Source organism: Achromobacter sp. K91 (assembly GCF_003576205.1).
In the GTDB taxonomy this organism is placed as follows: domain Bacteria; phylum Pseudomonadota; class Gammaproteobacteria; order Burkholderiales; family Burkholderiaceae_B; genus Achromobacter; species Achromobacter aegrifaciens.
Window position 1 is genome coordinate 1 of record NZ_QWFB01000036.1, and the last position, 56,047, is coordinate 56,047.

Below are 56,047 nucleotides of genomic sequence, written 5' to 3' on the forward strand. Positions count from 1 at the left end.
CGCATCAAGCTCAAGCTAAAAGGCCTGAGCCCGGTGCAGTACCGAGCTCAGGCCTTCGGCCTTTAGCTTCTGACCATCCAACTTCTGGGGGTCAGTTCACGCAGGGTCCTTTTTTGCAGGCGAGGGCTTGGGCTTCAGAGGCCCAGCACCGATTGCATGTCGTAAAGGCCGTTGTGCTTGCCTTCCAGGAAGCGGGTGGCGCGCAGGGCGCCTTCCGCGTAGGTGGCGCGGCTGGCCGAGCGGTGCGTGATCTCGATGCGTTCGCCGGTGCCGCAGAAGGACACGGTGTGGTCGCCGACGATGTCGCCGCCGCGCAGCACCGAGAAGCCGATGGTGCCCGGCTTGCGCACGCCGGTATCGCCGTGGCGGCTCCAGGTGGCGACGTCCGGCAGGGCCACGTTCCAGGCCGAAGCAATGGTTTCGCCCATTTTCAGCGCGGTGCCCGAAGGCGCGTCGACCTTGTTGCGGTGGTGCGCTTCGAAGACTTCGACGTCGTAGCCGGAGTTTAGGATGCGAGCGGCCATGTCCAGCAGCTTGAGCGTGGCGTTCACGCCCACGCTCATGTTGGGCGCGAAGACGATGCCGATCTTCTGGGCGGCGACTTCGATCGCGGCGCGGCCGTTGTCGTCGAAACCGGTGGTGCCGATGACGGCGTTCACGCCGTGCTTGACGCAGGCCTGCAAGTGTTCAAGCGTGCCTTCGGGGCGGGTGAAGTCGATCAGGCAGTCGGCCTGGGCCAGGGCGTCGAGGTCATCGGTGATGGCCACGCCCGTCTGCTTGCCCAGCGGCGCGCCGGCGTCCTGGCCCAGCGCGGCCGAGCCCTGGCGGTCCAGCGCCACGGCGAGCTGCAGGCCGGAGGCGTTCAGCACGGCTTCGATCAGCATCTGGCCCATACGGCCGCTGGCGCCGGCAATTGCGATACGCATAGATAGTCCTTGGTGTTACTTGAGCGGCTCTGGGGCGTTGCCGGGCTGGCCAGGGTACTGGTTGAGGGGGCTGACCGGGGCGGCGGAGTCGCGCTTGCGCTGGTCTTCCTCTTCCTTCTGGCGGGTTTCTTCTTCGATGAGGCGCTTGTCTGCCTTTTCGTCGGCGACGGCGTTGGGCGTATTGATCTGGTAAGGCTGCAGTTCTGGCTGCTTGTCGCCTTCCCAGCGGGTCAGGCGGTCGTTTTCGAACCAGACGGTGAATTTGCGTTCCTGGGCGTCGCCGTAGCCAGGCTTGTAGTAGTAGGGGTAGTCCCAGCGGTTGGCGTGCAGCACGCTGGTCAGCGTGGGGCTGCCAAGGGCGAAGCGCACCTGCTCGCGCGTCATGCCGGGCTGCAGCAGGGCGACCTGCTCCTGGGTGATCCAGTTTCCTTGCTGGACGCCGGCCTTGTAGGGGAAGCCCCACTTGTCCCCCGAGCATCCAGCCAGGGCGACGGCCAGAGCGGCCACCGCCAGGCCGGTCTTCAGCGAACGGGAGGGAATTCGTGCAATCATGGACACTACGCGCCCCTATTATTTGGAAGCAGACAAAACCGTTATCATAAAGGTTTCATAAGGATAGTTCCGCGTGGCGGCATGATTTCGGTGAGCCGGCTCGCGGTGAACCTATCCTGCCCATGCCAACGCGGACGGAGAGCGATTACACCATGAGCGACCAAAGCGAACTGAAGAACATGGGTTTGAAGGCGACGTTTCCCCGCCTGAAAATTCTTGATATTTTCCGGAAATCGGATCAACGGCACCTGAGCGCCGAAGACGTCTATCGCGCCCTTATCGGCGAAAACGTCGAAATCGGGCTGGCCACCGTCTATCGCGTCCTGACCCAGTTCGAACAGGCCGGCATCCTTGCCCGCAGCCAGTTCGACAGCGGCAAGGCGGTGTTCGAGCTCAACGACGGCGATCACCACGATCACCTGATCTGCACGAATTGCGGCAAGGTGGTCGAGTTTTCGGACCCCGAAATCGAAAAGCGTCAGCAAAAGATTGCCAAGGACAACTCCTTCGCGCTGGAAAGCCACGCCATGGTGTTGTATGGCATCTGCGGCAGCTGCATGAAGGGCCGCTGATCCGGCCCTGCCTACGGCCCGCGGCTACGCTCGCAGCGGGTCCGTGAGATCCAAATCCCCTTCAATGTGAAGGGGATTTTTTTATGGCGCGAATCGGCCCTGTTTTTGCCGGCGTCCCCGCCGTAAAGCGGCGGGCCAGCGCTTCAGTTCTGCCCGAAACCTTCCAGCATTTCGCGGGCGTGTTCGCGGGTGGTCGCCGTGAGCTTGATGCCACCCAGCATGCGCGCGATTTCCTCGACGCGGGAGGAAGCGTCCAGTTCCTCGATGCTGGAGCGGGTGGCGCCGCGCGATTCCGCCTTGCTGACCAGGAATTGGTTGTTGGCGCAGGCCGCGACCTGGGGCAGGTGGGTCACGCACAGCACCTGATGGCGTTCGCCGAGCTCGCGCAGCAGCTTGCCGACGGCCTCGGCCACCGCGCCGCCCACCCCGCTGTCGACTTCATCGAAGATCAGCGTCGGCACGCGCGCAGCGCGACTGGCGATGACCGACAGCGCCAGCGAAATCCGCGACAGTTCGCCGCCCGAAGCCACCTTGGCCAGCGGCCGCGGCGTGGTGCCGGCATGGCCGGCCACCAGGAATTCAACCTGCTCGTTGCCGTGCGCGGACGGCGCCGATTCGGCCAGCGTGGGTTCGAACTTGCCGCCCTGCATGGCCAGCGTCTGCATGGCTTGCGTGACCTGCTTGCCCAGGTCCTTGGCGACCTTGCGGCGAGCCGTCGTCAGCTTGGCGGCCGTGGCGTCGTACTGTGCCTGCGCAGCTTGCGTCTGGGCGCGCAGGGCATCGATGTCGCCCGCGGCTTGCAGCGCCTTGAGCTGCGCATGCAGCGTGTCGCGCAGCTCGCAAAGCGCGTCGGGCTCGACGCGGAATTTGCGAGCGGTTTCGAATACCAGGCCCAGGCGCGCCTCGACCGCTACGAGCCGCTGAGGATCGAGATCGACTCGGCTGACGTAGTTGTTCAGGTCCGATACGGCCTCGCTGATCGCGATGCGGGCCGATTCCAGTTCATCGTAGACGCCCTGCAAGCCGGGATCGTGGCGCAGCATCTGCTGGATGCGGTGGTTGGCCGCGGTGAGCCGGTGGTGTGCGGAATCGCCTTCGCCGTCCAGCCCTTCGAGGATCTGGTTGGCGCCATCCAGCAGGGATTGCGAATGCGACAGGCGGGTGTGCTCGGACTGCAGCGCATCCCATTCGTCGGGACCGAGATTCAGCTGATCGAGTTCGTCGACCTGCCATTGCAGGCGGTCGCGTTCGGTAGCCAGGCTTGCGGCGTCCTTTTCGGCGGATTCCAGCTGGCGCGCCAACGCGCGCCATTGCTTCCAGGCCTGGCCGACCGAGTTGCGCAGTTCGCCATGGCCGCCGTGGGCATCCAGCAGGTCGCGCTGGGCGTCGGCGCGCATCAGGCTCTGGTGCGCATGCTGGCCGTGGATGTCGACCAAGCTGTCGCCCAGTTCGCGCAATTGCGCCACGGTGGCCGGCGTGCCATTGATGTAGGCGCGGCTGCGGCCCTGGGCGTCGATGACGCGGCGCAGGGACAGTTCCGTGTCGGCGTCGATCTCGCGCTCTTGCAGCCAGGCGATCAGGCCCTTGGGGGTATCGAAGACCGCGGTGATGTCGGCGCGCGGCGCGCCCTCGCGCAGCATGCTGGCGTCGCCGCGTTCGCCCAGCGTGAGCGCCAGCGCGTCCACCAGTATGGATTTGCCTGCGCCGGTCTCACCGGAAAAGACGGTAAAGCCGGGGCCGAAATGGATCTCGGTCTGTTCGACGATGACGAAGTCGCGGATATGCAGGGTGCGCAGCATGTCGGGGCGCTTACTACTCTACGTTGTCGGAGGCTTCGGGCATCAGGTTCCAGTGCAGCTTGCGGCGCAGGGTGGAGAAGAAACTGTAGCCTTCGGGATGCACGAAGCGGATGGTATAGGGCGCGCGCTGCACGACGATGCGGTCGCCCGGCTGCAGGTCGGACCAGGTCTGCATATCGAAATGCACGCTGGCGCCGACTTCCACGCGGCCCATGGCCGTGAGCGTCATGTTCAGCACGCCGGAGTCGGGAATGACGATGGGGCGGTTGGACAGGGTTTGCGGCGCCACCGGCACCAGCACCATCGCGTTCATGCCCGGATGCAGGATGGGACCGTTGGCCGACAGCGCATACGCGGTGGAGCCCGTAGGCGTGGCGATGATCAGGCCGTCGGCGCGCTGCGTGTACATGAAGGCGCCGTCCAGCTCCACCCGCACTTCGATCATGCCGCCGCGTCCCGCGCGGTTCAGCACCACGTCGTTCAGGGCCGACGCGGAATACATTTTCTGATCGCCGCGCCACACGCTGCCTTCCAGCAGCATGCGTTCCTCGATCTGGAAGCTGCCTTCGAGCACGCGCGCCAGCGCGCCATGCGCGTCCTGCAACGCGATGTCGGTGATGAAGCCCAGGCGTCCGTGGTTGATGCCAACCAGCGGCATGCCATAGGGAGCAAGGTGGCGGCTGGCGCCCAGCACGGTGCCGTCGCCGCCCATGACGACGGCCAGCGACGCGGTCTTGCCGATTTCCTCGAGCGTGGCGACGGGGTATTCGGTCAGCCCGGTGTTGCGCGCCGTGTCCGCATCGATGAGCACCTGCCGGCCCGCTTGCGTCAGCGCGTGGGCGAGTGCTCTCAGCGGTGTGTCCAGGCCGGTGTCCTGGTATCTGCCGATCAGGGCTACGGTAGGAAAATGCATGGCTGCTTGCGTATCAAAAAAGGCCGGACCAGAAGCCGAAACCTGCCCGGAATGGGCGGTTTAGCCGATTATATGGGGCCGCATATGTGCTTGCGGGACAAAAATCGCCTCAATTGAAAAAGATTCCCTAAAATACTTGTTATGGATGACCGCGCACGCGCACTACTGAAAGCGTTGATCGAACGCTATATCGCCGATGGGCAGCCAGTCGGCTCGCGGACGCTATCGAAAGTATTCGACTTGTCCCCGGCCACGATCCGCAATGTGATGGCGGATCTCGAAGAACTGGGACTGATCCACAGCCCGCACACCTCCGCCGGCCGCGTGCCCACGCCGCGGGGCTACCGCATGTTCGTCGATTCGCTGCTGGCGGTGCAGTCCTACCAGCTCGAACCGCACAACATGGGCGAGATGCTGGCGGCCGCCGAACCCACGCGCGCCGTCAATGCCGCCGCGGCCCTGCTGTCCAACCTGACCCAGTTCGCGGGAGTGGTGCTCACGCCCAAGCGCGCCCAGGTGTTCCGCCAGATCGAATTCATCCGCCTGTCCGATAAGCGCGTGCTGCTCATCATCGTCACGCCCGACGGCGATGTTCAAAATCGCATCCTTTTCGTTCAGCGCGACTATGCCGAAGCGGAACTGCTGGAAGCCGGCAATTTCTTCAACATGCATTTCGCCGGCAAGTCCTTCAATGTCGTGCGGCAAACCCTGTCGACCGAACTGGCGCAATTGCGCGAGGACATCTCGCGCCTGATGCAGGCCGCGGTCGAAGCCAGCGCGGAAGCCGCCGAGGACGGCGATGCCATGGTCATTTCCGGCGAGCGCAAGTTGCTGGACGTGACCGACATCGCCTCCGACATGGACCGCCTGCGCAAGATGTTCTCGCTGTTCGAGAAAAAGACCGACCTGCTGCAGCTCCTGGACGTGTCCACCCGCGCCCAGGGCGTGCAGATCTACATCGGCGGCGATTCGCAGCTGGTGCCGATGGAAGAGGTCTCGGTCATCACCGCGCCTTACGGCGTGGACGGCAAGGTCGTGGGCACGCTGGGCGTGATCGGTCCCACGCGCATGGCCTACGAACGCGTCATTCCCATCGTGGATATCACGGCGCGCTTGCTGTCCAACGCCCTCAGCCACAACCAGTAGGTCCATCCGAAGCTACGTCCTCCTTGCGGAGGAAGGGGAGTGTTTGTGTTTCTTCGCCTGTTCAAGTACCTGTGGCCTGAGCGCTATCTGCCGGAACCCGAGCAGGAGGACCCCTTCAACGAAGACCCCGCGCCTCGCGGGCCGGCCAAGGTCGGCGTGCTGCTGGTGAACCTGGGCACCCCGGACACCCCGGGTAAGCAAGACATACGCAAATACCTGGGCGAGTTCCTGTCCGACCCGCGCGTGATCGAGATCCCGCGCTATCTGTGGAAGCCCATCCTGCATTGCCTGGTGCTGACGATGCGGCCCAAGAAGCTGGAGCCGCGCTACGCCGGCGTCTGGATGAAGGAAGGCTCGCCCCTGATGGTGTACAGCCAGCGACAGGCCGATGGTGTGCGCGCGGCCCTGGCCGAGGCCGGAATCGACGCCGTGGTGGAGCTGGGCATGCGTTACGGCAACCCCTCGATCCCGGACGCCATTTCCCGGCTGCGCCGGCAGGGCTGCGAACGCATACTGACCGTCCCGCTCTATCCGCAGTACGCCGCCAGCACCACCGCCACGGTGGTGGATGCGGTCACCCGCCATGCCGGCCGCCTGCGCGACCAGCCCGAGCTGCGCTTCATCAAGCGTTTCCACGAAGAGCCGGCCTATCTGGACGCGCTGGCCGGTCGCATCGAACGCTATTGGCAAGAGCACGGCAAACCGCAGAAGCTGGTCATGAGCTTTCACGGCCTGCCGCGCTATTCGATCGAACTGGGCGACCCGTACTACCGCGACTGCATGGAAACGGCGCGCCTGCTGGGCCAACGCCTGTCGCTGCCGCGCGAACAGGTCGAGGTGACCTTCCAGAGCCGTTTCGGTACGGCCCGCTGGCTGGAGCCCTATACCGAACCGACCCTGAAGGCTCTGGCCGCCGCCGGGGTTACCGAGGTCGATGTGGTGTGCCCGGGTTTTGTGGCAGACTGTCTGGAAACCCTGGAAGAGATCAGCCTGGAGTGCCGCGACGCCTTTATCGGGGCCGGCGGCAAGCGTTTCCGCTACATCCCGGCGATCAACGACGATCCGGCCTGGATCGCAGGGCTGGCCGACCTGGTGGCACGCCACTTGCAGGGGTGGCCCACGCAAATCACGGACTTGAAGGAGAAGGCGCATGCACCATGATCCCAAGACTGGAAAGATCGTCAAAAAGGGGCAGGTCAGTACCCCGGTGGACGAAGATCAGGTGGAACACGAACTGGACGAGGCGCTTGCCGAGACCTTCCCCGCCAGCGACCCCATCGCGATCAGCCCCGAGCCGGACGAGGACCGCGCCGTGGACCGCGCCCTGAAGGACAGTTTTCCCGCCAGCGACCCGGTGGCGCCCGCACAGCCGCACAAGAAATAGCCTGGCGCAGAGGGCGTCCGCCATTTGCCGGATGGCGTCGAAAAGCGCTGAATCTATGCTTGCAGTCTGAGATTTGACGGCATTTGGCAGAAATTGGGCGGATTTCTGATTACATTCCGCCTGCCTCTGCTGGCTGGCGCCGTCAGGGAATATTTGCTTTCCCGGGCTTGAAATAGGGGTATTGGCCCCCATTCATGTCTGCGAAAGCCATACTTTTTGGAGGATTCCCCATGACGGCACCCAACGAGCCTGTAGATCAGACGCCCGAAGTCGGCCAGAACGCCGATGCGGCCTCCGCCGCCGAGGACGCCGTGCAGGCCGAGCTGAACGAGTTGCGCGCCCAGCTGGACGCCGCCCAGGCTACCGTCAATGAGCAGCAGGACCAGCTTTTGCGCATCCGGGCCGAAGCCGAGAACGTGCGCCGCCGTGCACAGGAAGACGTGTCCAAGGCGCGCAAGTTCGGAATCGAGTCGTTCGCGGAAAGCCTGGTCCCGGTCAAGGACAGCCTGGAAGCAGCGCTGGCCCAGCCTGAGCAAACCGTTGAAACCCTGAGCGAAGGCGTCCAAGTGACCCTCAAGCAGCTGACGGCCGCCTTCGAGCGCAATCTGCTCAAGGAAATCGCGCCGGCACAGGGCGACAAGTTCGACCCGCACCTGCACCAGGCCATTTCGTCCATCCCCGCCGAGCAGCCCGCCAATACCGTGGTCCAGCTGCTGCAAAAGGGCTACGCCATCGCCGACCGGACCTTGCGCCCCGCGCTGGTCGTGGTGTCCGCCGGCCAGGGCTGAGCAGGCGGCGCGCCATGACGGATCCCCGGTTCGACCCCGCCCAGATATTCCAGGTGTTCGGCATGCGGCACGTCGACACCGAGGGATTCGACGCGGCGGTGGTGCAGGCGCCGGGGACGGATCTGCGCTGCGTGTTCCTCTGGGGACAGGATTGCTATAACTGCAATATTTTCAAGCAGACCGCCTTGCTGCACCGGGACGCGCTGCTGGAGCTGGGGCTGACCTGGTTCGAAGCCGACGTCTACGCGGACGAAGCGCTGGGAAGGCGCTTCTCGCTGCATGGTGTCCCCACTTTTGTGCTGTACCGCGCTGGCAAGCGGCTGGGCCGCGTCACCGGCTGGCCCGGCCTGCCGCAGTTCACCGCGGCCATGCGCCGCCTGCAGGAAACGGCTGTAGAAAATTCCGGCCAGGCGTCTTGAAAAACCCTGCGGGCAGCCCCAGTTATGTGGGGACAAGAAGTTTCTCCCTATTTTCATAGATTCAATCAAGGTAACCGACCATGAGCAAGATTATTGGCATTGACCTGGGCACGACCAACAGCTGCGTGGCTGTCATGGACGGCGGGCAGGTCAAAATCATTGAAAACGCGGAAGGCGCTCGCACCACCCCCTCCATCGTCGCCTACATGGACGATGGCGAAACCCTGGTCGGCGCGCCGGCCAAGCGCCAGGCCGTGACCAACCCGCGCAACACCCTGTATGCGGTGAAGCGCCTGATCGGCCGCAAGTTCGAAGAGAAGGCGGTGCAGAAGGACATCAACCTGATGCCCTATGCCATCGTCAAGGCCGACAACGGCGACGCCTGGGTGGAAGTGCGCGGCAAGAAGATGGCGCCTCCCCAAGTGTCGGCCGACGTGCTGCGCAAGATGAAGAAGACCGCCGAGGACTACCTGGGCGAAGAGGTGACCGAGGCCGTCATCACCGTGCCCGCCTACTTCAACGACAGCCAACGCCAGGCCACCAAGGACGCTGGCCGCATCGCCGGTCTGGAAGTCAAGCGCATCATCAACGAACCCACCGCAGCCGCGCTGGCGTTCGGCCTGGACAAGACCGAAAAGGGCGACCGCAAGATCGCCGTCTATGACCTGGGCGGCGGCACGTTCGACGTGTCCATCATCGAAATCGCCGATGTGGACGGCGAAAAGCAGTTCGAAGTGCTGTCGACCAACGGCGACACCTTCCTGGGCGGCGAAGACTTCGACCAGCGCATCATCGACTACATCATTGCCGAGTTCAAGAAGGAACAAGGCGTTGATCTGTCCAAGGACGTGCTGGCCCTGCAACGCCTGAAGGAAGCGGCCGAAAAGGCCAAGATCGAGCTGTCCTCGGCGCAACAGACCGAAATCAACCTGCCGTACATCACGGCGGATGCCTCGGGCCCGAAGCACTTGAACCTGAAGATCACGCGCGCCAAGCTGGAAGCGCTGGTCGAAGAACTGATCGAACGCACGATCGAGCCCTGCCGCGTGGCCATCAAGGACGCCGGCGTGAAGGTTTCCGACATCGACGACGTGATCCTGGTCGGCGGCATGACCCGCATGCCCAAGGTCCAGGAAAAGGTGAAGGAATTCTTCGGCAAGGATCCGCGCAAGGACGTGAACCCCGATGAAGCCGTCGCCGCTGGCGCCGCCATTCAAGGTTCCGTGCTGTCGGGCGACCGCAAGGACGTGCTGCTGCTGGACGTCACCCCCCTGTCCCTGGGCATCGAAACCCTGGGCGGCGTGATGACCAAGATGATCCAGAAGAACACGACCATTCCGACCCGGTTCTCGCAGACCTTCTCGACCGCTGACGACAACCAGCCGGCCGTGACGATCAAGGTGTTCCAGGGCGAGCGCGAAATCGCTGCGGGCAACAAGGCCCTGGGCGAGTTCAACCTCGAAGGGATCCCGCCGTCGCCCCGCGGCATGCCGCAGATCGAAGTCACCTTCGACATCGACGCCAACGGCATCCTGCACGTGTCCGCCAAGGACAAGGGCACCGGCAAGGAAAACAAGATCACCATCAAGGCCAACTCGGGTCTGTCGGAAGACGAGATCCAGCGCATGGTCAAGGATGCCGAGGCCAATGCCGAGGAAGATCACCGCGTTGCCGAACTGGCCCAGTCGCGCAACCAGGCCGATGCGCTGGTGCATGCCACCCGCAAGTCGCTGACCGAATATGGCGACAAGCTCGAGGCTTCCGAAAAGGAAGGCATCGAAGCCGCCATCAAGGAACTGGAAGACACGCTGAAGGACGGCGACAAGGCCGCGATCGACGCCAAGGTGGAAGCCCTGTCGACGGTTTCGCAGAAGCTGGGCGAAAAGATGTACGCCGACATGCAGGCGCAGCAAGCCGCTGGCCAGCAGCAAGCGGCCGACAACGCGAAGCCGGTGGACGACAATGTCGTCGACGCCGACTTCAAGGAAGTCAAGCGCGACCAATAATGGCCGGGCGCTGACCTGCCTCTGCCGCCCGGTAGCCGGAGAAATCCGCCTACCGGGCGTACTCATTCTGTAGCACTGAAAAGAAGGCTCGTTTTCGAGCCCACGGATCATGGCAAAACGTGACTATTACGAAGTCTTGGGCGTAGCGAAGAACGCCTCGGACGACGACCTCAAGAAGGCCTATCGAAAGCTGGCCATGAAGTACCATCCGGACCGCAATCCGGACAGCAAAGAAGCCGAAGAGAAGTTCAAGGAAGCCAAGGAAGCCTACGAGGTCCTGGGTGACGATCAGAAGCGCGCCGCCTACGACCGCTACGGCCACGCGGGCGTGGACCCCAACTCCGCCGGCATGGGCGGCGGCATGGGCGGCGGTTTCGCCGATGCGTTCGGCGACATCTTCGGCGAAATCTTCGGCGGCGGCGGCGGTGGCCGCCGTGGCGGCGGCCCGCAGGTTTACCGCGGCGCCGACCTGAAGTACGCGCTGGAAATCACGCTGGAGCAGGCCGCGGCCGGTTTCGACACCGAGATCCGCGTGCCCAGCTGGGAAAACTGCGACACCTGCCACGGGTCCGGCGCCAAGGCCGGCACCTCGCCCAAGACCTGCCGCACCTGCGGCGGCTCGGGCGCCGTGCGCATGCAGCAGGGTTTCTTCAGCGTGCAGCAGACTTGCCCGACCTGCCATGGCAACGGCAAGGAAATCACCGATCCCTGCCCCGCCTGCGACGGCGTGGGCCGCATCCGCCGCAACAAGACGCTGCAGGTCAAGATTCCGGCCGGCATCGATGACGGCATGCGCATCCGCTCCAGTGGCAACGGCGAACCGGGCATCAACGGCGGTCCTCCGGGCGATCTGTATGTGGAAATCCACATCAAGCAGCACAAGATCTTCCAGCGCGACGGCGACGACCTGCATTGCGAACTGACCATTCCGTTCACGTCGGCGGCGCTGGGCGGCGAGCTTCAGGTACCGACGCTGGGCGGCAAGGCCGAAATCTCGATCCCCGAAGGCACGCAGTCGGGCAAGACCTTCCGCTTGCGCGGCAAGGGCATCCGCGGCGTGCGCGGCAGCTACCCGGGCGATCTGTACTGCCATGTAGTGGTGGAAACGCCCGTGCGCCTGAGCGACGACCAGAAGAACATCCTGCGCCAGTTCGAGGCTTCGCTGAACGATGGCGGCGACCGCCATTCGCCGCAAAGCAAGTCCTGGACCGACCGGGTGAAGGAATTCTTCAGCTGAATTGGCTGAGGCATGCAAAAAGCCGCGATCATGATCGCGGCTTTTTTTTGCCCGGCGAGGGCGTGGGGGCGGGGGCAGCGCGCATATGAAAAGACCGCGGCTTGCGCCGCGGTCCAGTGCTACTGCTACTGCGAGTACTGCAACTGCTGTATCGACTGCAACTTCAACTTCAGCTTCTACTGCTACTTTCACAGCTACTGCTACTTCTACTTCTACTGCTACTTCGACCGCCGCTGTCGCCGATAAAAACCGGCCTCAAACCATGATGCCGTCCGAGGCCGGCCGGGCCACAGCAAGCAGCTCACCGGGTGATCGGCGGGTACTCGAGTTCGCCGAACGTGTATTGGCCGCTGGCCTTGGCTTGCGCCAGTTCCTGCTGGACTTCAGCGCTGGTCTTGGCGCTGGCGGGGGCGGATACAGCCGCCGGGTATTCCAGTTCACCGAAGGTGTACTGGCCGCTGACCTTGGCTTGTTGCAGCTGGGCTTGCACTTCCTGCGAGCTCAGGCTGGTGGTCTGGGGCAGGGCGGGCGGATAGTCCAGCTCGCCGAAGGTGTACTGGCCGCTGATCTTGGCTTGCTGCAGTTCAGTGGCGACCTGGGCGCTGCTCTTGGCTTGTTCAACGCCGGCGGCTTGGGCGCCAACGCCAACCAGGGCCAGGGATAGCAGCAGGGTGGTGGTTAGGGTTTTCATGGTAGACCTCCAATTCGTCTTGGTTGGGGACCGAATCCGGCGGCCCTCCGTCGTGGTTCGTTGTGTGTTCCCGATGACTGAATTGTGCTCGTTATCCCACCTGGGATAAACCCGTATTTCTTGAAAACATCTTTCCAAATAATCGAGTAATCACGTTCGCTTTTATGATTTCATCCATTTTTGGCATAGTCGGGGGGCGTTCTGGTGAATTTTGGTGAGCTGACCAGCGCCGGAAAGCCAAAAAAAGCCCCGCCGCAGCGGGGCTTGAGCGAGGCGGGCCTGGTCAGGGCGCCGGCTTCTTCTTGAAGTCGCCGGCAACCGCGGTGCTGAAACCGTCCGCGCGCAGATACTTGCGCAAAGCCGCATTGACCGAATCGGCCGTCAGCGCGGAGATCTTCTTGTCCATGTCGGCCGACCAGGCGAAGGTGCGGCCGCGCTGCATGTAATCCAGCCAGGTGCTGGCCAGGACGTCGTCCTGGGCGCGGGCCAGATTGCGGTAGTTCAGCAGGGCCGTGATGCCGTCCGAGATTTCCTTGTCCGTGAAGCCGTCCTTCAGCACGCGCGCCAGTTCTTCGCCGATGGCCTTTTCCAGGCGCTCGCGGTTTTGCGGCGCGTAGATGGCGTACATGGTCCAGCTGGCGGAGGGCTCGAACGACGAGACCGACAGCGAGCTGCGCACGTTGTACGAGAGGCCGTCGGTTTCGCGTACGCGGTTCCACAGGCGCGAGGTTTCGGAGGCGCCGAACAGGTAGTTGGCCAGGTACAGCGCGGCGTAGTCCGCGTCCGTGTCCTGCAGCTTCAGCGGCATGCGCGAAATGTAGAACGCATTGGCCTTGTCGGGCGTGTCGATGTCGAACTGCTTGGCGGGAATGTCGCGGTACGGATTGGGCACGCGCGTGTAGCCAGGAGCCTTTTTCCAGCCGGCCAAACCGGTCTTGAGCGCCTTTTCCACGGCTGCGGGCTCGAAATCGCCCACCGCCGAGTACTCGATGTTGCCGGCGCCGTAGAACTTGGAATGGAACTTGACCAGGGCGTCGCGGTTCAGGGCGCGCACGCCGGCCAGCGATTCCTCGAAGGTCGGCACGTAGCGCAGGTCATTGGCGGGCCACGGATTGTCCTGGCGGGCCAGCGCGCGTCCGGCCAGTGCCGACGGTTCGGTCATGGCGTTCTGGATCGAGGTTTCGAGCTGGCGCTGATATTCCTCCAGTTGCTCCTTGGGGAAGTTGGCGTTGCGGACGATGTCCAATGCCAGCGCGGTGAGTTCGGGCAGGTTTTCGCCCTTGGTCGACATGGCGATCTTGAGCGTGGTGCCGCCGCCGCTGAAGCCGAGTTCGGCCTGCAGCTTGTCCAGGCGGTCCTGGATGTCCTGGCGCGACAGCTTGGCCGTGCCGCGGGTCAGCAGGTCGGCCACGGCGCTGGAATTCACGCGTTGGCCGAGCAGGTCTTTTTCGTTGCCGAACTGGATCAGCATCTGCGCCTGCACCCGGTTGCCGCGCGTGGCCTTGGGCAGCAGCGCCAACTGCACGGAGCCGTTGGGCAGGTCCAGCTTCTTGCGCTGCGTCAGCTTGTCGATGTTCTCGGGCGTGGGGTCGAAGGCCGATGCGGCCTTGAAGTCCGGATCGCCCTTGTAGTCCTTGAAGACGGCCGTCAGGTCCACCCGTTGTTCTTGCGGCGCGCGCACGGGCTTCTCGGTGGGGATGTAGCGGCCTTCGATGCTGTTGCTTTGGACCAGGTAGGTAGTCGCGGCGCGCTGCACTTCGGCCAGCGTGGCCTTGCGGGCGCGGTCGCGCTGCAGGAAGAACAGGCGCCAGTCGCCGGCGGCGATGGCCTCGGACAGCGCCACGCCGACCTGTTCGGGATCGCTATAGGTCTGTTCCCAGGCAGTCAGCCATTTGCTGCGGGCGCGGTCCAGCTCCTGCTGTGTGAAGGGCTTCTTGTCCAGGGTCTCCAGCGTGCCGGTCAGCGCCTTCATGGCGGCGTCCAGGCTCTTGCCGGGCGTCAGCTGGGCGGCGAACATCGCCAGGCCCGGATCCAGGTTTTCCATGGTGAAGCCGAACACGCCCGAGGCCAGCTTGGTCGGGACCAAGGCATGGTAGAGACGGCCCGAGGGCGTGTCGGCCAGGATGGTGGCGGCCAGGTCCAGCGGCACGAAGTCGGCGCTGCCGGCGGCAGGAATGTGGTACATGGCCGCGACCAGCGGCGTGCCGCCCGTGCGGCGCAGGGTTACGGAACGTTCACCGTCCTGCACGGGTTCCACCGTGTATTCGGGCGGGAGCTTGCGCTCGGGCTTGGGCAGCTTGCCCAGCGTTTCCTCGATGTCGGCCAGGGTCGCCTGCGGGTCGAACTTGCCCGCCACGATCAGCACGGCGTTATCGGGCTGGTAGTACTCGTGATAGAAGGCGCGCAACTGGCCGATGTCCACGTTCTCGACGTCGGAACGGGCGCCGATGGTGTTCTTGCCGTAGCTGTGCCACTGGAAGGCCGCGGCCTGCATCTTCTGCATCAGGATGCGGAAGGGGCTGTTTTCGCCGCTTTCCATTTCGTTGCGGACTACGGTCATTTCCGAGTCCAGGTCTTCCTTGGCGATCAGGGAATTGACCATGGCGTCGGCCTGCCAGCCCAGGTACCACTTGAGCGTGTCGGGGTTTGCGGCGAAGCTGGCGAAGTAGTTGGTGCGGTCGCTGGAGGTCGAACCATTGGCCTGCAAGCCGCGGCGCGAGAACTCGCCCATGGCGTTGCGGGTGGTCGAGGTGCCCTTGAACAGCATGTGCTCCAGCAGGTGAGCCATGCCTGTCTGGCCGTAGTTCTCGTTGCGCGAGCCCACCAGGTAGGTCATGTTGACGGTGGTGGACGGCTTGGATTCATCGGGAACCAACAGCACCCTCAGGCCGTTGGCCAGACGGTATTCGGTGATGCCTTCGATCGAGGCGGCCTCCGAGACGCCCGCCGGCAGGCTGGCGGCGCCGGCCTGAAAGGCCAGGAAGGAGGAAAACAGCAGCACGCTCAGCGGGCGCGGCAGCTTCGACAGGGACAGGCGCATGGCAGACAATTCCTTTGGCATGGCAGAATCCGTTGGAGTGTATACGTTGGCAATGGTTCAGGGGCGCGGCGCGGCGTTGTCCGCGGCGCGCGGCCCGGGACCGCAAGCAAGCAAGGAAGTCCGTCATGTCTCTATCCCTGGAAGTCGAAACGCCGCGCCTGGTGCTGCGCCAATGGCGCGCCGCCGACCGTGAACCTTTCGCGGCGCTGAACCAGGACCCCCGCGTCGCCGAGTACCTGCTGCCGCTGAATGCACAGGAAAGCGATGCGCTTGCCGACCGGCTGGCCGCCGGCATCGACGAGCACGGCTGGGGCTTCTGGGCCGTGGAGGCGCCAGGCGTGGCGCCCTTCATCGGTTTTGTCGGCATCAAGCCGCTGGCGCCCACCCTGCCGTTCGCGCCAGGCGTGGAGATAGGCTGGCGCCTGGCGCAGCGGCACTGGGGCAAGGGCTACGCCAGCGAAGCCGCCGAGGCGGCCTTGCGCGCGGGGTTCGAGCAGGTGGGACTGGATGAGATCGTGGCCTTCACGGCCACGGGCAACCTGCGTTCGCGTGCGGTGATGGACCGCTTGGGCATGAGGGAGGATCCGGAAGGTTTCGACCATCCCGCCGTTCCACAGGGGCATCCGCTGTGTCGACACGTGCTGTACCGCATTGGGCGTGAGGACTGGCGATTGCGGCAAATTGGTGACACAGGTGAAGCAGCCGTGCCAGTTGCGGCGGCATAAGGGTCCAGGAGGGGCGTCCGGCTGTGATGTTGCGGCGCAATATGACGAAATGACGGGGCTGATTTGAGCTGTCCCGGCCCACGGGTGTAAGCTTTTCAAGACGCAGTACCCAGTTGCAGACGGGATGCGCGACAGCCCGCCCACAGGTTTCCCGTCCAACGCCAGACGCCGTTTTCTGCCCGGCGCCGGTGCTTGTCGTTCGCGCCTTCGCCGCCGGCATTGTGCCGGCGCACTTACCGGAGGAACGACCCATGCTGACCGAGATCGTCACGCGTGCCTTGTCCCAATTGACCGGCAGCCCATTGAGCGGCGACGGGATCAAAGGACAGTTTCAGTACGCCTATGCCAGTGATGACGGCCAATTCGTGGCCATATTGACCCATGACATGACCACCTATGTGGTGGACTTGAGCACACAACGATATTTCGCGGAGTGCGGCGGCTCGCCACGGGGCTTCGCCGGGCACGTGCTGGAAATGGAAGGCGCGGCGGCGCGCAGCCATCCCTGGCCCGCCGCCAACGATCTGTTCGACCTGGACATGGATGCGGATGAGCTTGCATGGCGCAACTGCCCTGGCTTGCGTGGCGAGCCGCCCGCCGCCCGATCTGCTGAGAGCCGCGCCGCCTGAGAGTGGCCAGAAGCGGCAAGATCCAATTGAACCGGCGGCTCCGCCGGTTTTTTTTGCCTGTAGCGGCCGAAAGCCGAATCGCCGCAAGGCCTTGCGGGTCGCTACAATTTGCGCCATGACTACGCACGCCGAAACCCGCGCGCCGGATGGCGCAACCCTGGTCGATTGCACGCATGAGCGCCATGCCGACCAGATACTGGCCATATTCAACGACGCCATCGTCAATTCCACCGCGCTGTACGACTACAAGCCGCGGCCGCGCGAGGCGATGCTGGGCTGGTTCCAGACCAAGCAGCAGGGCGGTTTTCCGGTGCTTGGGTACGAGAATGCCGACGGCGAACTGATGGCCTTCGCCAGCTACGGCACCTTCCGCGCCTGGCCGGCCTTCAAGTACTCGGTGGAGCATTCCGTGTACGTGGACGGACGTTTTCGCGGACTGGGCTTGGGCGAGGCGCTGATGCGCGAGCTGATCCAGCGGGCGCGCGCCAATCAAGTGCACGTGCTGGTCGGCGGCATCGACGCGAGCAATCAGGGCAGCATCCGCCTGCACGAGAAGCTGGGCTTCACGCATGCAGGCACCATCCGCGAGGCAGGCTTCAAGTTCGGACGCTGGCTGGATCTGGCGTTCTATCAGCTGACGCTGGATACGCCTGAAAAGCCGGTCGACGGGTGACCGGCAGTCCTACTTCGATAGCACACGCATGGCCTGTTCCAGGCCGGCGACCGTCACCGGGTACATGCGGCCCTGCATGATGTCGCGCATCAGCGCGATGGACTGGCGGTATTGCCAGGACGCGGTGGGCTCGGGATTGAACCAGACCGATTTGGGCCAGGCGTCCAGCAGGCGGCGCATCCATTCGGCGCCGGGCTCCTTGTTGTAGTGCTCGACGGAGCCGCCCGGCTGCAGGATTTCGTAGGGGCTCATGGTGGCGTCGCCGACGATGATCAGGCGCCAATCCGGGTTGTACTTGCGCAGCACGTCCCAGGTGTCGAAGCGTTCGTTCTGGCGCCGGCGGTTGCTTTGCCACAGGCTTTCGTACGGGCAGTTGTGGAAGTAGTAGACCTCCAGGTTGCGGAATTCGCTGCGCGCCGCCGAGAACAATTCCTCGACGCGTCCGATGTGGTCGTCCATGCTGCCGCCCACGTCCAGCAGCATCAGCACCTTCACGGTGTTGTGGCGTTCGGGGACCATGCGCAGGTCCAGATGGCCGGCATTGCGCGCGGTGCTGGCGATGGTGTCGTCCAGGTCCAGTTCCATTTCGGCGCCTTGCCTTGCGAAGCGCCGCAGGCGGCGCAGCGCCACCTTGAAGTTGCGCGTGCCCAGCTCGACCTGATCGTCGTAGTCCTTGAACTGGCGCATGTCCCAGACCTTGACCGCGCTGCGGTTGCCGGTCGAGTCGCCGCCCACGCGTATGCCTTCGGGGTGGTAGCCCCCGTTACCGAAAGGCGAGGTGCCGCCGGTGCCGATCCATTTGCTGCCGCCGGCGTGGCGTTCCTTCTGTTCTTCCAGGCGCTCCTTGAAGAGCTCCATCAGCTTGTCCCAGCCGTGCTTTTCGATTGCGGCTTTTTCTTCGGGGCTCAGGCTTTTTTCGAACTGCTTGATGAGCCAGTCCAGCGGGATTTCCTTGCCTGGGGGCAGGGCGGCCGCGATGCCCTTGTAGTAGGCGCCGAAAGCCTTGTCGTAGCGGTCGTAAAGCGCCTCGTCCTTGACCAGCGTGGCGCGCGCCAGGAAGTAGAACTCGTCCAGCGTGGGCGCCATGAGATCCTGGCGTAGGGCGTCCACCAGGGTCAGGTATTCCTTGACCGAGACGGGCAGCTTATGCGCCCGGAGGTGATAGAAGAAGTCGATCAGCATTTGCGGGCTGCCGGTAGTTGCTGGCGGATCGTTGCTGGCGGATCAGCGGCGCTGGCCGCCGCGCGTCATGGCCGCCAGGCGTTCCAGCAGGTGCACGTCCTGCTCGTTCTTGAGCAGCGCGCCGGCCATCAGCGGCACGGCCGTGGCCGTGTGCGCGTCGATCTCGGCGGCGGTCGAACCCTCGGCCAGCAACAGGCGCAACCAATCCAGCAGTTCGGAGGTGGACGGCTTTTTCTTCAGGCCCGGCGCGTCGCGCAGCGCGAAGAAGGTGTCCAGCGCCGCGCGCAGCACGTCCTGCTTCAGGTGCGGGTAGTGCACGGCCACGATGTCGCGCATGGTTTCGCGGTCGGGGAAACGGATGTAGTGGAAGAAGCAGCGGCGCAGGAAAGCGTCGGGCAGATCCTTTTCGTTGTTGGACGTGATGATGACCAGCGGACGGTGCCGCGCGGAGATGGTTTCGCGCGTTTCGTACACGTGGAATTCCATGCGGTCCAGTTCGCGCAGCAGATCGTTGGGGAATTCGATGTCGGCCTTGTCGATCTCGTCGATCAGCAGCACCACCGGCTCAGGCGACTGGAAGGCCTGCCACAGCGTGCCCTGCACGATGTAGTTGCGAATGTCGCGGACCTTTTCGTCGCCCAGCTGCGAGTCGCGCAGGCGCGACACCGCGTCGTATTCATACAGGCCCTGATGGGCCTTGGTGGTCGACTTGATGTGCCACTGCAACAGCGGCCGTCCCAGCGCACGCGCCACTTCCTCGGCCAGCATGGTCTTGCCGGTGCCGGGTTCGCCCTTGATCAGCAGCGGACGCTGCAAGGTGAGGGCGGCATTGACGGCGAGTTTCAGGTCATCGGTGGCGACATAGTTGTCGGTCCCGTCGAAGCGGTCTGGCGAGGCGGAAGTAGCGGACTGGGCTGCGGACATGGTCTGATGGCTTCTGAGATTTGACGGTGATCAATACCATGGTAAAGGTATTAATCCTGAGCAATTATCGTACAATCAGGCGGTTTTGCTTTGGGTTCGACCCGCAACGTGTTTGCCGAGGGCCTTTTCGTGTGAGCAGGCCCTAGTCCTTAGCCATACCAAGAAGAGCCATTCCAATGAAGTTGCGAACCTCTCTGAAGTACACGGTATCCGTGTTGGCCGCGATGGCATCCTGTGCGATCGCCGGCCAGTCTGTTGCTGCAGACGCAGCAGTGGTCGGTAATGTCCAGAACGCCCGCGACAAGGTTTCCATGTGCATCGGTTGCCACGGCATCGAAGGCTACAAGGCAACGTTTCCCGAGCTGTACCACGTGCCGATGATCGCTGGACAGAACGCCAAGTACATCGAAACCGCCCTCAACGAGTACAAGAAAGGCGCGCGCAGCCATCCCACGATGGACGCCATTGCCGGCAGCCTGTCCGACCAGGACATCGCCGATCTGGCCGCGTACTACTCGAATCTCAAGTAAGGGGGCAAACACATGAATCGCTACATGCTTGCCCTTGCGGGCGCGACCCTGGCCATGACGGGCGTTGCCGCCCAGGCGCAGGACCTGGCGGCCGGCAAGGCCGTCTTCGACAAATTCAACTGCGCTTCCTGCCACGGCGCCGACGCCAAGACGGCCGTGGATCCGGCCTATCCGACGCTGGCTGGCCAGCACGCGGACTACCTGGTTCACGCCCTGAAGGCCTACAAGCGCGGCGCGTCCGGCAGCGCGGCCACGGCCAACGTGCGCAAGAACCCCATCATGGGCGCTTTCGCGACGCAGCTGTCCGACCAGGACATCTCCAACGTGGCGGCATGGCTGTCGGCGCAGCCGAGCGACCTGGGCGTGCGCAGGTAAGCCGTCCGGATCCGTTCCGCAAACAAGAAAGCCCTCGGTCGAGGGCTTTTCTTTTTCCGCCGGGCCGTCCCAAGGAAAAATAGCCCCCTCGGGGCAGCAAGCTGAAGGCGCAGCGTGGGGGCGATGCTCAGCGGCTGGCGCGCTGGCGGATCAGGTCGATATAGGTGTCGCTGTCCAGCGGCGTGCCCAGGCGCTGCGCTTCCCACACCACCTGCCCCAGGCATTCCATGATTTCATGCGCGGCCTGGTGCGCGTCGCCGCGCGACACCAGCTGCTGGTAGGCCTGCCGGATTCCCGGCGGATGGTCGATGGACAGCTGCTCTGCAATGGCCAGATGCATGGACAGGTGCAGAAAGGGATTGGTGCGCCCCTTTTCCACCGAGTATTCGGCCGTCATGGCCTCGGGGTTTTCCAGGTCGCCGTGGTATTCGGGATGTTCGATGATCCAGTCCAGCGCGATGGCCTCGAGCGGCGTCAGCACTTCGGAGGCGCGATGCTTGCGCCAGGTTTCGATGAAGAATTCGCGGACTTGGTCGCGTGAGGGATTGAACATCTGATGGGGCTGAAAAGCGGGCTGGTGATGCATTATTTTACCGCCGCGCGCGGGCCGTCAGGCCCGCTGGCCCCTTTGCGATATAGAATTGGTTGCTATCGGCCATCCAGTGCGCGGTTCCCGTGGGCGATCTTCCCCGCCGGAACGGACGCTTCCCGATGCCGGCGCGTGCAGAAAAACCACTCGGAGCAAATGGAGCATTCATGTCCTACCAACATATCAAGGTTCCCGCTGGCGGCCAGAAGATCACGGTCAACGCTGATTTCTCGCTGAATGTGCCCGATCAGCCCATCGTCCCCTACATCGAGGGCGACGGCACGGGCGCCGACATCACCCCGGTGATGATCAAGGTCGTCGACGCGGCGGTGCAGAAGGCCTATGGCGGCAAGCGCAAGATCCACTGGATGGAAGTCTATGCCGGCGAGAAGGCCACCAAGGTCTACGGCCCCGACGTGTGGCTGCCCGACGAGACCCTGGACGTCGTCAAGGACTACGTGGTGTCGATCAAGGGCCCGCTGACCACGCCGGTGGGCGGCGGCATCCGTTCGCTGAACGTGGCCCTGCGCCAGCAGCTGGACCTGTACGTCTGCCTGCGCCCGGTGGCGTACTTCAAGGGCGTGCCCTCGCCGGTGCGCGAACCCGAAAAGACCAACATGGTGATCTTCCGCGAGAACTCGGAAGACATCTACGCCGGCATCGAATACATGGCCGAAAGCGAGCAGGCCAAGGAGCTGATCCAGTTCCTGCAGACCAAGCTCGGCGTGAAGAAGATCCGTTTCCCGAACACTTCGTCCATCGGCATCAAGCCGGTGTCGCGCGAAGGCACCGAGCGCCTGGTGCGCAAGGCCGCGCAGTACGTCATCGACAACGACCGCACGTCGCTGACCCTGGTGCACAAGGGCAACATCATGAAGTTCACGGAAGGCGGCTTCCGCGATTGGGGCTACGCGCTGCTGCAGAAGGAATTCGGCGCGACGCTGATTGACGGCGGCCCGTGGTGCAAGTTCAAGAATCCGAAGACGGGCCGCGAGGTCATCGTCAAGGACGTGATTGCTGACGCGTTCCTGCAGCAGATCCTGCTGCGCCCGGCCGAATACGACGTGATCGCCACCCTGAACCTGAACGGCGACTACATCTCGGACGCGCTGGCCGCGCAAGTGGGCGGCATCGGCATCGCCCCGGGCGCCAACCTGTCTGATTCGGTGGCCATGTTCGAAGCTACCCACGGCACTGCGCCGAAGTACGCAGGCAAGGACTACGTGAACCCCGGTTCCGAAATTCTGTCGGCCGAAATGATGCTGCGCCACATGGGCTGGACCGAAGCCGCGGACCTGATCATCTCCAGCATGGAAAAATCCATCCTGTCCAAGAAGGTCACGTACGACTTCGCGCGTCTGCTGGAAGGCGCGACCCAGGTGTCGTGCTCGGGCTTTGGCCAGGTGATGATCGAAAACATGTAATCGGCAGTGCGGCTCAAAAGCCGCCTCCATGAAAAAACGCAAGGCAAGCGCGCCTTGCGTTTTTTTTATGGGCCTTGCGTTAAATCAAACGCCCTCTGCAGTCTTGGTGAAAACCCTGGTGCTGTCCCTTATTCTGACGGAATGCATACATAAACCGTCACATTTTGCCTTGATTGGTTTCATTGGCTGGGTGAAGAAGGATGAGAGGACTATGAAGAATTCCAGTTTGCGCAGGGAACTGTTGTGGTTTGTGTTCGCGGTCGGCGCCGTCGTGCTGGCCCTGGGCGCCTGGGACGCCTGGGAGCGCCGCGCTGAGATGGTGGCCGAGCGCAGGAGCGAGCTGCGCCACGTCCTCGATCTGGCGTCCGGCATCGTGCGCAATGGCAAGCAAAGCGTGCGCGAGGGCATGCCCCTGGACGAGGCCAAGCGCAATGTGGCGCGCCGATTGGCGCAACTGCGTTATGGCGAGGACGGCTATGTGGGCGCCTTCGGCGACGGCTACGACCTGCTGGTGCATCCCGATCCCAAGCTGGTCGGCACCAACGTCCGGGCCGTCAAGGACAGCGCCGGACAGCCGATCTTCGAAAACCTCTATGCCCAAGGCAAGGCGGGCGGCGGCTATACGCGCTACCAGTTCCCGCGGCCGGGAACGGATCGGGCGCTGCCCAAGATCAGCTATGCCACCTACGACGCCGACTGGGGCTGGTTGTTGTTCACGGGCCTGTACGTGGATGACGTCGATCAGGCGTTCTACGGCACTTTGTGGCGGCAAGGCGGAGTGACGCTGGGCCTTCTGGTGTTGCTATTGGCGGCGGCGCTGCGCTTTTTCCGCACGCATATCCTCGGCCCGCTGGACCAGGCGGTGGTGGTGTGCGAGCGCGTGGCCAATGGCGACTTGTCGGGCAGCGTGCCGCGCAATCAGCGCGGCGAGATCGGCCGCCTGTTCGACGCCCTGGCGCGGATGCAGCAACGCCTGGACGGGGCGGTGCGCAGCATTGTGCATTCCACGGCTTCCATTGCCGCGGCCTCGCGGCAGATCGCGGCGGGCAGCATGGACCTGTCGGACCGCACCGAGAAGCAGGCCGCCGCGCTGGAGCAGACCGCCGCCAGCGTGGAGCAGATCACCGCGACCGCGCAGCAGAGCGCGCAACATGTGCGTGAGGTCAGCGCGCTGGCCGGTCAGGCAGCGCAACTGGCCAGGCAGGGTAGCGATGAAACGCAGCACGCCATCGACGCCATGCGCGAGATTTCGCATAGCTCGCAGCGCATCGACGAGATCATCCGGCTGATAGACGAGATCGCGTTCCAGACCAACATCCTGGCGCTGAACGCCGCGGTGGAAGCGGCGCGGGCCGGAGAACAGGGCCGGGGCTTTGCCGTGGTGGCGGGCGAGGTGCGCGCGCTGGCTCAGCGCTCGGCCACCGCCGCCAAGGAGATCAAGACGCTGATCGAAGCGTCGGCGGATTCGGTGGCTCGTGGCAGCCAGCGCGTCGAGCAGGCCAGCGCGACGATGGGCAACGTGCTGGAGTCCGCCGCCACCAGCGCGCCGCTGATGGGGGAGATTGCCACGGCCTCGGCCGAGCAGAGCGTGGGCATCGAACAGATCAATCAGGCCGTGACGCATCTGGACGGCGTGACGCAGCAGAACGCCGCGCTGGTGGAAGAGTTCGCCGCATCGGCTGGCGCGCTGCGCGATCAGGCGGCCGAGCTGGCGAATGCGGTGTCCGTCTTCAGGCTGTCTGCAGCCGCCTAGGCGAGCCCTGCACCACGTTCATGGCCCGCTGCAGGCGCTGCCCAAGCTCTCGGCTGGCGCTGGTCATGGGCATGCGAAGCTCATCGGTGATCAGGCCCTGCATCGAGAGGGCGCGCTTGATCGGAGCAGGATTGGGTTCGGTAAACAGCAGGCGGATCAGGCCGCGCAGGGGCTCGAAGAGTTCGCGCGCGGCCTCCGCGTGGCCGTCGCGGGCCAGCTGCATGACCTCGACATAGCGCTCGGGATAGACATGCGCGGCGGCCGGGATGGCGCCGAGGCCGCCGGCCAGGAAGTGGTCCAGCAGGGCCATATCTTCCCCGCATAGCGGCGTCAGCGTGCCGCGCCGGTTCAAGGCCGCCAGTACCGCGGGATTGCATTCCTTGACGGCGCTGAAGTTGGGCAGCGCGGCCAGCGCTTCCATGGTTTCGACCGTCATGGTGACGCCGGTGCGCTTGGGGATGTTGTACAGGATGATGGGCCGCTGCGTGGCCCAGGCAATCTGGCGGTAGTGCCACAGGATGCCGGCCTGCGAAGGGCCCAGGTAGTAAGGCGGCGGCACCAGGTAGCCGGCCGGCTGGTACTTGTCGAGGCGCCGGATGGCGGTTGCGACGCCGCGCGTGTCCACGCCGCCCGCGCCGAACACCAGCGGCAGCGCGTGCGGATCGCTCGATATGGCTTCTATCATGTCGACCTTTTCCGGCACGCTCAGCAGATTGCCCTCGCCGGTGGAGCCAAACAGCACCAGGCCGGCGATACCCGCGTTGCGGTAATAGCGGGCCAGCGCCTGCGCGGCGTCCAGGTCCACATAGCCGCCGCGCATCGGCGTGACCATGGGCAGCCAGATGCCTTCAAACGCGGTCTTGCGTGGCGTGTCCATGGCTTACTGCCCCGTCATCGCGTATGCGGGAAGCACCGGACCGAACTCGGCGCGGGGCAGGCCCGACATCACCGCGTGCATCAGCGCATCCAGCTGTCCGCGTTCGCACTGCAGTTGCAGCACGCTTTGCGCATGGACGTGATCCACCGACAGCACGTAGACGCCGATGCGTTCGCCCAATGCGCGATGCAGCGCCAGCCGCACGTTCAGTGCGTCCAGCGTGTCTATCCTGATGGTCAGCGCGACTCGTTCGACGCGGGCGTGCGTACGCTGCGCGGGCAGGATGTCGGACATGGGGGCGAGGCAGGCTTGAAGTCGGGGGATCATGGCGGGTAGCGGGACCGGAGGCGCCGCTTGCGGCGTTCCGGGGATCCGGTTGGTTAATGACGGTTCCACTATAGGAAGCGCGCCGTAAATCCTGCCGATAAAAGCGGACGCAGCGCGTAAAAAACGCGTCAACGTCCGGGGCGCTCAGAACGTCTTGGTCAGCGACAGCAAGCCCGTTGCGCGGCCCATGTCGCGGCCGCGCGTATTGGTGTAGACGGCGCGGTCCGCGTTGGTGTCCAGATAGGCCAACGAGACCGACAGGCCCCGGCCGAAGTCCTTCGTCAGCCCCAGCTTCCAGTCCGTGTAGTTGCCGTTGTCGACGTTGCGCACCAGTTGCCGGCCGACGTGCGCGTTGACGGTCAGGCCCCAGACGCCCGTATCGAAGTTGCCGGACAGGTCGAAGTACTGGCTGTGCTTGCTGTCGGCGAAGCCGAACAGGTTGGTCAGGGAGAGGGAGTACTTGAACATCAGAGGTCCATAGCCGATGCCGGCATACAGCTCGGTGGTGTCGGGACTGGTGTAGCCGGACGGATAGTCGCCAGGGTAGTAGTACTGCAGGACGCCCAGGTCGACGGGCACGTCCTGCGCGAGATTGCCCTTGTAGCCGCCGTAGAAGTCCATTTCCACGGGCGCGGACACGTCGCTGTTGCTGTCGTCGAGCCAGCTGATGCTGGAGTTCCAGTTGCCCAGGTAAAAGCCGCTGGAGTGGGCCAGGTCGAATCCGCCCTGGATGGCCGGCTTGTTATTGCTTTGCATCAGGCCGCGATAGCGGTATTGGCTGGCCAGGGTGACGTTGGCCGTCAACGTGAGGTCGGACGCGGCAGGCGCTGCGTCGGCGGGCGCGTCGGCGGCCAGTGCGTTGCCGGCTTGCGAGGCGGCCAGGGTCAGCAGCGCGAGCGCGGCCAAGGTGTGGCGGGGCATGGAATTGCTCCTACTGTTGGATGGGACCGCAACAATAGGAGCAAGCGCGTAAAGGCCGAGACAAGACTTGCGGGTTGCGCGTAAACGCGGCGTCAATGCGCGTCCGGGGCGCGCGCCTCAGCCGGCGAAGCGGTAGCCCACGCCGATCTCGGTGAGCAGGTAAACCGGCTGGGCGGGATCCGCTTCCAGCTTCTGGCGCAGATGGCCCATGTAGATGCGCAGGTAGTGGTTGCTTTCCACGTGCGACGGACCCCACACCTCGCGCAGCAGTTCGCGGTGCGTCATGACCTTGCCGCGATGCGCCAGCAGCGCCGCCAGCAGGCGGTATTCCATCGCAGTCAGGTGCACGTGCTGGCCGCTGCGCTCCACCACGCGTTTGGCGAAGTCCACGCGCACGTCGCCGAAGCTGATCTCGGAAGCATTGCCCGCGCCGCCTCTTGCGTGCCGCCGCAGCAGCACGCGCAGGCGCGCCAGCAGTTCGCTGACGCCGAACGGCTTGGTGAGGTAGTCATCGGCCCCGGCGTCCAGCGCGGCGACCTTGTCGGCCTCGGCGCTGCGGGCGGACAGCACCAGTACCGGCACCTCGGTCCAGCCGCGCAGTTCTCGGATCAGGATCATGCCGTCTTCGTCGGGCAGGCCCAGGTCCAGCACCACCGCGTCGGGCTGCCGGGTGCCGGCTTCGATCAGGCCGCGCTTGACGGTTTCGGCTTCGTGGACGACGCAGCCCTCGCTTTCCAGGGCCTGGCGCACGAAGCGCCGGATGTTGGCGTCGTCTTCAATGATCAGGACGGTAGGCTGGTAATCGAACATGCGTTGCGGCGTTCAAGGGGTTTCGGATTGGATCGGAGGCGGCGCGCCCAGGGGCAGCGTAAAGACGAACTGGGCGCCGGATTCCTGGCCCGGCGCGTGTTCGACCCAGATTTTCCCATGGTGGGCGGCGATGATGGCCTCGCACACGGCCAGGCCCAGGCCGACGCCCGGGGTGGCGGACTCGCGGTCGCCGCGCGTGAATTTTTCGAAGATGCGGCGCTCAGCGCCCGGCGGCACGCCCGGGCCGTTGTCGCTGACCGCCACGCGCAGTTCGCCCTCGTGTACGTCCGCATGCAGACGCAGGGCGCTGCCGGCAGGCGTGTACTTGGCCGCGTTCTCCAGCAGATTGCAGAGCACGCGTTCGATCAGTACGCCGTCGCATTCCACCAGCGGCAGATGCGACAGGCTGTCCACGGTGACGCGGTGCGCGGCCAGCGGTTCGCGCATGGCGGCAAGCGAAGCGCCGACCAGTTCTTCGATGGATTGCCATTCCAGGCGCAGCGGCGTGTCGCGGTTCTGCAGCCGCGCCATGTCCAGCAGATTGACCACCAGCGCGTGCATGCGCTGGGCCTGGTCGCGCATGGCGCGGACGGTGTCGTGGATGTCGGGCGGCAGCGTCGCCTGCTGGCGCATCAGCGTGTCCGTCATGCCGACCAGGCTGGTCAGCGGGGTGCGCAGATCGTGCGACACGGCCGCCAGCAGCGAGTTGCGCAGCTTTTCGGATTCCATGCTGACCAGCGCCTGCTGCGCCACTTCCACGTAGTGCAGGCGTTCCAGCGCGATGGCGATCAGGGTGGCGTAGGCCTCGATCTGGCGGCGCGAGTCGGGATTCAGGAACAGGCTGCGGCGCGGAGCGGCCAGCGCCAGCACGCCGCGGGTGCGCATCGGCGCCTTCAGCGGCAGGTACAGCAGTTCGCTGTTGGACAGGGTGGAGGTGCCTGCGCCGGCCGGCTGTCCGTGGTCGTAGACCCATTGGGCCAGCGCGGATTCCAGCGGCGGCATGTCGTCCGCGGCGGGAGACGCCAGCTTCAGGCGGTCGTCCATGCCCAGGATGTATAGCGCGCAGCGCGAACCGAAGGTGGCATGCACGAAGGCGCCCGCCAGGGTGACGATCTGCTCGGGCAGCAGCGCGGACGACAATTCGCGCGCGAATTCGTAGAGGCTGCGCGCATCGGCTTCGCGCTTGACCGAAGCCTGCGCCTGCAAGCGCAGGCCGGCCGTCAACTGGCCGATCAGCAGGCCCACCGACAGCAGCACGCCGAAGGTCAGCAGATACTGCACGTCCGATACGGCGAAGGATGCCAGCGGTTGCACGAAGAAGAAATCGAACAGCCCTACGCTGATGACCGAGGCCAGCGCCGCCGGTCCGCGCCCGTGGCGCAGCGCAACGGCCACCACCGCCAGCAGGAACAGCATGACGATGTTGGTCTGGTGCAGCGCCGGGAAGGCCAGCATGGACAGCGCGGTGGCCGCGGCGCAATAGCACAGCGCCCAGGCGTAGCCCGCCAGCGGCCGCGGATTGCGCTCGTCGGCGGCCTGGCGCGTACGTGGTCCCAGCGTGAGCGGATCGCGCCCCGGCGCGGATGCGGCCGGCAGCGGCGGCGCGCCCAGGCGGATGATGTCGATTTCGGGGCAGCCCGCGGCCAGCATGTCGGCAAAGCTGTGGCGGCGCCACAGCCAGCCCGGCGAGATGGCCGCGGTCAGCAGCGCGGACAGCGACAGGCGCAGGCGCTGCAGGCCGCTGGCGCGGGTGCGGCCGATGATGGCCTTGGTGATGTTGTGGCGGCGCACATAGCGCACCACGGCGTCGACCATGTCGCCGCCGGCCAGGACTTCGCTGCGCGCGCCCAATGCATCCGCCAGGGCCAGGCTGCGCTGGATGCGCTCCTGTTCGGCCTGGGGCGGCGGGGCCGCGCGCGGTGTGTCGATGGTGACCACGTGCAGATCGCATTCCAGCTGCTGGCTCAGGCGGTGTGCGCTACGGATGACGTACTCGGCGTCCACGTCCGGACCGATACACGCGACCACGGCTTCGCGCGTACGCCACACGGGTTCGATGGCGCGGTCGCGGCGGTAGGCCTGGACGTCGTCGTCGACGTGGTCGGCGGTGCGGCGCAGCGCCAGCTCGCGCAGCGCTATCAGGTTGCCCTTGCGAAAGAAATTGCGGGTGGCGTGGCGGGCCTGTTCCGGCAGATAGACCTTGCCTTCCTTCAGTCGGCGCAGCAGCTCGTCGGCCGACAGGTCCACCAGAATGACTTCGTCGGCCGCATCGAAGACCTCGTCCGGCACGGTTTCCCAGACGCGCACGCCGGTGATGCTGCCCACGGCTTCGTTCAGGCTGTCCAGGTGCTGCACGTTCAGCGTGGTCCAGACGTCGATGCCCGCCGTCAGGAGTTCCTGGATGTCCTGCCAGCGCTTGGCATGGCGCGAGCCTGGCGCGTTCGAATGCGCCAGCTCGTCCACCAACACCAGGTTGGGATGGCGGGCCAGTGCGCCGTCCAAATCAAATTCCTTCAGCACGTGGCCGCGGTACGGCACGTCCTTGAGCGGCAGGACAGGCAGGCCTTCCAGCAGCGTGGCGGTTTCGCGCCGGCCGTGGGTCTCGACGATGCCGGCCAGCACGTTGGCGCCCTGGGCGGCCTGCGCGCGCGCCGCCTCCAGCATGGCGTAGGTCTTGCCCACGCCTGCCGACGACCCGAAGTAGACGCGCAGCTTGCCGCGCACCGCCTGGCGCGCGGCGTCGTCCAGGGTCTTCAAGAGCGCGTCGGGGTCGGGACGCTCGCCAGCGATATCAGCCATGAACGCGCAGTAGGTGTGAGGGAACGGCTGGCAATACTATACGCCGCGGCATCAGCGGGCTGGACGCAATTGGTCCAGCGCCAGGTTCAGCGTCAGCACGTTGACCGCGGGGTCGCCCAGCACGCCCAGCCAGGGCTTCTCGGTATGGGCCTGGATCAGCGCGTCGACCTGCGCGCGCGGCAGGTCGCGGGCGCGCGCCACGCGCGCCGCCTGGTAGGCAGCGGCGGCCGGGCTGATGTGCGGATCCAGGCCGCTGCCTGATGCGGTGACCAGGTCCACCGGCACCGGGACCGGGTTGTCCGGATCGGCCGCCTTCAGGGCAGCGATGCGCGCCTGGATGGCATCGGCCAGCGCCGGATTGCGCGGCCCCAGGTTCGAACCGCCGGAGCCGGCGCCGTTGTACGGCATGGGTGCGGTGGCCGACGGGCGGCCCCAGAAGTAGGCAGGCGAACTGAACGACTGGCCGATCAGTTCGGAGCCGACGACGCGGTCGCCTTGCTTGATCAACGAGCCGGCCGCTTCGTGCGGGAAGACGGCGGCGGCGATGCCCGTGGTCAGGAAGGGATAGGCCAGGCCGGTCACCAGCGACAGCGCGGCGAAGACGACCAGCGCGGGACGCAGGATGCCGCCTTGGCGCGGCAGTGTGGCGGAATTTTTCATGATGGGTTCCTTGCGGTTTCGGGGCTCAGGCCCAGCCCAGGGCGGCCAGGACCATGTCGACCAGCTTGATGCCGGCAAACGGCACCAGCAGACCGCCCAGGCCATAGATGAGCAGATTGCGGCGCAACAGCACGGCCGCGCCCAGCGCGCGATAGCGCACGCCCTTGAGCGCCAACGGGATCAGCACCACGATGATCAGCGCGTTGAAGATCACGGCAGACAGAATGGCCGAGGCCGGTGTGGCCAGGCCCATGATGTTCAGCACGTTCAACTGCGGATAGACGGTGGCGAAGGCGGCCGGAATGATGGCGAAGTACTTGGCCACGTCGTTGGCCACGCTGAAGGTAGTGAGCGCGCCGCGGGTCATCAGCATCTGCTTGCCGATCTCGACGATCTCGATCAGCTTGGTGGGGTTGGAATCCAGGTCCACCATATTGCCGGCCTCCTTGGCGGCCTGGGTGCCCGAATTCATCGCCACCGCCACGTCGGCCTGCGCCAGCGCAGGCGCATCGTTGGTGCCGTCGCCCGTCATCGCTACCAGCCGGCCCTCCGCCTGGTAGGCGCGGATCAGCTTGAGCTTGGCCTCGGGCGTGGCTTCCGCGAGGAAGTCGTCCACGCCCGCCTCGGCGGCGATGGATGCGGCCGTAAGCTTGTTGTCGCCCGTGATCATCACGGTCTTGATGCCCATGCGACGCAGCTCCGCGAACCGCGATTGGATGTCCGGCTTGACGATGTCCTTCAGCTCGACCACGCCCAGCGCCCGATTACCGTCGCTGACCATCAGCGGCGTGCTGCCGCGGCGGGCCACGTCTTCGGCCAGGCGCAGGGCCTGTTCCGGCACGGTAGAGTCCTGCTCGGCCAGCCAGGCCTGCACGGCGTCGACCGCGCCCTTGCGGATCATGCGGCCATTAAGGTTCACGCCGCTCATGCGCGATTGCGCGGTGAAGGGCACGAATTCGGCATGCGCCATGGGCGCGGCCGGGGCGTGGATGGACTTGTCGGCCAGCGCCACGATGCTGCGGCCTTCCGGCGTTTCATCGGCCAGCGAGGCCAGGCGCGCGGCCTCGGCCAGTTCGCGCGCGGACACGCCGGGGGCAGGCAGAAAGGTCGAGGCCTGGCGGTTGCCGAAGGTGATGGTGCCGGTCTTGTCCAGCAGCAGCACGTCCACGTCGCCAGCGGCTTCCACGGCGCGGCCGGACGTCGCGATGACGTTCGCGCCCATCATGCGGCTCATGCCGGCCACGCCGATGGCCGACAGCAGGCCGCCGATGGTGGTGGGGATCAGGCAGACCAGCAGCGCGACCAGCACCGTGACCGTCACCACAGAACCGCCGCCAGCGGCGTTGACCGCGTAGATCGAGAACGGCATCAGGGTCACGACCACCAGCAGGAACACCACGGTCAGGCCCACCAGCAGGATGGTGAGGGCGAGCTCATTGGGCGTCTTCTGGCGCTTGGCGCCTTCGACCATGGTGATCATGCGGTCCAGGAAGCTCTCGCCGGGGTCGGCGGCGATGCGCACGAAGATCCAGTCAGACAGCACCCGGGTGCCGCCGGTGACCGACGAGAAGTCGCCACCGGACTCGCGGATCACGGGCGCGGATTCGCCGGTGATGGCGCTTTCGTCCACTGACGCCACGCCGGCGATGACCTGGCCGTCGCCAGGGATGATGTCGCCCGCTTCGACCAGCACTACGTCGCCCCGGCGCAGCAGGCCCGAAGGCTGGCTGACTGCCTGGTTGCGCCAGGCGCCGGGCGCAGCCAGGCTGGCGTCGGCATCGCGAAAGCCCTTCAGCAGACGGGCGTCGATGGTGGTGCGCAGGCCGCGCAGGGTGGCCGCCTGCTGCTTGCCGCGGCCTTCGGCCAGGGCTTCGGCGAAGTTCGCGAACAGCACGGTGAACCATAGCCACACGGCGATCGCCAGGATGAACCCGGCGGGCGCTTCGGCCCGGCCGCGCAGGGCCATGACCCACAGCACCGTGGTCAGGATGCTGCCGACGTAGACCACGAACATCACGGGGTTCTTCAACTGCGCGGCGGGCGATAGCTTGCGCAGGCTGTCCAGCACCGCCGGACCGATCAGGGCGCGCGACCACATGCCGAACTGGCGTTCACGCGCAACGTCAGTCGCGGCGCGGGCGGCGCCGCCGCCGGCGCCGGTAGTAGAAGTTTCAATCTTGGCCATTTTCATTCCTAGCCTTTAATTTGCAGGTGTTCCGCCACCGGGCCCAAGGCCAGTGCGGGCACGTACGTCAAAGCGCCTACCAGCAGCACCGCGCCGATCAACAGCACCACGAACAGCGGGCCGGTGGTGGGCATGCTGCCGGGACCGGCGGGCAGCCGGCGCTTGGCGGCCAGCGAGCCGGCCATCGCCAGGATGGCGACGATGATGGCGAAGCGGCCGAACCACATGGCGACGCCCAGCAGCACGTTGTAGAAGGGCGTGTTGGCCGACAATCCGGCGAAGGCGCTGCCGTTGTTGTTGGCGGCCGACGTCAGGCCATAGAGGATTTCGGAGAAACCGTGGATGCCCGGATTCAGCACGCCAGCCTGGCCGGCCGGCACCGAGACCGCCAGCGCCGTGCCGACCAGCACCAGCAGCGGGGTAGCCAGGATGACGATGGAGACCATCTTCATGTCATAGGCTTCGATCTTCTTGCCCAGGTATTCCGGGGTGCGGCCTATCATCAGTCCGGCGATGAATACGCCCAGGATGGCGAAGGCCAGCATGCCGTACAGGCCCGAACCCACGCCGCCGAAGACCACCTCGCCCAATTGCATCAACAGCATCGGCGTCAGGCCACCCATGGCGTTGAGCGAATCGTGCATGCCGTTGACTGCGCCGCAGGACGCCGCCGTGGTGACGGTGGCGAACAGCGAGGTGGCGGCGATGCCGAAGCGGGTTTCCTTGCCTTCCATGTTGCCGCCCGGCGAGAACGCGCTGAGCGCGCTGTCGGCGCCGGCCTGGGCCGCCATCGGATTGGGCTGCTGCTCGAAGTAGGCGGCGGATAGCGCAAACACCGCGAACAGCACGGTCATGGCCGCCAGGATCGCGATGCCCTGGCGCCGGTTGCCCACCATTTCGCCGAACGAGAAGCACAGCGCGGCGGGAATGGCCAGGATGGCCAACATCTCCAGGAAGTTCGCCAGCGGCGTGGGGTTCTCAAAGGGATGCGCGGAGTTGGCGTTGAAGAAGCCGCCGCCGTTGGTCCCCAGCAGCTTGATCGATTCCTGCGAAGCGACCGGACCCATGGCCAGGGTCTGGGTCTTGCTGACGGCGGGATCGGTCACGGCCTGTCCCTGGGCGTCCAGCACGGGCTGGCCTTGGGCGTCCACGCGGGGCTGCTCGTAATGCACCGCCTCGATCGTCTGGACTTCCTGATAGGGGCTGAAATTCTGGATCACCCCCTGGCTGACCAGCGCCAGCGCCAGGACCAGGGACAGCGGCAGCAGCACGTACAGCGTGCTACGCACCATGTCGGTCCAGAAGTTGCCCACCGTGGCCGAGCAATGGCGCGACAGGCCGCGGATCAGCGCGAACAGCACGGCGATGCCGGTGGCGGCCGAGACGAAATTCTGCACCGTCAGCGCCAGCATCTGCGTCAGGTAGCTCATCGTCGATTCGCCGCCATAGCCCTGCCAGTTGGTATTGGCCACGAAGCTGATGGCGGTGTTCAGGGCTGAGTCCGGTGACACCGCGCCCATGCCGGCGGGATTGAGCGGCAGCATGCCCTGCAGGCGCTGCAAGGCGTAGACGGCCGCGATGCCGATGATATTGAAGGCCAGCACCGCCACGGCGTAGCGCTTCCAGCCCATTTCGGCCTGCGGGTCTATGCCCGCCAGCCGGTAGATGCCGCGCTCGATTGGACGGCCCCAGGCGGTTAACCGGGATTGCCCGTTTTCCATGGCGATGCGGATGTAACGCCCGAGCAGGGGCGCGATCGCAAGCAGGACTGCCAGGTACGCGACCAGCAATCCGACGAATTCGGCGGTCATCAGAATTTCTCCGGTTTGAACAGCGCGACCAGCAGGTACACGAACAACAAGGCGGCCGTCAGGCCGCTCAGCCAATAGAGCCAGTTCATGGCTGCTCTCCCGCAGACAAGGTTTCGCAGAACCGCAACAGGGCGAAAGTCAGCCCGGCCATGACGGCAAAGATGGCGATATAGAAGGCATCCACGTTTTTCCTCCCGGGAGCCGCGCTCCCTTCGAACGACGGGCCTGCTCGGCGAATAGGGATGCGCGCCGGGCAGGCGTAGTGACCAATCAGGACATCGGCAGGTTACGGAGCGGGGGGTAAAAACGGGGTATACGTTTGGGAGGGGGGTGTAAATGAAACGTAAAATCCCAATATTCAGTACGGGAACACCGAATTGCACCAAGTTGGTGCATGGAATATGTAAATGAATGCTCCTTCTTAGGGCATTCCCCTAGTGTGACAATCCCGCATCTGGTGCAGAATCTCTTCCCATGCAGGTGAGGAGACAAAGCCCTGCATGGGCAAATACCGGCGGCACCGGTACATAAAAAAAGTAAAGCAGTACCCAAAAAAAGCAAAACGCACAACGGCTGGCACCAGGTAGTGCCGGCCGTTGTCGCATAAAAAGCCGGCATTTCAAGCGCAAAGGCTTTTCAAGCGCCGCGTTTCGCGATAATCAGACAGGGTTCGCTCATCCCAGCTATGTCGGAATCGCGCCTTTCATCCTCGGCACCCGCCACGACTCCCTATTGGCGCCGCAACTTGTGGCTGATCCTGGTGTTGCTCGTCGCCTGGGCCGCGCTGACCTTCATTCCCGCTTTTTTTGCCCGCAGCCTGAACTTCGATTTCATCGGCTGGCCGTTCGCGTTCTGGATGGCGGCCTATGGCGCGCCGCTGGCCTACCTGGTCATCATCGGCATCTACGCCCGGATCATGAATCGCGCCGATGAGCGCTCCGACGACACGGGAGGGCACCGCTGATGCCGTTTTTCAGCGGAGACACGCCCCAGCAATTCAGAGTCCGGCTGCGCCGCATCTACGTGCTGTACACGGCGGGCTTCGCGTTGATGATCCTGTTGATGGCGCTGGCCGAGATCCTGGGCATGCCGCGCAACTGGATCGGCTATGTATTCCTGCTGGTCACGGTCAGCCTGTACGCCGGTATTGGCATCGTCTGCCGGACCTCGGATCAGGTGGAATACTACGTGGCCGGCCGGCGGGTGCCGGCGATCTACAACGGCATGGCCACCGCCGCCGACTGGATGTCGGTGGCTTCCTTCATCGGGGTGGCCGGCACGCTCTACCTGACGGGCTACGGTGGGCTGGCCTACATCATGGGCTGGACCGGCGGCTACGTACTGGTGGCGATGCTGCTGGCGCCTTATCTGCGCCGCTTCGGCCAATACACCATCCCCGACTTCATGGGTGCGCGCTATGGCGGCAACATGCCGCGCCTGGCGGGCGTGGCCTGCGCCATACTCTGTTCCTTCACCTACCTGGTGGCGCAGATCTACGGCGTGGGCATCATCACCACGCGCATGACCGGCATTTCCTTCGAGCTCGGCATCTTCGTGGCGCTGGGCGGCATGCTGGTCTGTTCGTTCCTGGGCGGCATGCGCGCGGTCACCTGGACGCAGGTGGGGCAGTACATCATCCTGGTCATTGCCTATCTGGTGCCGGTGGTCTGGCTGTCCATCAAGCACACCAACATGCCCGTGCCGCAGTTGTCGGCCGGGGTGGTGCTGCAGCAGGTCACTGAAAAAGAAATCTACCTGCAGAACGACCCGTCCGAAATCGAGGTGCGCAGGCTTTGGCAGGAGCGCGCCGACGAAATGGGCCGCCGGATGGCGGCATTGCCAGAATCCTGGACACTGGAAAAGGACAAGCTGCGCAGCCGGCTGGCGCAGTTGACGGCGAACGATGCGCCCATGGTCGAGATCCGCTCGGCCGAACGCGAGCTGGCCGGCTATCCCCCCAGCGTGGAGGAGGCGCGTGTCGCATGGGCGCAGGCCAAGGCCGCCTTCGAGGCGCGGGCGGCGCCCGCCACACCGCATGCGGAACCGTTCCCGTCCAAGGATCCGGAAGAGCAGCGCAATATGCGCGTCAACTTCCTGGCGCTGGTGCTATGCCTGATGCTGGGCACCGCCGGCATGCCGCACATCCTGATGCGTTCATACACCACGCCTTCAGTCATCGAGGCGCGCAAATCGGTGTGCTGGTCGCTACTGTTCATCCTGCTGCTGTATTTCATGGCGCCGGCGCTGGCGCTGCTTGTGAAGTACGAGGTCTATACACAGGTGGTGGGGTCCAGCTTTCTCAGCCTGCCCAACTGGGTGCATGCCTGGAGCGCCGTCGACAGCAATCTGCTGGACGTGTCCGACGTCAACCGCGACGGCATCGTGCAGTTGAGCGAAATCAGCATGGGCGCCGACGTGGTGGTGCTGGCCATGCCGGAAATCGGCGGGCTGCCCTACGTCATATCGGCCCTGGTGGCGGCGGGCGGGCTGGCTGCGGCGCTGTCCACCGCCGATGGCCTGTTGCTGACCCTGTCCAACTCCCTGTCGCACGACATGTGGTACCGCATGGTGTCGCCGCGCATGTCGGCGGCGCGCCGCGTGATGGTGTCCAAGATCCTGTTGCTGCTGGTGGCGTTCGGTGCGGCCTGGGTGGCGGCGCGCAAGCCGGCGGACATCCTGTTCATGGTGTCGGCCGCGTTTTCCTTCGCGGCTTCGTCGTTTTTCCCGGCGCTGGTCATGGGCGTGTTCTGGCGCCGGGCCAACAAATGGGGGGCGACGCTGGGCATGGCGGCGGGGCTAGCGGCGACGTTCGCCTACATGACGCACACGCATCCGTGGCTGCGCGAATGGGTGCTGGGCATTTCACGCACCCAGCCCGTGGACCTGTGGTGGGGCATCCAGCCGATCGCGGCGGGCGTGTTCGGCGCGCCGGTGGCATTCCTGACGATCATTGTGGTGTCCCTGCTGACGCCGCCTCCCGACCGGGCCACGCTGGCGCTGGTGGACTACCTGCGGCATCCGGGCGCACCCAAACCGCAGGGCGAACGCGCCTAAGGCGCTGCGCAGGCGTCGGCCTTCCGGTTTTCCGGATCGACGCAGGAAGCCCACGCCGCCGCGGGCATCGTTTGCAGCAGGGTATAGGTCTGGCCGGGCGCCCATAGCCATTGCACGCCGCCAGGCGTCTGGCCGGCGGCCTCCCAGACCCGTTTGCGTTGCGCGCTGGTCATGGGGAACTGTCCATCGTCGCCGCTTTTGCCTTTTGCCAGCACCTGGGCGGGGTCCCGCTTGGCGTCATAGATGCTGACCATGCCTGCGGCGGTCTGCTTGGGTTGCACGATGGTCCAGTCGTAGTTGTACGAATCCAGCGCTGGCGCTTTCCAGGCCGGACCGGGCAACACTAGTACGGCATAGTGGCCCGGACTTTCGCGGTAGGGCAGTCCCAGAACGGCGGGCTCGTCCGCCCACGCCGTCCGCTGGCGCAAGTAGCGCTGCGCCCTGCGGCCCTGAGCGTCATACGTCACGACTTCGAACGCGTCTTCGGATCTGTCTTGATAGGAAATCGTGCGCAACAGCCGGCCCGCCGCGTCATGCACGTAGCGGGCCATGGGCCGGGAGCGCGCCGAGCAATCGTTGGCGCCCAGCTCGGCCAGCCAGCCGTGGGCGTCGTAGCGCAGGCAGTAGCGCGCCGGCCGGTTGCGGCGGCCGTCCCATGCGCGCGAGCGCTCCTCGTAGCCAGTCAGCCGACCGGCGGCGTCATAGTAGAAGCGCGTTTCAGCGTCTGGCGGGGGCAGCTCGGCCTTGCCCGATGCGCGGGTTTCGTGGACTGCGTTGGCACTGTAACGGGCGATGCCGCACAAATGCTGGCGGCCGTCGGGGGCGCTTTCCCAGCGCAGCATCGTGACGCCGATGCGGGCGTGCGGCGCGGCGGCGTAGACGGACCAGTCCACCTGTTCGGCCCAGATGGCGGGGGAGGCGCGTCCGTCCGTGTCTATGGCGACGCCAGGCAGCCATGACCGGATGCGCGAGCCGTCCAGCGCCAGCAAGGTATTCGTGTCGTCCAGGGAAATGTCCATCACCCTGGTGTGGCGCTGCGCGGACGCCGCCAGTGGCTCGCAGAGCGCGCTGGCCAGCCCCGGCGCCATGGAAAGTGCCGTCAGCGCAAGCAGACGCAGAGAGCAATCAAAGCGCGGCATTGTGCAGGTAGGCGATCAGCCCCCAGAGTTCGCTGCTGACGCCGCCCAGGCGCAAGGCGTTGTCGCGGGTGTCCATCAGCAGGAAGGGGTAGGCGTTGCGTTCCAGCTTGCCCGGAGGAGGTAGTCGGTAAGGCGTGAAGTGCTCGCCCGACAGCAGGTAGGTATTGGTCATGTCGCCGACATCCACATGCAGGTACCAGACGGTCAGCTCCGCGACGTTCAGGGCAGCATCCGCTTCCGGATATAGGCCGCCCTGGCCGGCGGGGATGGCACTGTCCAGCACGGCCATGAGCACGGCGCGCGGGCCAGGCTTCGGAAAGTTTGCGCCTTCACCGCCGCGCTGCGTGAACGCCTGGCGGATGAATCCCGCGCCGCGTGAGCCGGGCACCACCGTGCGGGCGAACATCGCCTCCAACTGGGCTTGCGACAAGGGGCCGGGCGTAGCGGACAACTGGTCCAGGTCCTGCTTGAAAGCGCTCAGCCAGGTGCGGTAGCGCACGAGCTCAGCCGCGCGGTTGAACTCCTGGGCCCAGGCATTGCCGGCCGGCAGCAAGCCCAGACAGCCCAGGCACAGCCAGGCCGCCAGCCAGCGGCGGATCCGGGAACTCGCCGTGGACCCGTCGCGGGGCTTCAATGCGAAACGGATTTCGAGAACACGTTCATCACCACCACGCCGGCGATGATGAGGCCGATGCCGATGAGCGCGGGCGTGTCCAGGTGCTGCTTGAACAGCACCGCGCCCACGATGGATATCAGCACGATACCCACGCCGGACCAGATGGCGTAGGCGATGCCCACCGGTATCTCGCGCAGGGTCAGCGACAGGAAGTAGAACGAGATCAGATAGCCGAACACCGTCACGATGGACGGCGCCAGGCGGGTGAAGCCTTCGGACCCCTTGAGCGCGCTGGTCGCGAAGATCTCGGCGATGATCGCTATGCCCAGATAGAGCCACTTCATTTGCGCGTTCCTTCGGCTTGTCGCAGCAGCACCAGCAGGGCGCCCGCGCCGCCTTCGCGCTCGGGCGCCTCGGAAAACGCCAGCACCTCGTTTTTCTGCACCAGCCAGGTGCGGGCCTTGTCCTTGAGCACCGGTTCCAGCCCCTGTGAGCCATAGCCCTTGCCGTGCACGATGCGCACGCAACGGATGCCGTGCTCCTGGCATTCGTCCAGGAACGATAGCAGGGCGTGGCGGGCCTGTTCCACCCGCAGACCGTGCAGGTCCAGTTCGGCGCCTGCGCGCCATTGGCCGCGGCGCAGGTTGCGCGCGGTGTCGGGCGCGGCGTCGCTGCGTACGAAGGCGGTGCCGCCTTCGGACAGCAGATGCGTGATTTCGCCGCCGTCTGAGACGCCGGCGTCGGCGCGCGTGGGCGTTTCGCCCAGCGCGTTGGCGCGGCGCAGCGCGGGCGCAGGCTGTGCCACGGGCTTGTGCTCCACCCGGGCGGCCTGCTTGATGGGCGTGACCGACTGCATCGTGCGCTTGAACGCCGCCATGTCGTCCACGGGGGCGGTGTCGGCTTTTTTCAGCACCGCCACCCGCTGGGCCAGGGCGGCGCGTTCGCGCTCGGCCTGCAGGTCTTTCTTCAGGCGTTTCAGGTCGGCCAGGCCGACCTTACTGCCCCGCATTCTCCAGCCACCGTTGTGCGTCCAGCGCGGCCATGCAGCCGGTGCCGGCGCTGGTGATGGCCTGGCGGTAGACGTGGTCCTGCACGTCGCCGGCCGCGAACACGCCCGGGACCGAGGTCATCGTGGCCATGCCGGACAGGCCGCTCTTGGTGACGATGTAGCCGTCCTTCATTTCCAGTTGGCCCTGGAAGATTTCGGTGTTGGGCTGGTGGCCGATGGCGATGAAGGCGCCGGTGGCCGCCATGTCTTCGGTGACGCCGGTGTCGACGTGGCGCACGCGCACGCCGGTGACGCCGCTGTCGTCGCCCAGCACTTCTTCCAGGGTATGGAACAGCTTGAGTTCCATGTTGCCGTTCTCGACCTTGCTCATGAGCTTGTCGACCAGGATGGGCTCGGCGCGGAACTTGTCGCGGCGATGGATCAGGGTGACCTTGCGGCAGATGTTCGACAGGTACAGCGCTTCTTCCACGGCGGTATTGCCGCCGCCGACGACGACGACGTCCTGGTTGCGGTAGAAGAAGCCGTCGCAGGTGGCGCAGCCGGACACGCCGCGGCCCATGAAGGCCTCTTCAGACGGCAGGCCGAGGTACTTGGCCGAGGCGCCGGTGGCGATGATGAGGGCGTCGCAGGTGTAGATCTTGCCGGTGTCGCCCGTGAGGGTGAACGGGCGCTTGGACACATCGACCTTGGCAATGTGGTCGAAGATCATTTCGGTGTTGAAACGTTCGGCGTGCTTCTGGAAGCGCTGCATCAGGTCCGGACCCTGCACGCCATCGGCATCGGCCGGCCAATTGTCGACGTCCGTGGTGGTCATGAGCTGGCCGCCTTGGGCCAGACCTGTAACAAGAACAGGGCTCAGATTGGCGCGTGCCGCATAGACGGCCGCCGTGTAACCGGCGGGGCCGGAACCGAGTATCAAAACTTTAGCGTGCGTAGGCGTGGACATGGGCGGGTATCTTTAGGTTAACGCCCAATTATAATGAGCCGCATGCCGCGTATCTCGACTGCTTCTCCGCGCGCCTCGCGCAATACCCGTAACGGGCCTTCCCCCCTGCAGACGCGCTTGTCCGCCCTGCTGCGCGAAGCCCGCTGGATCCTCTTCGCCGCCCTGGCGGCCTGGCTGACGCTGGTGCTGGCCACCTGGAATGCGGCCGACCCTGGCTGGTCGCATTCCGTCCCCGCCGGCGCCATCCACAACAAGGGCGGGACCCTGGGCGCCTATCTGGCGGACATCCTGCTCTATCTGTTCGGCTTTTCCGCCTGGTGGTGGGTAATTTTGCTGCTGCACCGGGTGCGCGCGGGCTACCGCCGCCTGGCCAGCCATCTTCGCGTTACCAATAGTAAGCAGCCGGAAGTGTTGCCCCGCGTCCACTGGGAAGAGGGCATCGGTTTCTTTCTGCTGCTGGTGGGGTCGCTGGGCATGGAAGCCCTGCGCCTGGCCAGCCGCGGCACGCATCTGCCCGGCGCCTCCGAGAACACCAGCGGCGCCGGCGGCGTGATCGGCCAGACGCTGGCCGACCTGATCGGCCGCAGCATCGGTTTCACTGGCAGCACGCTGGCCTTTCTGGTCATGCTGGCCATCGGCCTGAGCCTGTTCTTCTCGTTTTCCTGGCTGTCCATCGCCGAACGCGTGGGCTCGTGGCTGGAGGGCCTGGTGCGTCGCGTGCGCGACTCCTACGCCGCCCGCGAAGACCGCAAGGTCGGCGAGGTCGCCAAGGCCGTGCGCACCGAACAGGTCGTGGCCAAGCAGGAAAAGCTGGTCCACGAGCAGCCGGTGCGGATCGAACCCGCCATTACCGTGGTGCCCAAGTCCGAACGCGTTGAAAAGGAAAAGCAGCAATCGCTGTTCTTCGCGCCCTCGGGCGGCGCGGAAGGCGATCTGCCCGCGATCAGCCTGCTGGATCCACCCCTGGCCAACCAGGAAACGGTGTCGGCCGAAACCATTGAATTCACTTCGCGCCTGATCGAAAAGAAGCTGGCCGACTTTGGCGTGTCGGTCACCGTGGTGGCGGCGCAGGCCGGCCCGGTCATCACGCGCTACGAAATCGAGCCCGCCACGGGCGTGAAGGGCAGCCAGATCGTCAACCTGGCCAAGGACCTGGCGCGCGCGCTCAGCCTGGTCAGCATCCGGGTGGTGGAAACCATTCCGGGCAAGAACCTGATGGGCCTGGAACTGCCCAACCCGCGCCGCCAGATGGTGCGCCTGTCCGAGATCCTGGGTTCGCAGACCTACCACGCCAGCCATTCCGTCGTGACGATGGCGCTGGGCAAGGACATCGCCGGCAATCCGGTGGTGGCCGACCTGGCCAAGATGCCCCACCTGCTGGTGGCGGGCACGACCGGTTCGGGCAAGTCCGTGGGGATCAACGCCATGATCCTGTCGCTGCTGTACAAGGCGGACGCGTCCCACACCCGGCTGATCCTGATCGATCCGAAGATGCTCGAAATGAGCGTCTACGAAGGCATTCCGCATCTGCTGGCGCCGGTGGTCACCGACATGCGCCAGGCCTCCAACGCGCTGAACTGGTGCGTGGGCGAAATGGAAAAGCGCTACCGCCTGATGAGCAAGATGGGCGTGCGCAACCTGGCGGGCTACAACACCAAGATCCGCGACGCCATCAAGCGTGAGGAACCCATTCCGAATCCGTTCTCGCTGACGCCGGACGCGCCGGAGCCGCTGTCGCCGCTGCCCACCATCGTGGTGGTCATCGACGAACTCGCCGACCTGATGATGGTGGTGGGCAAGAAGATCGAAGAGCTGATCGCCCGCCTGGCGCAGAAGGCGCGCGCCGCCGGCATCCACCTCATCCTGGCCACGCAGCGTCCCAGCGTCGACGTCATCACCGGCCTGATCAAGGCCAACATCCCGACGCGCATCGCGTTCCAGGTGTCGTCCAAGATCGACTCGCGCACCATTCTGGATCAGATGGGCGCCGAAACCCTGCTGGGCCAGGGCGACATGCTTTACATGCCGCCGGGCACCGGCCTGCCGGTACGCGTGCACGGCGCGTTCTGCAGCGATGACGAAGTGCACCGCGTGGTGGAAAGCCTCAAGGCGCAGGGCGAACCCAACTACATCGAAGGCCTGCTGGAAGGCGGCCTGGACGGGGATGCGGGCGAAGGCGCCAGCAGCGTCACCGGCATCGGCGGCGACGCCGAATCCGACCCGATGTACGACCAGGCTTGCGAAGTGGTGCTCAAGCACCGCCGCGCGTCCATTTCGCTGGTGCAGCGCCACCTGCGCATTGGTTACAACCGTGCGGCCCGGTTACTGGAGCAGATGGAGCAATCGGGTATGGTGTCGGCGATGCAGTCCAATGGCAACCGCGAGATCCTGGTTCCCGCAGCCGCCGCCGCCCGAGAGGAAGCTTGATGAAGATGTTCCGCCGACTGGCCGCCGTGGCGGCCCTGAGCCTGGCGCCCGCCATGGTGTTTGCCGCCAGCGCGCAGGAGCAGCTGCGCGCTTTCGTGGCCACGGTGACCTCGGCCACCGGCTCGTTCTCGCAGTACACGGTGAACAATCAGGGCCGCACGCAGCCCGCCCAGACCGGTGTGTTCTCGTTCCAGCGTCCCGGCAAGTTCAAGTGGGCGGTGCAGAAGCCCTATGAGCAACTGGTGATCTCGGATGGCCGCCAGGTATTCCAGTTCGATCCGGACCTGGCCCAGGTGACCGAACGCAAGGTCGATGCCGCCATCGGCACCTCGCCCGCCGCCATCCTGTTCGGCTCGGGGTCGCTGGAGCAGTCGTTCGACGTTTCGGCCCTGCCGTCCAAGGATGGGATCGATTGGCTGCGGGCCAAGCCGCGCACCGCCGATGCGGGCTTTTCGCGCGTGGACATCGGCATGAAGGACAACCTGCCGGTGCGCGTGGAGCTGCTGGATTCATTTGGCCAGACCACCCGCGTGGATTTGTCCGGCATTGCCGCCAATCCGCAGCTGCCGGCCAAGGAATTCCAGTTCGTCGCGCCCAAGGGTGTTGACGTCGTGAAGATGTGAAAAAAGCCTGGCAACGCCAGGCTTTTTCTTGTGTGGTGTCCGCTTAGGGACGCTTATACGCGATGCAGTCTACCTCGACCTTGGCGTCGACCACCAGCGACGACTGCACGCAGGCCCGCGCCGGCGGGTTCTCGCCGAAGTATTCCTTGAACACCTTGTTGAACGACGCGAAGTCGCGCGCGTCGTCCAGCCACACGCCGCAGCGCACGACGTGTTCGGGACCGTAGCCGGCTTCCTTCAGGATGGCCAGCACCTGCTGGATGGCCTTGTGCGATTGGGTCACGATGCCGCCTTCGACGACTTCGCCGTTGTCCATCGGCACCTGGCCGGACACGTGCAGCCAGCCGTCGGCCGCGACCGCGCGGGCAAAGGGCATGTGCGAGCCACCCTGGCCCGTGCCGCCGGCGACGCCGTAGCGGGTGATGCCGTTGCTGTCGGCGGTGGGAGCATTGCTCATGGTTCTCTCCTTGAAATGAATGGCCGGTTTTGCGCCGGGATTTCGCCCGTTGCTTACTGGAAGTTCTTGCGCAGGTCGCCGCTGCGCGGCAGCCAGCGGCCGGCGCGGTCGCCGGTGGCCTCGCCCTGGCGATAGGACAGGGCGCCATTGACCCACACCGCCTCGATGCCAGCGGCAGTCTGCACCGGCGCGGCGAAGGTGGCGCGGTCGATGACCGTGGCCGGATCGAACAGCACCAGGTCCGCGTGGTAGCCCTCGCGCACCAATCCGCGCTCGGCCAGGCCGAAGCGGGCGGCGGACAGGCCCGTCATCTTGTGCACGGCCTCCGTCAGCGGGAACAGCCCCACGTCGCGGCTGTAGTGGCCGAGCACGCGCGGGAATGCGCCCCAGAGCCGGGGGTGAGGCATGGGATCGTTGGGCAGGCCGTCGGAGCCCACCATGGTGAGCCGGTGCGACAGCACGCGGCGCACGTCGTCTTCATGCATGTTGTGGTACACGGCGCCGGCCGGCTGCAGGCGCGCGGCCGTTTCGAGCAGGCTCAGGCCCCAGTCGGAGGCAATGTCGGCCAGCTTGCGGCGGGCCTGCTCCGGATGCGGCACGGACCAGGTGATGTCGATGTCGAACTCGTCCGTGACCTGCTTCAGGTCCAGGGTCGAGGAGCTGGCGGAGTAGGGGTAGCAGTCGCAGCCCACGTGTTGCAGGCGGCCGGCGGTCTCGAGCGCGGACAGCACTTCTTTCGTGCGGCCCCAGTTGCCGGCGCCGGCGCATTTCAGGTGCGACACCACCACCGGCACGCGGGCATGCTGGCCGATGTCGAAGGCTTCCTGCATGGCCTCCAGGATGGCGGCGAACTCCGAGCGCAGATGGGTGGTGTAGAGCGCGCCGAATTCATCCAGCGCCTCGGCAAGCAGCTTGACCTCTTCGGTGTCCGCGTCGAACGCGGAGGCATAGGCCAGGCCGGTGCTCAGGCCGATGGCGCCATGGGCCAGCGCGTCGCGCAGCTGCTCGCGCATGGCCAGCACTTCCTCGCGAGTGGCGGCGCGGTCGAGCCGGTCCATGTGGTTGCTGCGCAGGGCGGTGTGGCCGACCAGCGCGGCCACGTTCACGGCGGGGCGCGCGGCCTCGATGGCGCGGGTGTAGTCCGCGAAGGTGGGGTAGCTGAAGTCCGCGCGGGCGCCCAGCAGGTTCATCGGGTCCGGCGGTTCGCCGCGCAGGGCCACGGGCGACGCGCTGATGCCGCAATTGCCCACCACCACGGTGGTCACGCCCTGGGACAGCTTGGGCAGCATGTCCGGCGTGCGGATGACGTTGGTGTCGTCATGCGTGTGCACGTCGATGAAACCCGGGGCCAGCGCCAGGCGGGTGCCATCGATGATCTGGCGCGCCGCCGCGCCGGGCAGGTCGCCGATGGCCGCGATGCGGCCGTCGGCCAGCGCCACGCTGGCGCGGTAGGCGGGTTCGCCGGTGCCGTCCAGGACCAGCACATTGCCTATGAGGGTGTCGTACATCTTGTGTTCCAGTTCAATCGCCCAGCGGCAGGCGGTTCGGACCGCCGCGGTGTTCGTCCAGCGCCAGCTTGATGCGGCGCAGGCGCTCCCGGTTTTCTTCCTGGTTCAGCATGGCCAGTTCGGTCGAGAGCAGGTCTATGGCCAGCATCATCGCGTAGCGCGATGCCGAGGGCTTGTAGATGAAGTCGGTTTCGTCGGTGCGGATGGGCAGCACCACGTCGGCCAGTTCAGCCAGGGCGGAGGTGGCGTCGGTGATGGCGACGATGCGCGCCTGGTACTGCTTGACGATGCGGGCCGCGCCCACGATTTCCGGCGTGAGGCCCGAGGCCGACAGGATCAGCACCGCGTCGCGTTCGTCCAGCGTGGCCGCGACCATGCGCAGCAGCACCGCATCGCTGTACACGGCAATGGGATAGCCCAGGCGAACCAGGCGCGACTGCACTTCCTGCGCCAGCACGGCCGACGCGCCGCCCATGCCGAAGACATAGATCATGCGCGCGCCGTCGACAATGCCGGCGGCCGCCTCGAACAGTTGCTCGGTGAAGTTGGGCAGGTGGGCGCGCAGCGTGCTTTCGATGTCGGCGTAGATGCGGGCGTAGAAGGTGCTTTCCTCGGTTGGCGCGCTGGGGTCCAGGAAGCGGCTGCCCACTGTGCTGGCCTGGGCCAGCTTGAGCTTCAGGTCGCGGGTGTCGTCGCAGCCGACCGTGCGCGCGAAGCGCGAGATGGTTGCGATGCTGACGCCGGCCTTGGCCGCCAGCTGGTCGACGGTGGCGCTGGCGCCCCAGATGATGTCGTCCAGGATGGCGTCGGCGACCTTGCGTTCGGTCACGCTCAGCGAGTCCCGCCGACTGCGTATCTGGAAGACGATGTCGCGGATGATGTTCATGTGGGCTTCCTGGATCTGTTCTGGACTGGGCGGTTATCAGGCGGCCAGCTCGGCGTCGCCGATGCGCGAACACGCCACATAGTGGCCCGGGCCGACATTGGCGGCCTGCGCCTCGGTGGTTGCGCAGCTTTCGATGGCGTAGGGACAGCGGGTGCGGAACACGCAGCCGGAAGGCGGGTTGACCGGGCTGGGGATGTCGCCCTTCAACAGGATACGCGAGCGCGGCGCGCGCGGGTCCGGCACCGGCGCGGCGGACAGCAGCGCGCGGGTATAGGGATGGCGGGGGCGGGCGTAGACCTCACTGGTCGGGCCGCGTTCCATGACACGGCCCAGGTACATCACCACGACCTCGTCGCACAGGTAGTCCACCACCGCCAGGTCGTGGGCCACGAACAGCATGGTCAGGCCCAGGTCGCGCTGCAGGTCCTGCAGCAGGTTCAGCACCTGCGCCTGCACCGACACGTCCAGCGCGGACACCGGCTCGTCGGCCACGATGAAATCGGGCTCGACTGCCAGCGCGCGGGCGATGCCGATGCGCTGGCGCTGGCCGCCGGAGAACTCGTGCGGATAGCGGCGGCTGTGGTCGGCGTTCAGGCCCACGCGTTCCAGCAGCTCGCCGATGCGGGCCATGCGGCGGTTCTGGGCAAGCCGGTGGGTGTCCAGCGCTTCGCCCAGGATCTCGGCCACCGTCATGCGGGGGTTGAGGCTGGCGTAGGGATCCTGGAACACGATCTGCATGCGGCGGCGCCAGGGCAGCATCTGCTTTTCGGACAGCTTGGTGATGTCCTGGCCGTCGAACAGGATGCGGCCGGCGGTGGGCGCGAACAGGCGCAGCAGGGCGCGGCCGGTGGTGGTCTTGCCCGAGCCGGATTCGCCGACCAGGCCGACGATGGTGTTGCGCGGCACGTCGAAGCTGACGCCGTCCACGGCCTTCACGACCGGCGCATGGCGCGCCTGCGAGGTGGGGAAGTGGACCTTGAGGTCCTGGATCCGCACCAGCGGCTCCTCGGCGCGGATGGGAATGGGGCTACTCGTCATATCGGATTCACCTTGATGCAGCGCGCGCGGTGGTCGGTCTGCACCGGCATGAGTTCGGGTACGGCGGCGCGGCAGTCGTCGGCAGCCAGCGGGCAGCGCGGCGCGAAGGTACAGCCGGCCGGCAGCGACAGCACGCTGGGCACGTTGCCCGGGATGGCGCGCAGCCGTTCGCCGGAGGCCAGCAGGGCGGCCGTGGGGATGCAGGACAGCAGACCGCGGGTGTAGGGGTGCGTGGGCTTTTCGAACAGGTCGTAGACGCGGGCGTCCTCGACCACGCGGCCCGCGTACATGACCGCCACGCGATGCGCGATCTCGGCCACCACGCCCAGGTTGTGCGTGATGAACAGGATGCTCATGTTCATCTCGGCCTGCAGCCGGCGCAGCAGGTCCAGGATCTGCGCCTGCACGGTCACGTCCAGCGCGGTGGTCGGCTCGTCCGCGATCAGCACGGCGGGGTTGCACGCCAGGGCCAGCGCGATCATCACGCGCTGGCGCATGCCGCCCGACATCTGGTGCGGGTACTCGTTGATGCGCCGCTCGGCCGCCGGGATTTCGACGCGCTCCAGCATTTCACGGGCGCGCCGCATGGCCGCGTCGCGGGAGCCGCCCTCGTGCTGCAGCACGGCTTCGGCGATCTGGTCGCCCACCGTGTACAGCGGATTCAGGCTGGTCATGGGCTCCTGGAAGATCATGGCGATTTCGGCGCCGCGGATCTTGCGCAGGGTGGCGGGCGAGGCCTGGGCCAGGTCGTGCCGCGCGCCTTGGCGGTCGCGGAACAGGATCTTGCCGGCCTCGATGCGACCCGCCGGCTTGGGCAGCAGGCCCATGATGGACAGGCTGGTCACGGACTTGCCGGAGCCGGACTCGCCGACGATGGCCAGCGTTTCGCCGCGGGCCAGGTCGAAGGTGACGCCGTCCACGGATTTGGCGATGCCGTCGCGGCTGTGGAACCAGGTCTTCAACCCTTCCACGGAAAGCACGACGTCTCGGGTGCTTGCGGTCATGATTACAGCTCCTTGCGCAGGCGCGGATCGAGGACGTCGCGCAGGCCGTCGCCGACCAGTTGCAGCGACAGCACGGACAGGACGATGGCGATGCCGGGGAAGATCATGATCCAGTCGGCCGAGCCCATGTACTGCTGGCCGGCGTTGATCATGGTGCCCCAGGTGGGGATGTCGGGCGACACGCCCACGCCCAGGAACGACAGGCCGGCTTCGGCCAGGATCGCGTAGGCGAAGATGAACGTGCCCTGCACCAGGATGGGAGACACCAGGTTGCGCAGCACGTGCACGGTGACGATGCGCCAGGTCGGCACGCCCAGCGCGCGGGCGGCTTCGACGAAGGGCAGTTCGCGGATCACCAGGGTCGAGGCGCGCACGATGCGCGCCAGGCGCGGCGTGTAGACGATGCCCAGCGCGATCACCACGTTGACCAGCGACGGCCCCAGCGCGGCCACCAGCGAGATCGCCAGCAGGATGTCGGGAAAGGCCATCATGGCGTCGATCAGGCGCGACACGAACTTGTCCGCCGTGCGGAAGAAGCCCGCGATCAGGCCCAGCGCGATGCCCAGGATGCTGGACACGATCACGACGGAGAAGCCCACCATCAGCGACAGGCGGCCGCCGTGGATGACGCGGCTGAACACGTCGCGGCCGAAGTCGTCGGTGCCGAACCAGTGCGCGGCGCCCGGCGCTTTCAACCGGTTCATGATGGACAGTTTGAACGGATCGTAGGGGCTGATCCAGGGCGCCAGCAGCGCAGCCAGGACCAGCACGACGATCACGATCAGGCTGATCAGCACGGTCTTGCGCGACACCAGCAGGCGCAGGACCTGCCAGCGGTCGGCGCCCGCGCCGGAATTAGCGGTAGTTGCGATAGCCATATCAGTAGCGGACCCGGGGATCGACCAGCAGGTACAGCAGATCGATGAAGAGATTGATCAGGACGTAGATGGCCGCGATGATCAGCAGCGCGCCCTGGATGACGGGGTAGTCGCGGCGCAGCACGGCCGACACCACCAGGCTGCCCACGCCGGGCAGGCCGAACACGGTTTCGGTCACGACCGCGCCGCTGATCAGCAGCGCCGTGGTCAGGCCCAGCACCGTCAGGATCGGGATCAGCGCATTGCGCACGGCGTGCTTCAGGATCACCTTGCTTTCGGGCAGGCCCTTGGCGCGCGCGGTGCGCACATAGTCGTCGCGCAGCACGTCCAGCATGCTGGCGCGGATGAAGCGGGTGATCAGCGCCGAGTTCACCAGGCCCAGCACCACGGCGGGCAGGATCAGGTGCGACAGCCGGGTCATGAGCGAGGCGTCGGGGCCGCCGTAGCCGGCCACGGGCAGCCAGCCCAGCTTGACCGAGAACACCTGCATCAGCAGCAGCCCGAGCCAGAAGCTGGGCACGCTGGAGGTGAACATCGAGAACGACAGTACCGACTGGTCCAGCGTGGTGCCGCGTTTGACCGCGGACAGTATCCCCACCGGCAGCGCGATGGCGCTGGCGATCAGCAGCGACATGAGCGTCAGCAGGATGGTGGGTTCGGCGCGGTCGGCCAAGGCCGACAGCACCGGCTTGTTCATGAAGATGGATTGGCCCAGGTCGCCTTGGGCCAGCTTGCCCAGCCACGAAACGTACTGCACGGCCATCGGCTGGTCCAGCCCGAGCTGGGTGCGCAGGGCGGCGATGTCCTGCTGGCTGGCCTGCGGACCCAGCATCACGGCGGCGGGATCGCCTGGCGTGACGCGGATGATCACGAACACGATGGTCGCGACGATGAACATCACGGCCACCAGCCCGACCAGCCGGTTTAAGAGATAACGCAACACGATGGATGTCCTAAAAAAGCGTCGTATCGTGGGGAGGGGCGGCGCGCTTGTTGGAAGGGCGCGCTCTGCGGGTCATGCATTGATGCGTGGAGCGCGGCAGGAGGTCTTGTGTGCGCCTTTGCCCTGCCGCGCTACGCCATTACTTGGACTTCCAGGCGTTCCAGAAGTAGGGCCACGGCACGGCCTTGGTGCCTTGCAGCGACGGCGAGCGCGCGGCCTGGGCGTTGAAGTCGCCGACCTTGATGAAGGGCACTTCGTCGTACACGGCCTGCTGCACATCGGCCCAGCGCTTGATGCGCTCTTCCTGGTTGCTGGCCTGGTTGAAGGCGTCCAGCGCCTGGTTGCGGCGGGGGGTGTCCCACCAGCCCGGCGCGTCCTTGGACGGGAAGTCGATCAGGGCGGGTTCAGGCAGGAAGGGGCTGTGCGTGATGAAGACGTCCCACAGGGCCGGGTCCTGGCGGCGCTGCGTCAGCGTGGCCCAGTCCACCACCTGCATGTCCACGGTGAAGCCCGCGGCCTTCAGGTATTCGGCGGCGACCAGCGCCATCTTGTAGTGGAACTCGTACTGCTGGCTGGTCAGGATGCGGATCTTGCGGTCCTGCACGTTGGCGCCATCCACCAGCTTCTTGGCGCCGGCGGCGTCGCCCTTGTTGTAGACCTTGCCGCCCAGGGACGTGGCCCAGGGATAGCCCTCGGGATACAGGTCGCCGTTGAGCTTGTAGAAGTTCTTGTCGCCGAAGGCGGCGTACAGCATGTCTTCTTCGTTCAGCGCCAGCTGCACGGCCTGGCGGACCGCCAGGTTCGACATGATGCCTTGCTTGGTATTGAGCACCAGGCGCGGCCAGCCGAAGGGCTTGAGCATGACGGGGTCGGAGCGGCCGTTCTTGAGCTTGGGCAGCGATTCCACCGGCAGCGAGTCGACGTAGTCGAACTGGCCTGCCACCGCGCTTTCGACGCGGGTGTTGGCGTTGCTGACCGGTACGAAGCGGATCTCGTCCAGGTACTGCTTGCGCGCGCCGCCAAAGCCGTCAGGCTCGCCTTCGCGCTGCTTGTAGCCTTCGAAGCGGACCAGCTGGATGTACTGGTCGGGCACGCGCGCCTTCAGTTGGTAGGGGCCGGTACCGACGAATTCGGTCAGGGCCGGAGCGATCTTGCCCTTGGGCATGATGACGGCGGCGCTGTTGTTCATGGCCAGCAGCGCGGTCAGGGGCGCATAGGGCTGCTTGAGCGTGATGCGGATGGTGTTGGCGTCCGGCGCTTCCATGCCGGTGATGATCTTGGCGGCCATCTTGCCGCGCGTGGCGGTCTCGGTCCAGCGCTTGAGCGAGGCCAGCACGTCGGACGAATCCATCTTGGATCCGTCATGGAAGGTGATGCCCTGGCGCAGCGGGATCGTGTAGGTCAGCCCGTCGGCGGAGACTTCCGGCAGCTTGTCGGCCAGGAGCGGGGTCAGGTTCCACTTGCCGTCGAAGGTGTACAGCGTTTCGAAGAAGTGCTGGGTCAGGATGCCCACCAGGTCGGCCGTGCTGGTCATCGGATCCAGCGTGGGCGGCTCGCCTATGGTGGCAACCGAAATCGTGCCTCCCTTGATCGGCGTGGCACAGAGGGCGGGGGTCGACAATGCGGTCAAGCCAATTGCGCCGGCCAGCAGCAGGCTATTGAGCCCACCGCCTCGCCGGGAGGTACGGAAGTTCATGATTCTCTCTCCAGAGGGTCAAAAACGGGTTTTGCTTGTAGTAATTAGAGGTTTGCGCCGGAATCCCGCGATTCCTCCTGCCCGCCGGGTACCGGCGCGGTGCGGCGGGCAGGGCCGTTCAGAAGAAGGTTTCGGCCACGTCGGTAACGCGGTATTGCTCGTCCACCAGCAGCACCTGGCGCCACTTGTCGAAGGTCAGGCACGGGTGGGAAATATCGAAGGCGATCATGTCGCCGACCTGGATGTCGTCGCCTGCGCCGATCTGCATGAAGGCGTGCTGGTCCATCATCGCGCTCAGCTTCCAGTGGCCGGGAGCCTGGCCGGGCGCGGCGTCACGGCCGGGGCGGTACAGCGCGGCGGGCGTGGGCAGGCCGGCGTCGAAGGCGGCGTCGCGCTTGCCCATGGCGACGATGGCGCGGCCCGGTTCGGGCAGAGACTGTACGTAGGCCCAGACCTGCAAGGCCGGCTGCAGGCCGGGTTCCATCTTTTGCGCGACCGGATTGTGGGCGTTGATGCGCTCGGCGGCCGAGCGGTAGATGCCGACGTCGTGCGACAGGTAGCAGCCAGGGCGCAGCACGATTTCCAGCGGCGCGCCGATGTCCAGTTGCGAGAATTCCTCGGCCACCACGTCGAACCAGGCGGAGCCGGCGCCAGAGATCAGGGCGGGGCCGTTCTTGCGCAGGCGGCCGGCGGCGGCGAGGCCGCGCAGGGCGTCGGCGGCGCGGCGCAGGAAGGCGCGGATGACGTCTTCTTCCTGCAGCACGCCTTCGTAGACTTCGATGCCGGCCAGGGCCAGGCCGGGCCATTTGCCGATTTCGTCGACCAGCGCCCGCAATTGGGCGTCGTCGCGCACGCCGGTGCGGCCACCCTGCGGGCCCAGCTCGATCAGCACCGGCAGGGTCAGGCCCTGTTCGCCGAAGTAGGCGCCCAGCTGGGCCGCGTTGGCCGGGGAGTCCACTATGCAGAAAAAGGTGAAGGCCGGGTCGCGCAGCAGGTGCGCGATGATGGCCATGTTGGCGCGGCCCACCAACTGGTTGGCCATCAGGATCCGGCGCACGCCGTGCTGGTAGGCGGCCCGGACCTGCGGGGCGGTTGCCAGCGTGATGCCCCAGGCGCCGCCGGCGATCTGGCGCTGGAACAGAGCCGGGCTCATGGTGGTCTTGCCGTGCGGCGCCAGCTTGACCTTGTACGCTTCCATGAAGCGCTGCATCCATTGCAGGTTGTGGCGCACGCGGGCTTCGTACAGCACCGCCACGGGCAGGCTGACGTCCTCATTGAGCAGGTTCCAGTTCAGCGCCGCCACGCCGGCGGTGGTACAGGATTCCGGAAAGGCGCCCAGGCCTTTGCCGTTCACGTCCAGGGGGGCTGCGGGGAAGGAGGAGTTCGTCATGGGGCGCCTGCTATGGAAAATATTTACGTCAAACCTGGTTTTTTTCATTATCGTGAAAAAAATTTACAAGCGGGAGTTAGGAGTTTCCCGTAGTCGGCGCTGGCCGGCGGTTGGCGCGACAATAGGAAAAACCTCCGACACAAGGAAGCGTCATGCTGAAAGTTGCTTTGGGCCAGTTCGCCGTCAGCCGCGTCTGGGAAGAAAACGCCCAGGTCTGCATAGACTTGATGGAGCGCGCCCGCGCCGGCGGCGCCGGCCTGCTGGTCTTGCCCGAAGGCATCCTGGCCCGCGACATCACCGATCCGCAGATCGTCCTGAAGGCTGCCCAGCCGCTGGACGGTCCCTTCATGAGCCGCCTGCTGGAAGCCAGCCGCGGCTCGCAGTTGGCGACCATGATGTGCGTGCATGTGCCGACCGGGGAAGGGCGGGTCTGGAACACGCTGGTGACGCTGCAAGACGGCAAGATCCTGTCGCAATACCGCAAGCTGCACCTGTACGACGCCTTCAACATGAAGGAATCCACCAACGTCACGCCCGGCGTCGACATCCCGCCGCTGCTGGACATCGGCGGCCTGCGCGTGGGCCTGATGACCTGCTACGACGTGCGCTTCCCCGAACTGGCGCGGCGCCTGGCGCTGGACGGCGCCGACCTGCTGGTGCTGCCGGCGGCCTGGGTTCGCGGCCCGTTGAAGGAAATGCACTGGGAAGTGCTGGTCACGGCGCGCGCGCTGGAAAATACCTGCTATGTGGCTGCCACCGGCGAATGCGGCGAACGCAACATTGGCTGCAGCATGGTGGTGGATCCGCTTGGTGTGGTGACGGCGCGGGCGGGCGAAGCCCCGGCTCTGGTTTTCGCCGATATCGACCCCGAACGCCTGGCCCATGCCCGCAAGGTATTGCCGGTGCTGGCGAACCGCCGCTTCGCGCCGCCGGGACTGGCCTAGGACCGCTAAGGGAGGCAGGCCCGCGCCATGGTGTAATGCTGGCTTGAATTACTTGCTGTCTCCCCTCATCTTCTGCCAATGAGCAACGATCTCTTCGCGGCCGATCCTGCGCATCGGCCCTATGTGCCCCTGGCCGAGCGGCTGCGCCCGCGGACCCTGTCCGACGTGGTCGGACAGTCGCATCTGCTGGGGCCCGACAAGCCCCTGCGCGTCGCCTTCGACTCGGGCCGGCCGCATTCCATGATCTTCTGGGGGCCGCCAGGCGTGGGCAAGACCACGCTGGCGCGCCTGATGGCGGACGGCTTCGACGCGCAGTTCATCGCCATCTCGGCGGTGCTGGGCGGGGTCAAGGACATCCGCGACGCGGTCACCGTGGCGCAGGTGGCGCAGGGCCAGGGACGCCGCACCATCCTCTTCGTCGACGAGGTGCACCGCTTCAACAAGGCGCAGCAGGATGCCTTCCTGCCCTATGTGGAAAGCGGGCTGTTCACCTTTATCGGCGCCACCACCGAAAACCCCTCGTTCGAGGTCAATTCGGCGCTGTTGTCGCGGGCGCGGGTGTACGTGCTGCAATCGCTTACCGCCGAGGAGCTGCAACAGCTGGTCGACCGCGCCGTGCAGGCCCTGAACGACGGGCTGGAAGAGGGCGAGCGCATCCATGTCGAGGCCGACGCGCGCGAACAGCTGGCGGCCTGGGCCGACGGTGACGCGCGCCGCCTGATCAGCGCCGTGGAAGTGGTGGCCGAGTCGGCCCAGGCCGCCGGCCGCGATACGGTGGACGCGGCCTGGCTGGAGATCTCGCTGTCGCAGAACCTGCGCCGC

At 65.7% G+C, this 56,047-nt stretch carries 54 protein-coding genes (1 of these 54 cut by a window edge); 22 read left to right on the forward strand and 32 right to left on the reverse strand.

Translation table 11 applies throughout. From position 1 onward, the window contains the following. Positions 1-66 (forward strand): IS3 family transposase (locus DXK93_RS32620; RefSeq protein WP_370126299.1); only part of this gene is annotated, 66 nt, incomplete at its 5' end. Between the two features lie 68 nt (positions 67-134). Here the strand turns inward: DXK93_RS32620 and dapB are convergent. Together dapB and DXK93_RS18085 are read right to left on the reverse strand one after the other, a co-directional pair. After that, positions 135-926, reverse strand: coding sequence for a 4-hydroxy-tetrahydrodipicolinate reductase (dapB, locus tag DXK93_RS18080; RefSeq protein ID WP_119450761.1), 792 nt, complete (start codon positions 924-926; stop codon positions 135-137). 15 nt (positions 927-941) lie between these two features. Further along, positions 942-1,478, reverse strand: a complete 537-nt coding sequence (locus tag DXK93_RS18085) for an outer membrane protein assembly factor BamE (RefSeq protein WP_054450027.1) — start codon at positions 1,476-1,478, stop codon at positions 942-944. A 152-nt stretch (positions 1,479-1,630) separates the two neighbouring features. On the opposite strand from DXK93_RS18085, the gene fur reads away from it, so the two are divergent. Further along, positions 1,631-2,050: a ferric iron uptake transcriptional regulator gene (gene fur, locus DXK93_RS18090; protein ID WP_043543731.1), complete on the forward strand. Its 420-nt coding sequence runs from the start codon at positions 1,631-1,633 to the stop codon at positions 2,048-2,050. Between the two features lie 143 nt (positions 2,051-2,193). Here fur and recN read toward each other — a convergent pair whose 3' ends face one another. Then, entirely contained in the window at positions 2,194-3,849 is a 1,656-nt protein-coding gene (gene recN, locus DXK93_RS18095; protein ID WP_119450762.1) for a DNA repair protein RecN, read from the reverse strand. Positions 3,850-3,862: 13 nt separating this feature from the next. Next, entirely contained in the window at positions 3,863-4,762 is a 900-nt protein-coding gene (locus DXK93_RS18100) for an NAD kinase (RefSeq protein ID WP_054450031.1), read from the reverse strand. 141 nt (positions 4,763-4,903) lie between these two features. Here DXK93_RS18100 and hrcA point away from each other — a divergent pair, with 141 nt between their 5' ends. The 7 genes from hrcA to dnaJ all read left to right on the forward strand — a co-directional run bounded on the left by hrcA (position 4,904) and on the right by dnaJ (position 11,742). Then, positions 4,904-5,908, forward strand: coding sequence for a heat-inducible transcriptional repressor HrcA (gene hrcA / locus DXK93_RS18105; RefSeq protein WP_054450033.1), 1,005 nt, complete (start codon positions 4,904-4,906; stop codon positions 5,906-5,908). A gap of 45 nt (positions 5,909-5,953) precedes the next feature. Further along, a complete protein-coding gene (gene hemH, locus DXK93_RS18110; protein WP_054451294.1) occupies positions 5,954-7,069 on the forward strand; it encodes a ferrochelatase in 1,116 nt (371 codons plus the stop codon). Further along, positions 7,059-7,292: a hypothetical protein gene (locus DXK93_RS18115; RefSeq protein WP_013391860.1), complete on the forward strand. Its 234-nt coding sequence runs from the start codon at positions 7,059-7,061 to the stop codon at positions 7,290-7,292. Before hemH ends, DXK93_RS18115 begins: the two co-directional genes overlap by 11 nt. Positions 7,293-7,522: 230 nt before the next feature. After that, positions 7,523-8,080 (forward strand): nucleotide exchange factor GrpE, encoded by a 558-nt coding sequence (grpE, locus tag DXK93_RS18120; RefSeq protein WP_054450035.1) that lies wholly within the window; start codon positions 7,523-7,525, stop codon positions 8,078-8,080. 14 nt (positions 8,081-8,094) lie between these two features. Next, positions 8,095-8,499 carry a thioredoxin family protein gene (locus DXK93_RS18125; RefSeq protein ID WP_054450037.1) on the forward strand — a complete coding sequence of 135 codons (405 nt, stop codon included), beginning with the start codon at positions 8,095-8,097 and terminating at the stop codon, positions 8,497-8,499. An 80-nt stretch (positions 8,500-8,579) separates the two neighbouring features. Beyond that, entirely contained in the window at positions 8,580-10,505 is a 1,926-nt protein-coding gene (dnaK, locus tag DXK93_RS18130; protein WP_054450039.1) for a molecular chaperone DnaK, read from the forward strand. A 109-nt stretch (positions 10,506-10,614) separates the two neighbouring features. Further along, the gene (gene dnaJ, locus DXK93_RS18135) at positions 10,615-11,742 is read left to right on the forward strand and encodes a molecular chaperone DnaJ (protein WP_059373782.1); all 1,128 of its coding nucleotides are present in this window, start codon (positions 10,615-10,617) and stop codon (positions 11,740-11,742) included. Positions 11,743-12,043: 301 nt separating this feature from the next. Here dnaJ and DXK93_RS18145 read toward each other — a convergent pair whose 3' ends face one another. Together DXK93_RS18145 and DXK93_RS18150 are read right to left on the reverse strand one after the other, a co-directional pair. Then, positions 12,044-12,433: a DUF4148 domain-containing protein gene (locus DXK93_RS18145; RefSeq protein ID WP_119450764.1), complete on the reverse strand. Its 390-nt coding sequence runs from the start codon at positions 12,431-12,433 to the stop codon at positions 12,044-12,046. Between the two features lie 283 nt (positions 12,434-12,716). Continuing rightward, positions 12,717-15,473, reverse strand: a complete 2,757-nt coding sequence (locus DXK93_RS18150) for a pitrilysin family protein (RefSeq protein WP_119450765.1) — start codon at positions 15,471-15,473, stop codon at positions 12,717-12,719. Between the two features lie 125 nt (positions 15,474-15,598). Between DXK93_RS18150 and DXK93_RS18155 the strand changes: the two genes are divergently transcribed. The 3 genes from DXK93_RS18155 to DXK93_RS18165 all read left to right on the forward strand — a co-directional run bounded on the left by DXK93_RS18155 (position 15,599) and on the right by DXK93_RS18165 (position 17,500). Continuing rightward, positions 15,599-16,198, forward strand: a complete 600-nt coding sequence (locus DXK93_RS18155) for a GNAT family N-acetyltransferase (RefSeq protein ID WP_119450766.1) — start codon at positions 15,599-15,601, stop codon at positions 16,196-16,198. Between the two features lie 251 nt (positions 16,199-16,449). Further along, positions 16,450-16,827 (forward strand): hypothetical protein, encoded by a 378-nt coding sequence (locus tag DXK93_RS18160; RefSeq protein WP_054450052.1) that lies wholly within the window; start codon positions 16,450-16,452, stop codon positions 16,825-16,827. Positions 16,828-16,942: 115 nt separating this feature from the next. Then, positions 16,943-17,500 carry a GNAT family N-acetyltransferase gene (locus DXK93_RS18165; RefSeq protein ID WP_119450767.1) on the forward strand — a complete coding sequence of 186 codons (558 nt, stop codon included), beginning with the start codon at positions 16,943-16,945 and terminating at the stop codon, positions 17,498-17,500. 9 nt (positions 17,501-17,509) lie between these two features. Here DXK93_RS18165 and DXK93_RS18170 read toward each other — a convergent pair whose 3' ends face one another. Next, a complete protein-coding gene (locus DXK93_RS18170) occupies positions 17,510-18,682 on the reverse strand; it encodes a VWA domain-containing protein (RefSeq protein WP_119450768.1) in 1,173 nt (390 codons plus the stop codon). Positions 18,683-18,724: 42 nt separating this feature from the next. Then, positions 18,725-19,606: a MoxR family ATPase gene (locus DXK93_RS18175; RefSeq protein WP_042796600.1), complete on the reverse strand. Its 882-nt coding sequence runs from the start codon at positions 19,604-19,606 to the stop codon at positions 18,725-18,727. A gap of 176 nt (positions 19,607-19,782) precedes the next feature. Here DXK93_RS18175 and DXK93_RS18180 point away from each other — a divergent pair, with 176 nt between their 5' ends. Together DXK93_RS18180 and DXK93_RS18185 are read left to right on the forward strand one after the other, a co-directional pair. After that, positions 19,783-20,136, forward strand: a complete 354-nt coding sequence (locus tag DXK93_RS18180; RefSeq protein ID WP_013391872.1) for a cytochrome c — start codon at positions 19,783-19,785, stop codon at positions 20,134-20,136. A gap of 12 nt (positions 20,137-20,148) precedes the next feature. Continuing rightward, positions 20,149-20,511 carry a cytochrome c gene (locus tag DXK93_RS18185; protein ID WP_054450058.1) on the forward strand — a complete coding sequence of 121 codons (363 nt, stop codon included), beginning with the start codon at positions 20,149-20,151 and terminating at the stop codon, positions 20,509-20,511. A gap of 127 nt (positions 20,512-20,638) precedes the next feature. Here the strand turns inward: DXK93_RS18185 and DXK93_RS18190 are convergent, their stop codons facing one another. Then, positions 20,639-21,064, reverse strand: coding sequence for a DUF1841 family protein (locus DXK93_RS18190; RefSeq protein WP_054450061.1), 426 nt, complete (start codon positions 21,062-21,064; stop codon positions 20,639-20,641). Between the two features lie 203 nt (positions 21,065-21,267). On the opposite strand from DXK93_RS18190, the gene icd reads away from it, so the two are divergent. Both icd and DXK93_RS18200 read left to right on the forward strand, forming a co-directional pair. Then, a complete protein-coding gene (gene icd, locus DXK93_RS18195) occupies positions 21,268-22,524 on the forward strand; it encodes an NADP-dependent isocitrate dehydrogenase (protein ID WP_054450062.1) in 1,257 nt (418 codons plus the stop codon). A gap of 211 nt (positions 22,525-22,735) precedes the next feature. Continuing rightward, complete coding sequence (locus DXK93_RS18200) at positions 22,736-24,277, forward strand: methyl-accepting chemotaxis protein (protein WP_054450065.1); 1,542 nt, start codon at positions 22,736-22,738, stop codon at positions 24,275-24,277. Here DXK93_RS18200 and DXK93_RS18205 read toward each other — a convergent pair. From DXK93_RS18205 to kdpF, 9 genes are all read right to left on the reverse strand, one after another. Further along, positions 24,255-25,154 carry a 4-hydroxy-tetrahydrodipicolinate synthase gene (locus tag DXK93_RS18205; protein WP_119450769.1) on the reverse strand — a complete coding sequence of 300 codons (900 nt, stop codon included), beginning with the start codon at positions 25,152-25,154 and terminating at the stop codon, positions 24,255-24,257. The genes DXK93_RS18200 and DXK93_RS18205 overlap by 23 nt on opposite strands. 3 nt (positions 25,155-25,157) lie before the next feature. Further along, positions 25,158-25,448 (reverse strand): hypothetical protein, encoded by a 291-nt coding sequence (locus DXK93_RS18210; RefSeq protein ID WP_054450069.1) that lies wholly within the window; start codon positions 25,446-25,448, stop codon positions 25,158-25,160. Between the two features lie 177 nt (positions 25,449-25,625). Beyond that, complete coding sequence (locus tag DXK93_RS18215; RefSeq protein ID WP_119450770.1) at positions 25,626-26,402, reverse strand: TorF family putative porin; 777 nt, start codon at positions 26,400-26,402, stop codon at positions 25,626-25,628. Positions 26,403-26,519: 117 nt separating this feature from the next. Continuing rightward, positions 26,520-27,212, reverse strand: a complete 693-nt coding sequence (gene kdpE / locus DXK93_RS18220) for a two-component system response regulator KdpE (protein ID WP_054450072.1) — start codon at positions 27,210-27,212, stop codon at positions 26,520-26,522. A 12-nt stretch (positions 27,213-27,224) separates the two neighbouring features. Further along, positions 27,225-30,011 carry a sensor histidine kinase KdpD gene (locus DXK93_RS18225; RefSeq protein WP_119450771.1) on the reverse strand — a complete coding sequence of 929 codons (2,787 nt, stop codon included), beginning with the start codon at positions 30,009-30,011 and terminating at the stop codon, positions 27,225-27,227. Between the two features lie 51 nt (positions 30,012-30,062). After that, positions 30,063-30,671, reverse strand: a complete 609-nt coding sequence (gene kdpC / locus DXK93_RS18230; RefSeq protein WP_119450772.1) for a potassium-transporting ATPase subunit KdpC — start codon at positions 30,669-30,671, stop codon at positions 30,063-30,065. Between the two features lie 25 nt (positions 30,672-30,696). Next, positions 30,697-32,856, reverse strand: coding sequence for a potassium-transporting ATPase subunit KdpB (gene kdpB / locus DXK93_RS18235; protein WP_054450078.1), 2,160 nt, complete (start codon positions 32,854-32,856; stop codon positions 30,697-30,699). 8 nt (positions 32,857-32,864) lie between these two features. Next, positions 32,865-34,667, reverse strand: a complete 1,803-nt coding sequence (gene kdpA / locus DXK93_RS18240; RefSeq protein WP_119450773.1) for a potassium-transporting ATPase subunit KdpA — start codon at positions 34,665-34,667, stop codon at positions 32,865-32,867. Beyond that, positions 34,667-34,756 carry a K(+)-transporting ATPase subunit F gene (gene kdpF, locus DXK93_RS18245; protein WP_013391886.1) on the reverse strand — a complete coding sequence of 30 codons (90 nt, stop codon included), beginning with the start codon at positions 34,754-34,756 and terminating at the stop codon, positions 34,667-34,669. The genes kdpA and kdpF overlap by 1 nt, the downstream gene beginning before the upstream one ends. Positions 34,757-35,352: 596 nt before the next feature. Here kdpF and DXK93_RS18250 point away from each other — a divergent pair. Next, positions 35,353-35,631 (forward strand): DUF4212 domain-containing protein, encoded by a 279-nt coding sequence (locus DXK93_RS18250; RefSeq protein ID WP_054450082.1) that lies wholly within the window; start codon positions 35,353-35,355, stop codon positions 35,629-35,631. Next, positions 35,631-37,721, forward strand: coding sequence for a sodium:solute symporter family protein (locus tag DXK93_RS18255; protein ID WP_054450084.1), 2,091 nt, complete (start codon positions 35,631-35,633; stop codon positions 37,719-37,721). Before DXK93_RS18250 ends, DXK93_RS18255 begins: the two co-directional genes overlap by 1 nt. Here DXK93_RS18255 and DXK93_RS18260 read toward each other — a convergent pair. From DXK93_RS18260 to trxB, 5 genes are read right to left on the reverse strand one after another with little or no spacing between them, the layout of a single operon-like run. Next, complete coding sequence (locus DXK93_RS18260; RefSeq protein WP_225596894.1) at positions 37,718-38,809, reverse strand: hypothetical protein; 1,092 nt, start codon at positions 38,807-38,809, stop codon at positions 37,718-37,720. The genes DXK93_RS18255 and DXK93_RS18260 overlap by 4 nt on opposite strands. Before the next feature lie 37 nt (positions 38,810-38,846). Beyond that, on the reverse strand, positions 38,847-39,494 hold the full coding sequence (locus DXK93_RS18265; RefSeq protein ID WP_054450088.1) for a hypothetical protein: 648 nt from the start codon (positions 39,492-39,494) through the stop codon (positions 38,847-38,849). Further along, positions 39,491-39,820, reverse strand: coding sequence for a multidrug efflux SMR transporter (locus DXK93_RS18270; RefSeq protein WP_054450090.1), 330 nt, complete (start codon positions 39,818-39,820; stop codon positions 39,491-39,493). Before DXK93_RS18270 ends, DXK93_RS18265 begins: the two co-directional genes overlap by 4 nt. After that, positions 39,817-40,485 carry a Smr/MutS family protein gene (locus tag DXK93_RS18275; RefSeq protein ID WP_054450092.1) on the reverse strand — a complete coding sequence of 223 codons (669 nt, stop codon included), beginning with the start codon at positions 40,483-40,485 and terminating at the stop codon, positions 39,817-39,819. Before DXK93_RS18275 ends, DXK93_RS18270 begins: the two co-directional genes overlap by 4 nt. After that, on the reverse strand, positions 40,472-41,431 hold the full coding sequence (gene trxB / locus DXK93_RS18280; RefSeq protein ID WP_054450094.1) for a thioredoxin-disulfide reductase: 960 nt from the start codon (positions 41,429-41,431) through the stop codon (positions 40,472-40,474). The genes DXK93_RS18275 and trxB overlap by 14 nt, the downstream gene beginning before the upstream one ends. 42 nt (positions 41,432-41,473) lie before the next feature. Here trxB and DXK93_RS18285 point away from each other — a divergent pair, with 42 nt between their 5' ends. Together DXK93_RS18285 and lolA are read left to right on the forward strand one after the other, a co-directional pair. Further along, entirely contained in the window at positions 41,474-43,858 is a 2,385-nt protein-coding gene (locus DXK93_RS18285; protein ID WP_119450774.1) for a DNA translocase FtsK, read from the forward strand. After that, complete coding sequence (gene lolA / locus DXK93_RS18290) at positions 43,858-44,481, forward strand: outer membrane lipoprotein chaperone LolA (protein WP_054450098.1); 624 nt, start codon at positions 43,858-43,860, stop codon at positions 44,479-44,481. The genes DXK93_RS18285 and lolA overlap by 1 nt, the downstream gene beginning before the upstream one ends. Before the next feature lie 43 nt (positions 44,482-44,524). Here the strand turns inward: lolA and DXK93_RS18295 are convergent, their stop codons facing one another. The 9 genes from DXK93_RS18295 to DXK93_RS18335 all read right to left on the reverse strand — a co-directional run bounded on the left by DXK93_RS18295 (position 44,525) and on the right by DXK93_RS18335 (position 54,281). Then, positions 44,525-44,938 (reverse strand): RidA family protein, encoded by a 414-nt coding sequence (locus tag DXK93_RS18295; RefSeq protein WP_118931699.1) that lies wholly within the window; start codon positions 44,936-44,938, stop codon positions 44,525-44,527. Positions 44,939-44,991: 53 nt separating this feature from the next. Continuing rightward, the gene (locus DXK93_RS18300) at positions 44,992-46,446 is read right to left on the reverse strand and encodes an amidohydrolase family protein (protein WP_054450102.1); all 1,455 of its coding nucleotides are present in this window, start codon (positions 46,444-46,446) and stop codon (positions 44,992-44,994) included. Positions 46,447-46,459: 13 nt separating this feature from the next. After that, positions 46,460-47,332, reverse strand: a complete 873-nt coding sequence (locus tag DXK93_RS18305; RefSeq protein WP_054450103.1) for a MurR/RpiR family transcriptional regulator — start codon at positions 47,330-47,332, stop codon at positions 46,460-46,462. A 36-nt stretch (positions 47,333-47,368) separates the two neighbouring features. Beyond that, the gene (locus tag DXK93_RS18310) at positions 47,369-48,370 is read right to left on the reverse strand and encodes an ABC transporter ATP-binding protein (protein ID WP_054450105.1); all 1,002 of its coding nucleotides are present in this window, start codon (positions 48,368-48,370) and stop codon (positions 47,369-47,371) included. Beyond that, positions 48,367-49,374 (reverse strand): ABC transporter ATP-binding protein, encoded by a 1,008-nt coding sequence (locus DXK93_RS18315; protein WP_119450775.1) that lies wholly within the window; start codon positions 49,372-49,374, stop codon positions 48,367-48,369. The genes DXK93_RS18310 and DXK93_RS18315 overlap by 4 nt, the downstream gene beginning before the upstream one ends. A gap of 2 nt (positions 49,375-49,376) precedes the next feature. Next, complete coding sequence (locus tag DXK93_RS18320; protein ID WP_054450108.1) at positions 49,377-50,252, reverse strand: ABC transporter permease; 876 nt, start codon at positions 50,250-50,252, stop codon at positions 49,377-49,379. Position 50,253: 1 nt separating this feature from the next. Further along, entirely contained in the window at positions 50,254-51,195 is a 942-nt protein-coding gene (locus DXK93_RS18325; protein ID WP_054450111.1) for an ABC transporter permease, read from the reverse strand. A 139-nt stretch (positions 51,196-51,334) separates the two neighbouring features. Then, the gene (locus DXK93_RS18330) at positions 51,335-52,891 is read right to left on the reverse strand and encodes an ABC transporter substrate-binding protein (protein WP_054450112.1); all 1,557 of its coding nucleotides are present in this window, start codon (positions 52,889-52,891) and stop codon (positions 51,335-51,337) included. Positions 52,892-53,009: 118 nt separating this feature from the next. Next, positions 53,010-54,281, reverse strand: coding sequence for an amino acid deaminase (locus DXK93_RS18335; RefSeq protein ID WP_119450776.1), 1,272 nt, complete (start codon positions 54,279-54,281; stop codon positions 53,010-53,012). 152 nt (positions 54,282-54,433) lie between these two features. Here DXK93_RS18335 and DXK93_RS18340 point away from each other — a divergent pair, with 152 nt between their 5' ends. Next, a complete protein-coding gene (locus DXK93_RS18340; protein ID WP_082400636.1) occupies positions 54,434-55,225 on the forward strand; it encodes a deaminated glutathione amidase in 792 nt (263 codons plus the stop codon). A 78-nt stretch (positions 55,226-55,303) separates the two neighbouring features. Then, on the forward strand, positions 55,304-56,047 hold the 5' portion of the coding sequence (locus DXK93_RS18345; RefSeq protein WP_054450116.1) for a replication-associated recombination protein A. The gene runs 597 nt beyond the window's last position; the window shows 744 of its 1,341 coding nt (coding positions 1-744); the start codon lies at positions 55,304-55,306; its stop codon lies off the right edge, out of view.

Coding starts and splice junctions, on each gene's coding strand:
- lolA (WP_054450098.1), top strand. CDS start 43,858: ATGAAGATGTTCCGCCGACTGGCCGCCGTGGCGGCCCTGAGCCTGGCG.
- kdpA (WP_119450773.1), bottom strand. CDS start 34,667: ATGACCGCCGAATTCGTCGGATTGCTGGTCGCGTACCTGGCAGTCCTG.
- dapB (WP_119450761.1), bottom strand. CDS start 926: ATGCGTATCGCAATTGCCGGCGCCAGCGGCCGTATGGGCCAGATGCTG.
- DXK93_RS18190 (WP_054450061.1), bottom strand. CDS start 21,064: ATGTTCAATCCCTCACGCGACCAAGTCCGCGAATTCTTCATCGAAACC.
- DXK93_RS18180 (WP_013391872.1), top strand. CDS start 19,783: ATGAAGTTGCGAACCTCTCTGAAGTACACGGTATCCGTGTTGGCCGCG.
- DXK93_RS18100 (WP_054450031.1), bottom strand. CDS start 4,762: ATGCATTTTCCTACCGTAGCCCTGATCGGCAGATACCAGGACACCGGC.
- DXK93_RS18160 (WP_054450052.1), top strand. CDS start 16,450: ATGCTGACCGAGATCGTCACGCGTGCCTTGTCCCAATTGACCGGCAGC.
- DXK93_RS18250 (WP_054450082.1), top strand. CDS start 35,353: ATGTCGGAATCGCGCCTTTCATCCTCGGCACCCGCCACGACTCCCTAT.
- DXK93_RS18285 (WP_119450774.1), top strand. CDS start 41,474: ATGCCGCGTATCTCGACTGCTTCTCCGCGCGCCTCGCGCAATACCCGT.
- hrcA (WP_054450033.1), top strand. CDS start 4,904: ATGGATGACCGCGCACGCGCACTACTGAAAGCGTTGATCGAACGCTAT.
- DXK93_RS18225 (WP_119450771.1), bottom strand. CDS start 30,011: ATGGCTGATATCGCTGGCGAGCGTCCCGACCCCGACGCGCTCTTGAAG.
- DXK93_RS18330 (WP_054450112.1), bottom strand. CDS start 52,891: ATGAACTTCCGTACCTCCCGGCGAGGCGGTGGGCTCAATAGCCTGCTG.
- DXK93_RS18270 (WP_054450090.1), bottom strand. CDS start 39,820: ATGAAGTGGCTCTATCTGGGCATAGCGATCATCGCCGAGATCTTCGCG.
- kdpE (WP_054450072.1), bottom strand. CDS start 27,212: ATGTTCGATTACCAGCCTACCGTCCTGATCATTGAAGACGACGCCAAC.
- DXK93_RS18315 (WP_119450775.1), bottom strand. CDS start 49,374: ATGACCGCAAGCACCCGAGACGTCGTGCTTTCCGTGGAAGGGTTGAAG.
- DXK93_RS18310 (WP_054450105.1), bottom strand. CDS start 48,370: ATGACGAGTAGCCCCATTCCCATCCGCGCCGAGGAGCCGCTGGTGCGG.
- DXK93_RS18340 (WP_082400636.1), top strand. CDS start 54,434: ATGCTGAAAGTTGCTTTGGGCCAGTTCGCCGTCAGCCGCGTCTGGGAA.
- DXK93_RS18260 (WP_225596894.1), bottom strand. CDS start 38,809: ATGGCGCCGGGGCTGGCCAGCGCGCTCTGCGAGCCACTGGCGGCGTCC.
- DXK93_RS18170 (WP_119450768.1), bottom strand. CDS start 18,682: ATGCTGATCGACTTCTTCTATCACCTCCGGGCGCATAAGCTGCCCGTC.
- DXK93_RS18125 (WP_054450037.1), top strand. CDS start 8,095: ATGACGGATCCCCGGTTCGACCCCGCCCAGATATTCCAGGTGTTCGGC.
- DXK93_RS18200 (WP_054450065.1), top strand. CDS start 22,736: ATGAAGAATTCCAGTTTGCGCAGGGAACTGTTGTGGTTTGTGTTCGCG.
- DXK93_RS18145 (WP_119450764.1), bottom strand. CDS start 12,433: ATGAAAACCCTAACCACCACCCTGCTGCTATCCCTGGCCCTGGTTGGC.
- DXK93_RS18295 (WP_118931699.1), bottom strand. CDS start 44,938: ATGAGCAATGCTCCCACCGCCGACAGCAACGGCATCACCCGCTACGGC.
- grpE (WP_054450035.1), top strand. CDS start 7,523: ATGACGGCACCCAACGAGCCTGTAGATCAGACGCCCGAAGTCGGCCAG.
- DXK93_RS18320 (WP_054450108.1), bottom strand. CDS start 50,252: ATGGCTATCGCAACTACCGCTAATTCCGGCGCGGGCGCCGACCGCTGG.
- recN (WP_119450762.1), bottom strand. CDS start 3,849: ATGCTGCGCACCCTGCATATCCGCGACTTCGTCATCGTCGAACAGACC.
- kdpF (WP_013391886.1), bottom strand. CDS start 34,756: ATGAACTGGCTCTATTGGCTGAGCGGCCTGACGGCCGCCTTGTTGTTC.
- DXK93_RS18205 (WP_119450769.1), bottom strand. CDS start 25,154: ATGGACACGCCACGCAAGACCGCGTTTGAAGGCATCTGGCTGCCCATG.
- trxB (WP_054450094.1), bottom strand. CDS start 41,431: ATGTCCACGCCTACGCACGCTAAAGTTTTGATACTCGGTTCCGGCCCC.
- DXK93_RS18115 (WP_013391860.1), top strand. CDS start 7,059: ATGCACCATGATCCCAAGACTGGAAAGATCGTCAAAAAGGGGCAGGTC.
- DXK93_RS18305 (WP_054450103.1), bottom strand. CDS start 47,332: ATGAACATCATCCGCGACATCGTCTTCCAGATACGCAGTCGGCGGGAC.
- fur (WP_043543731.1), top strand. CDS start 1,631: ATGAGCGACCAAAGCGAACTGAAGAACATGGGTTTGAAGGCGACGTTT.
- DXK93_RS18175 (WP_042796600.1), bottom strand. CDS start 19,606: ATGTCCGCAGCCCAGTCCGCTACTTCCGCCTCGCCAGACCGCTTCGAC.
- DXK93_RS18275 (WP_054450092.1), bottom strand. CDS start 40,485: ATGCGGGGCAGTAAGGTCGGCCTGGCCGACCTGAAACGCCTGAAGAAA.
- DXK93_RS18335 (WP_119450776.1), bottom strand. CDS start 54,281: ATGACGAACTCCTCCTTCCCCGCAGCCCCCCTGGACGTGAACGGCAAA.
- kdpB (WP_054450078.1), bottom strand. CDS start 32,856: ATGGCCAAGATTGAAACTTCTACTACCGGCGCCGGCGGCGGCGCCGCC.
- DXK93_RS18155 (WP_119450766.1), top strand. CDS start 15,599: ATGTCTCTATCCCTGGAAGTCGAAACGCCGCGCCTGGTGCTGCGCCAA.
- DXK93_RS18210 (WP_054450069.1), bottom strand. CDS start 25,448: ATGTCCGACATCCTGCCCGCGCAGCGTACGCACGCCCGCGTCGAACGA.
- icd (WP_054450062.1), top strand. CDS start 21,268: ATGTCCTACCAACATATCAAGGTTCCCGCTGGCGGCCAGAAGATCACG.
- dnaJ (WP_059373782.1), top strand. CDS start 10,615: ATGGCAAAACGTGACTATTACGAAGTCTTGGGCGTAGCGAAGAACGCC.
- kdpC (WP_119450772.1), bottom strand. CDS start 30,671: ATGAAAAATTCCGCCACACTGCCGCGCCAAGGCGGCATCCTGCGTCCC.
- DXK93_RS18150 (WP_119450765.1), bottom strand. CDS start 15,473: ATGCGCCTGTCCCTGTCGAAGCTGCCGCGCCCGCTGAGCGTGCTGCTG.
- DXK93_RS18085 (WP_054450027.1), bottom strand. CDS start 1,478: ATGATTGCACGAATTCCCTCCCGTTCGCTGAAGACCGGCCTGGCGGTG.
- DXK93_RS18215 (WP_119450770.1), bottom strand. CDS start 26,402: ATGCCCCGCCACACCTTGGCCGCGCTCGCGCTGCTGACCCTGGCCGCC.
- DXK93_RS18300 (WP_054450102.1), bottom strand. CDS start 46,446: ATGTACGACACCCTCATAGGCAATGTGCTGGTCCTGGACGGCACCGGC.
- dnaK (WP_054450039.1), top strand. CDS start 8,580: ATGAGCAAGATTATTGGCATTGACCTGGGCACGACCAACAGCTGCGTG.
- DXK93_RS18255 (WP_054450084.1), top strand. CDS start 35,631: ATGCCGTTTTTCAGCGGAGACACGCCCCAGCAATTCAGAGTCCGGCTG.
- DXK93_RS18185 (WP_054450058.1), top strand. CDS start 20,149: ATGAATCGCTACATGCTTGCCCTTGCGGGCGCGACCCTGGCCATGACG.
- DXK93_RS18165 (WP_119450767.1), top strand. CDS start 16,943: ATGACTACGCACGCCGAAACCCGCGCGCCGGATGGCGCAACCCTGGTC.